The 57671-nt window shown below is 52.9% G+C and carries 54 protein-coding genes and 4 pseudogenes (1 of these 58 running past the window's edge); 20 read left to right on the top strand and 38 right to left on the bottom strand.

The annotated features are described in order from the left end of the window. Nucleotides 1–1656: the 3' portion of a topoisomerase DNA-binding C4 zinc finger domain-containing protein gene (locus GO984_RS23505; protein ID WP_157024491.1), read on the top strand. Its footprint begins 483 nt before the window's first position; 1656 of the gene's 2139 nt are visible here — the last part of the coding sequence; its start codon lies beyond the left edge, outside the window; its stop codon occupies nucleotides 1654–1656. A 42-nt stretch (nucleotides 1657–1698) separates the two neighbouring features. Next, nucleotides 1699–1914 carry a hypothetical protein gene (locus tag GO984_RS20850; RefSeq protein WP_157024490.1) on the top strand — a complete coding sequence of 72 codons (216 nt, stop codon included), beginning with the start codon at nucleotides 1699–1701 and terminating at the stop codon, nucleotides 1912–1914. A gap of 56 nt (nucleotides 1915–1970) precedes the next feature. On the opposite strand, the pseudogene GO984_RS20845 reads toward GO984_RS20850, so the two are convergent. Together GO984_RS20845 and GO984_RS20840 are read right to left on the bottom strand one after the other, a co-directional pair. Then, a pseudogene (locus GO984_RS20845) lies at nucleotides 1971–3131 on the bottom strand (IS30 family transposase). A 222-nt stretch (nucleotides 3132–3353) separates the two neighbouring features. Continuing rightward, complete coding sequence (locus tag GO984_RS20840) at nucleotides 3354–3584, bottom strand: hypothetical protein (RefSeq protein WP_157024489.1); 231 nt, start codon at nucleotides 3582–3584, stop codon at nucleotides 3354–3356. Nucleotides 3585–3926: 342 nt separating this feature from the next. On the opposite strand from GO984_RS20840, the gene GO984_RS20835 reads away from it, so the two are divergent. From GO984_RS20835 to GO984_RS20810, 6 genes are all read left to right on the top strand, one after another. Then, on the top strand, nucleotides 3927–4418 hold the full coding sequence (locus GO984_RS20835) for an acyloxyacyl hydrolase (protein ID WP_157024488.1): 492 nt from the start codon (nucleotides 3927–3929) through the stop codon (nucleotides 4416–4418). Between the two features lie 163 nt (nucleotides 4419–4581). Further along, on the top strand, nucleotides 4582–5592 hold the full coding sequence (locus GO984_RS20830) for an AraC family transcriptional regulator (RefSeq protein ID WP_157024487.1): 1011 nt from the start codon (nucleotides 4582–4584) through the stop codon (nucleotides 5590–5592). 172 nt (nucleotides 5593–5764) lie between these two features. Next, complete coding sequence (locus GO984_RS20825) at nucleotides 5765–5992, top strand: hypothetical protein (RefSeq protein WP_157024486.1); 228 nt, start codon at nucleotides 5765–5767, stop codon at nucleotides 5990–5992. A 209-nt stretch (nucleotides 5993–6201) separates the two neighbouring features. Next, a complete protein-coding gene (locus GO984_RS20820) occupies nucleotides 6202–7068 on the top strand; it encodes a cysteine hydrolase family protein (protein ID WP_157024485.1) in 867 nt (288 codons plus the stop codon). Nucleotides 7069–7200: 132 nt separating this feature from the next. Continuing rightward, nucleotides 7201–7686: a YHS domain-containing (seleno)protein gene (locus tag GO984_RS20815; RefSeq protein WP_157024484.1), complete on the top strand. Its 486-nt coding sequence runs from the start codon at nucleotides 7201–7203 to the stop codon at nucleotides 7684–7686. 138 nt (nucleotides 7687–7824) lie between these two features. Beyond that, entirely contained in the window at nucleotides 7825–8394 is a 570-nt protein-coding gene (locus GO984_RS20810; RefSeq protein WP_157024483.1) for a carboxymuconolactone decarboxylase family protein, read from the top strand. Nucleotides 8395–9009: 615 nt separating this feature from the next. Here the strand turns inward: GO984_RS20810 and GO984_RS20805 are convergent. The 13 genes and pseudogenes from GO984_RS20805 to GO984_RS20745 all read right to left on the bottom strand — a co-directional run bounded on the left by GO984_RS20805 (nucleotide 9010) and on the right by GO984_RS20745 (nucleotide 18263). After that, nucleotides 9010–9384 carry a helix-turn-helix domain-containing protein gene (locus GO984_RS20805; protein WP_157024482.1) on the bottom strand — a complete coding sequence of 125 codons (375 nt, stop codon included), beginning with the start codon at nucleotides 9382–9384 and terminating at the stop codon, nucleotides 9010–9012. A 439-nt stretch (nucleotides 9385–9823) separates the two neighbouring features. Then, nucleotides 9824–10219 (bottom strand): hypothetical protein, encoded by a 396-nt coding sequence (locus GO984_RS20800; RefSeq protein ID WP_157024481.1) that lies wholly within the window; start codon nucleotides 10217–10219, stop codon nucleotides 9824–9826. Beyond that, nucleotides 10216–10671 carry a gp16 family protein gene (locus GO984_RS20795; protein WP_157024480.1) on the bottom strand — a complete coding sequence of 152 codons (456 nt, stop codon included), beginning with the start codon at nucleotides 10669–10671 and terminating at the stop codon, nucleotides 10216–10218. The genes GO984_RS20800 and GO984_RS20795 overlap by 4 nt, the downstream gene beginning before the upstream one ends. Further along, nucleotides 10668–10928: a hypothetical protein gene (locus tag GO984_RS20790; protein WP_157024479.1), complete on the bottom strand. Its 261-nt coding sequence runs from the start codon at nucleotides 10926–10928 to the stop codon at nucleotides 10668–10670. Before GO984_RS20790 ends, GO984_RS20795 begins: the two co-directional genes overlap by 4 nt. Nucleotides 10929–10941: 13 nt before the next feature. Then, nucleotides 10942–11528: pseudogene (locus GO984_RS20785) on the bottom strand (DUF3164 family protein). A gap of 74 nt (nucleotides 11529–11602) precedes the next feature. Beyond that, nucleotides 11603–12106, bottom strand: a complete 504-nt coding sequence (locus tag GO984_RS20780) for a helix-turn-helix domain-containing protein (RefSeq protein WP_167740454.1) — start codon at nucleotides 12104–12106, stop codon at nucleotides 11603–11605. Then, entirely contained in the window at nucleotides 12099–12548 is a 450-nt protein-coding gene (locus tag GO984_RS20775) for a hypothetical protein (RefSeq protein ID WP_157024477.1), read from the bottom strand. Before GO984_RS20775 ends, GO984_RS20780 begins: the two co-directional genes overlap by 8 nt. Beyond that, nucleotides 12533–13417: a hypothetical protein gene (locus tag GO984_RS20770; protein WP_157024476.1), complete on the bottom strand. Its 885-nt coding sequence runs from the start codon at nucleotides 13415–13417 to the stop codon at nucleotides 12533–12535. Before GO984_RS20770 ends, GO984_RS20775 begins: the two co-directional genes overlap by 16 nt. Next, entirely contained in the window at nucleotides 13414–14157 is a 744-nt protein-coding gene (locus GO984_RS20765) for an AAA family ATPase (protein WP_167740453.1), read from the bottom strand. Before GO984_RS20765 ends, GO984_RS20770 begins: the two co-directional genes overlap by 4 nt. Nucleotides 14158–14207: 50 nt before the next feature. After that, nucleotides 14208–16340 carry a transposase domain-containing protein gene (locus GO984_RS20760; protein ID WP_167740452.1) on the bottom strand — a complete coding sequence of 711 codons (2133 nt, stop codon included), beginning with the start codon at nucleotides 16338–16340 and terminating at the stop codon, nucleotides 14208–14210. A gap of 4 nt (nucleotides 16341–16344) precedes the next feature. Continuing rightward, a complete protein-coding gene (locus GO984_RS20755) occupies nucleotides 16345–17244 on the bottom strand; it encodes a ParB/RepB/Spo0J family partition protein (protein WP_157024473.1) in 900 nt (299 codons plus the stop codon). A gap of 22 nt (nucleotides 17245–17266) precedes the next feature. Further along, a complete protein-coding gene (locus GO984_RS20750) occupies nucleotides 17267–17698 on the bottom strand; it encodes a hypothetical protein (protein ID WP_157024472.1) in 432 nt (143 codons plus the stop codon). Nucleotides 17699–17969: 271 nt separating this feature from the next. Continuing rightward, entirely contained in the window at nucleotides 17970–18263 is a 294-nt protein-coding gene (locus tag GO984_RS20745; protein ID WP_157024471.1) for a hypothetical protein, read from the bottom strand. An 80-nt stretch (nucleotides 18264–18343) separates the two neighbouring features. Here GO984_RS20745 and GO984_RS20740 point away from each other — a divergent pair, with 80 nt between their 5' ends. The 4 genes from GO984_RS20740 to GO984_RS20725 all read left to right on the top strand — a co-directional run bounded on the left by GO984_RS20740 (nucleotide 18344) and on the right by GO984_RS20725 (nucleotide 25629). Beyond that, the gene (locus GO984_RS20740; protein ID WP_157024470.1) at nucleotides 18344–19219 is read left to right on the top strand and encodes an XRE family transcriptional regulator; all 876 of its coding nucleotides are present in this window, start codon (nucleotides 18344–18346) and stop codon (nucleotides 19217–19219) included. Nucleotides 19220–19399: 180 nt separating this feature from the next. After that, on the top strand, nucleotides 19400–19831 hold the full coding sequence (locus GO984_RS20735) for a hypothetical protein (protein WP_157024469.1): 432 nt from the start codon (nucleotides 19400–19402) through the stop codon (nucleotides 19829–19831). Nucleotides 19832–20482: 651 nt separating this feature from the next. Continuing rightward, nucleotides 20483–24556 carry a two-component regulator propeller domain-containing protein gene (locus GO984_RS20730; protein WP_157024468.1) on the top strand — a complete coding sequence of 1358 codons (4074 nt, stop codon included), beginning with the start codon at nucleotides 20483–20485 and terminating at the stop codon, nucleotides 24554–24556. A 791-nt stretch (nucleotides 24557–25347) separates the two neighbouring features. After that, nucleotides 25348–25629, top strand: coding sequence for a hypothetical protein (locus tag GO984_RS20725; protein WP_138165368.1), 282 nt, complete (start codon nucleotides 25348–25350; stop codon nucleotides 25627–25629). A 31-nt stretch (nucleotides 25630–25660) separates the two neighbouring features. Here the strand turns inward: GO984_RS20725 and GO984_RS20720 are convergent, their stop codons facing one another. Together GO984_RS20720 and GO984_RS20715 are read right to left on the bottom strand one after the other, a co-directional pair. Beyond that, nucleotides 25661–26212 (bottom strand): 2OG-Fe(II) oxygenase, encoded by a 552-nt coding sequence (locus GO984_RS20720; RefSeq protein WP_138165367.1) that lies wholly within the window; start codon nucleotides 26210–26212, stop codon nucleotides 25661–25663. Between the two features lie 67 nt (nucleotides 26213–26279). Continuing rightward, entirely contained in the window at nucleotides 26280–26711 is a 432-nt protein-coding gene (locus tag GO984_RS20715; RefSeq protein ID WP_138165366.1) for an FAD synthase family protein, read from the bottom strand. Nucleotides 26712–26951: 240 nt separating this feature from the next. On the opposite strand from GO984_RS20715, the gene GO984_RS20710 reads away from it, so the two are divergent. From GO984_RS20710 to GO984_RS24040, 4 genes and pseudogenes are all read left to right on the top strand, one after another. Then, on the top strand, nucleotides 26952–27605 hold the full coding sequence (locus tag GO984_RS20710) for a CDP-alcohol phosphatidyltransferase family protein (protein WP_138165365.1): 654 nt from the start codon (nucleotides 26952–26954) through the stop codon (nucleotides 27603–27605). Between the two features lie 641 nt (nucleotides 27606–28246). Next, on the top strand, nucleotides 28247–28900 hold the full coding sequence (locus tag GO984_RS20705) for a ZinT/AdcA family metal-binding protein (RefSeq protein ID WP_157024467.1): 654 nt from the start codon (nucleotides 28247–28249) through the stop codon (nucleotides 28898–28900). Nucleotides 28901–29054: 154 nt separating this feature from the next. After that, a complete protein-coding gene (locus GO984_RS24045; protein ID WP_425339666.1) occupies nucleotides 29055–29399 on the top strand; it encodes a GTP-binding protein in 345 nt (114 codons plus the stop codon). Nucleotides 29400–29413: 14 nt separating this feature from the next. Next, nucleotides 29414–30063, top strand: a pseudogene (locus tag GO984_RS24040) (CobW family GTP-binding protein); the annotation flags it as partial. 238 nt (nucleotides 30064–30301) lie between these two features. Here the strand turns inward: GO984_RS24040 and GO984_RS20695 are convergent. The 3 genes from GO984_RS20695 to GO984_RS20685 all read right to left on the bottom strand — a co-directional run bounded on the left by GO984_RS20695 (nucleotide 30302) and on the right by GO984_RS20685 (nucleotide 32171). After that, nucleotides 30302–31387 carry a serine hydrolase domain-containing protein gene (locus GO984_RS20695; RefSeq protein WP_157024466.1) on the bottom strand — a complete coding sequence of 362 codons (1086 nt, stop codon included), beginning with the start codon at nucleotides 31385–31387 and terminating at the stop codon, nucleotides 30302–30304. 110 nt (nucleotides 31388–31497) lie between these two features. Beyond that, complete coding sequence (locus GO984_RS20690; protein WP_157024465.1) at nucleotides 31498–31704, bottom strand: helix-turn-helix domain-containing protein; 207 nt, start codon at nucleotides 31702–31704, stop codon at nucleotides 31498–31500. Beyond that, nucleotides 31704–32171: a DUF2975 domain-containing protein gene (locus GO984_RS20685; RefSeq protein ID WP_157024464.1), complete on the bottom strand. Its 468-nt coding sequence runs from the start codon at nucleotides 32169–32171 to the stop codon at nucleotides 31704–31706. The genes GO984_RS20690 and GO984_RS20685 overlap by 1 nt, the downstream gene beginning before the upstream one ends. A gap of 310 nt (nucleotides 32172–32481) precedes the next feature. Between GO984_RS20685 and GO984_RS20680 the strand changes: the two genes are divergently transcribed. Then, nucleotides 32482–33420, top strand: a complete 939-nt coding sequence (locus tag GO984_RS20680; RefSeq protein WP_167740451.1) for a serine hydrolase domain-containing protein — start codon at nucleotides 32482–32484, stop codon at nucleotides 33418–33420. Between the two features lie 974 nt (nucleotides 33421–34394). On the opposite strand, the gene GO984_RS20675 is transcribed toward GO984_RS20680, so the two are convergent. The 11 genes and pseudogenes from GO984_RS20675 to GO984_RS20630 form a co-directional block, all read right to left on the bottom strand. Continuing rightward, a complete protein-coding gene (locus GO984_RS20675) occupies nucleotides 34395–34757 on the bottom strand; it encodes a helix-turn-helix domain-containing protein (RefSeq protein ID WP_157024462.1) in 363 nt (120 codons plus the stop codon). A 602-nt stretch (nucleotides 34758–35359) separates the two neighbouring features. Next, nucleotides 35360–35830, bottom strand: coding sequence for a DUF1203 domain-containing protein (locus GO984_RS20670; RefSeq protein ID WP_157024461.1), 471 nt, complete (start codon nucleotides 35828–35830; stop codon nucleotides 35360–35362). Nucleotides 35831–36545: 715 nt separating this feature from the next. Further along, entirely contained in the window at nucleotides 36546–36989 is a 444-nt protein-coding gene (locus GO984_RS20665) for an SRPBCC family protein (protein WP_157024460.1), read from the bottom strand. Continuing rightward, the gene (locus GO984_RS20660; protein WP_157024459.1) at nucleotides 36986–37846 is read right to left on the bottom strand and encodes a phosphoenolpyruvate hydrolase family protein; all 861 of its coding nucleotides are present in this window, start codon (nucleotides 37844–37846) and stop codon (nucleotides 36986–36988) included. Before GO984_RS20660 ends, GO984_RS20665 begins: the two co-directional genes overlap by 4 nt. Before the next feature lie 9 nt (nucleotides 37847–37855). Further along, entirely contained in the window at nucleotides 37856–39052 is a 1197-nt protein-coding gene (locus tag GO984_RS20655; RefSeq protein WP_157024458.1) for a Tm-1-like ATP-binding domain-containing protein, read from the bottom strand. Then, the gene (locus GO984_RS20650; RefSeq protein ID WP_157024457.1) at nucleotides 39049–39786 is read right to left on the bottom strand and encodes an ABC transporter ATP-binding protein; all 738 of its coding nucleotides are present in this window, start codon (nucleotides 39784–39786) and stop codon (nucleotides 39049–39051) included. Before GO984_RS20650 ends, GO984_RS20655 begins: the two co-directional genes overlap by 4 nt. Then, nucleotides 39776–39829, bottom strand: a complete 54-nt coding sequence (locus tag GO984_RS24035) for a hypothetical protein (RefSeq protein WP_425339665.1) — start codon at nucleotides 39827–39829, stop codon at nucleotides 39776–39778. Before GO984_RS24035 ends, GO984_RS20650 begins: the two co-directional genes overlap by 11 nt. Before the next feature lie 186 nt (nucleotides 39830–40015). Beyond that, a pseudogene (locus GO984_RS24030) lies at nucleotides 40016–40456 on the bottom strand (ATP-binding cassette domain-containing protein); the annotation flags it as partial. Between the two features lie 83 nt (nucleotides 40457–40539). Further along, the gene (locus tag GO984_RS20640; RefSeq protein ID WP_167740449.1) at nucleotides 40540–41787 is read right to left on the bottom strand and encodes an ABC transporter substrate-binding protein; all 1248 of its coding nucleotides are present in this window, start codon (nucleotides 41785–41787) and stop codon (nucleotides 40540–40542) included. A 14-nt stretch (nucleotides 41788–41801) separates the two neighbouring features. Beyond that, on the bottom strand, nucleotides 41802–42764 hold the full coding sequence (locus GO984_RS20635) for a branched-chain amino acid ABC transporter permease (RefSeq protein WP_157024456.1): 963 nt from the start codon (nucleotides 42762–42764) through the stop codon (nucleotides 41802–41804). Then, nucleotides 42761–43627 (bottom strand): branched-chain amino acid ABC transporter permease, encoded by an 867-nt coding sequence (locus GO984_RS20630; protein WP_157024455.1) that lies wholly within the window; start codon nucleotides 43625–43627, stop codon nucleotides 42761–42763. Before GO984_RS20630 ends, GO984_RS20635 begins: the two co-directional genes overlap by 4 nt. A 12-nt stretch (nucleotides 43628–43639) precedes the next feature. Here GO984_RS20630 and GO984_RS20625 point away from each other — a divergent pair, with 12 nt between their 5' ends. The 3 genes from GO984_RS20625 to GO984_RS20615 all read left to right on the top strand — a co-directional run bounded on the left by GO984_RS20625 (nucleotide 43640) and on the right by GO984_RS20615 (nucleotide 46181). Beyond that, nucleotides 43640–43813: a hypothetical protein gene (locus tag GO984_RS20625; protein ID WP_157024454.1), complete on the top strand. Its 174-nt coding sequence runs from the start codon at nucleotides 43640–43642 to the stop codon at nucleotides 43811–43813. Nucleotides 43814–43923: 110 nt separating this feature from the next. Further along, nucleotides 43924–44457: a phosphoenolpyruvate hydrolase family protein gene (locus GO984_RS20620; protein ID WP_167740448.1), complete on the top strand. Its 534-nt coding sequence runs from the start codon at nucleotides 43924–43926 to the stop codon at nucleotides 44455–44457. After that, a complete protein-coding gene (locus tag GO984_RS20615; protein ID WP_157024452.1) occupies nucleotides 44454–46181 on the top strand; it encodes a phosphoenolpyruvate hydrolase family protein in 1728 nt (575 codons plus the stop codon). The genes GO984_RS20620 and GO984_RS20615 overlap by 4 nt, the downstream gene beginning before the upstream one ends. A 531-nt stretch (nucleotides 46182–46712) precedes the next feature. On the opposite strand, the gene GO984_RS20610 is transcribed toward GO984_RS20615, so the two are convergent. The 7 genes from GO984_RS20610 to GO984_RS20580 all read right to left on the bottom strand — a co-directional run bounded on the left by GO984_RS20610 (nucleotide 46713) and on the right by GO984_RS20580 (nucleotide 56808). Continuing rightward, nucleotides 46713–47396: an HAD-IA family hydrolase gene (locus tag GO984_RS20610; protein ID WP_167740447.1), complete on the bottom strand. Its 684-nt coding sequence runs from the start codon at nucleotides 47394–47396 to the stop codon at nucleotides 46713–46715. 86 nt (nucleotides 47397–47482) lie between these two features. Next, on the bottom strand, nucleotides 47483–48679 hold the full coding sequence (locus tag GO984_RS20605; protein WP_157024450.1) for an ABC transporter substrate-binding protein: 1197 nt from the start codon (nucleotides 48677–48679) through the stop codon (nucleotides 47483–47485). A gap of 36 nt (nucleotides 48680–48715) precedes the next feature. After that, entirely contained in the window at nucleotides 48716–49828 is a 1113-nt protein-coding gene (locus GO984_RS20600; RefSeq protein ID WP_157024449.1) for an ABC transporter ATP-binding protein, read from the bottom strand. A gap of 16 nt (nucleotides 49829–49844) precedes the next feature. Further along, entirely contained in the window at nucleotides 49845–51668 is a 1824-nt protein-coding gene (locus GO984_RS20595) for an ABC transporter permease (protein WP_157024448.1), read from the bottom strand. Between the two features lie 2 nt (nucleotides 51669–51670). Beyond that, nucleotides 51671–52546 (bottom strand): MurR/RpiR family transcriptional regulator, encoded by an 876-nt coding sequence (locus GO984_RS20590; RefSeq protein WP_157024447.1) that lies wholly within the window; start codon nucleotides 52544–52546, stop codon nucleotides 51671–51673. Nucleotides 52547–53309: 763 nt separating this feature from the next. After that, the gene (locus GO984_RS20585) at nucleotides 53310–55547 is read right to left on the bottom strand and encodes an ATP-binding protein (RefSeq protein WP_342448119.1); all 2238 of its coding nucleotides are present in this window, start codon (nucleotides 55545–55547) and stop codon (nucleotides 53310–53312) included. Nucleotides 55548–56559: 1012 nt separating this feature from the next. Further along, nucleotides 56560–56808, bottom strand: a complete 249-nt coding sequence (locus tag GO984_RS20580; protein ID WP_157024445.1) for a DUF2971 domain-containing protein — start codon at nucleotides 56806–56808, stop codon at nucleotides 56560–56562. Nucleotides 56809–57671 lie beyond the last annotated feature (863 nt).

Genomic DNA, 57671 nt, shown 5'->3' with positions numbered 1-57671 from the left:
TTTCGCGTTAACGGTAGGTCCTACCCTTGTGTTGTCGGAGTACCAGATTTCACGCCGCCCGAGCTTCACGGAAAGAACCTCGCGACGGTGGAGCGCACGATTGCCCATGACAATTTCGGATTAGCGGTCGCGATCTTCCATTTACTCTTTATGGGTAAGCACCCATACGCCGGAATTCGCAAAGGCTCTGAAACCTCAATGGGTGAGGATATTGCTCGGAACCGGTTTGCATATTCCTTGCAACGAAGTGCACAAACACAATCCAAGCCACCACCCGGCGCATTGACGCTAGACCTGTTTCCAGACGTTTTATCCAAAACGTTTGAAGCGGCATTCGGACTGACACCGGGCGCGCGTCCTAGCGCGCTCGATTGGATACATGCCTTGTCGAAGCTGGAAAGCTCGCTGAGCCATTGTACGAAGGTCAAGACGCACTATTACCCAAGTGCTGCCAAGGGCTGTGTCTGGTGCAAGCTGACGGCTAAGAGTGGCTTGGACATGTTCCCGGACATGTCTGCGGTAACGCCCAACATTCCGACTGACGCACGAGGCACAGAACAGGCCATTCGCGAGATTTTGGCGTTCCGCTTCCCGGCAGTTGGCGACTTGCTTCCAGCGGTCATGGTTCGCGGTGCCAGTTCTGCGTTGAGCGAAGCCAAAGGCGGCAAGCGCGGGCGCACCCTTCTGGGCTTGCTCATGATGGGCGGTGCAGTAGCAGGGTTCATCTACGCCACGCCAGTGTGGTTCATCTGGATTGGCTTGGCGTTCTGGGGGTGGTCTTTCGTCGGTGACCGCGAGGTATCGTCCAGCCCATTTGTGCAGGCCTTCAAAGATGCAGATGAACGGGTACAGCGCGAGTTAAACGCATTCATGCAGCGCAATGGACTGACTGAGGTTGTCAAAGTTCGCGGCGATTTGGATGCAACTATTGCAACCTACAAAGGCCATGACGATGCGCTTTCCCGCGAAGTGATGAAACTCAAGTCCAACCGGGAGTCGCGTCAGCGACAGGCTTATCTTGATCGCTTCTCAGTACGGCGCGCAAACATATCGGGGATAGGACCGGCAAAGACCGCAACGTTGATTTCTTTCGGGATCGAAACCGCAGGCGATGTGAACCGTTCTACCGTGATGCAGGTACCCGGCTTTGGCGAAGTAATGACCGGCAAGTTGGTGGCATGGCGGCGTCGGCACGAGTCCCGGTTCAAGTATGATAGGACGCCCAACGCTCAAGACGTTGCCGATGAAAGGGCATTGCGTGGACGCTTTGCAGCCGAGAAAGCCAAACTGGAATCCACGATCCGCAACGGGTTGGGCACCTTGCGGAACGCGCGCGCGAAACTCGATTCCTTACCCGCCCGCGTGAAAAACGATAGGGGGCTTTCGGATGCCCTAGCGACACGTGCACAAGCTGAACGAGACTTGAAGGAATTAGATGCATCGGTTCCGGCCTCTACCGTTGCCTTGACAGTAGCGACGCCACCACAACCGCCCAGAGCGCCGCACGTGGCGACACCGACTCCATCGCGTAGAGCGGGAGCGGCAAGCAGCCCAAGCTGCCCGAAATGTGGATCCAGTATGCGGCGGCGTTCAGGGCGTTATGGTCAGTTCTGGGGGTGTTCAAGATATCCAAAATGCCGGGGGTCCCGGAACTAAAAAATCGGATTTCTAGTAACCTCTATAGAATCATCTTGTTTTATGGCAATTGATCAGGTGCCACCTTTGGCCAGCATACCAGACTTTGGCCCTTCCGAAATGCAGCGAGATGAACGAATGTCCGCTTCGGCGGGCCGCATTGCAGCAACGCAAACTTTGATTGAACGGCAGGTCAGGGCCGGTTCTGTCGATCCGACACACTTTGCGCCCCAACTTTGCAAAGGTGACTTACTGCGCATTGCTGCCGTTGATGCATAGTGCAGCATCGGCGCAATAATCAAAGGGGCGGTGAATGGCCGCTTGCTGCTGCGGTTTCAACTGGTGGACGCAACACATGCCTCAAATTTCTCCGCCGGTGTCTGATATTGCAAGGTCTTTCTAGGCCGTTCGTTGAGCTGGCGTGCGACTGCGCTGAGTTTAGCTTGGCTGAAGCCAGATAGATCAGTGCCTTTGGGGAAGTATTGTCTGAGAAGGCGGTTGGTATTTTCGTTGCTGCCTCTCTGCCACGGAGACTGAGGATCACAAAAATAGACATCGATATTCGTGGCGATGGTGAATTTTCGATGCCCTGCCATTTCTGATCCGCGATCCCAAGTCAGAGATTTGTAGAGTTCCTTGGGAAGCTTTCGTGCTTGTTTGATCAGGGCTGTCGTCACGCTCTGGGTGTCCTTGTTCGCGACTTTGGCCAGCATCACGAAACGGGAATGGCGCTCAACCAGCGTCGCGATGTAGCTGTTGTTCGATCCCGCGATCAAATCGCCCTCCCAATGGCCAGGAACGGCACGGTCTTCGACCTCAGCTGGGCGTTTGCTAATCGAAACAGCATTTTTGATTTTGCGCAACTTAAGGCCCTTTTGAGTGGCGTGTCTGGAGCGTCGGATCGCACGTGGGCTGCGCAGGCATTCCTGTAATTCCTTCTCTAAAACCCCTCGGGTTTGAACATAGAGGCTGCGATATATCGTTTCGTGCGACACGCGATTTTTCTCTTCATCAGGATATTTGCGTTTGAGCCACCCTGCAATTTGCTGCGGTGATCATTTCCGACGCAGCTTGCGCGCTATTAACTGGCACAATGGATCGTTGAACGAGAGCTTACAAAACTTGGGCCGAATTGCGCAGTCCCAGGCGCGCTGTTCTGAGTGGGTGGCGCGATAGGCTTGGCGTCCGCCATTCCTGCGAACCTCTCGGCTGATTGTCGTAGGCGACCGGTTCAGGCTTTGCGCGATTGAACGAAACGACTGCTGCGCGACAAGCCCACAGGAAATCTCCTCCCGTTCAATGAGGCTCAAGGTCCATCGCGACCGCGTGCGATCAGGGGGCCGGATCCCACCAGTTCGCGCCAAATGAGGGAAAATCGAAGACGACGCACGATTGAAGTGACGTCCAATCGAACTCATAGACTCACCGCGTTGCCATCGATCCCACATCTCGGACTTCTGTTTGTCCGTATAAAACGTCCGTGTGCGATACTTCATTCAAAACACTCCATCTTTCTCAAAAGACTAAAGTGTTGCGACGACCCATTGAAACCACAGCGCATACCGGACCTTGACCACCTAGGCATCATGCCGCAGTGCGGCCCGTCATTGCGGACATTCGTCGCAACCGGAAAGACAGGTGGCAGTTGAATTCATACCGCGCGGGACGAAGCTGCCGTTGTGATATCCTTGGCACGGCTCAAGCTAACCGCCGCCGGATCATTCATCCTCATCAAGCCGTTTGGTGATTTGATCTGCTGCTGCTCCACTTTTCGTTTCGCCTACGAATAATTTCCAGACTACGCTTCCCGCACCGCAGCCGATCGGGTTGAAGCCCGTAAGCAACGAGCCAAGCCCGCAGCTAGCAAGAATAACTCCTACGGAAACCAAGGCCGTCTCCAATCTTTCAGGTGCAAAATACTCTTGGAGTTTCGGAAGTGCGCCATTCACGTAGCGTTGCGTCCAACTGACTATTTGATCGCCATCCTTGTCGGTCGTAGCAACCGATGCCGATGGGGGGAAATGGATCGCATTTTCGGTCTAGAGCTGATGCGTCACGACTGGCTAAGTAGCGTATTTAGATGCAACCTACGCCAGCAACCATCGCCAATATCCGCAACTAATTTAGAGATGAAGCGTCAGCGATAGGGATGGCAGGTAGGGCCAACCCATTGGCAGGCGAAGCCAATACCGGGCGCGCCCCTCCCGGATATCTAAAGATCATCCATTTCGGCGCTGTCAAATACATGTTCGGTCGATGCGCAAAATCTACTAACTCAGGGCAACAGATCAATGAAGAAACTCCTGTCGTTTGCACTCTTTCTAAGCTTCCTGTCGCCAGCGTATTCGCAGGAATGGGTTGTTGGCAGTGGCTTTGCAGACTTTTCAAACGGCCAGTCAAAAGATACCGCAATCATATCTGCAGAGTACCATTCGGCCTACTTCCATCGCCGCAAGCGCCTAGAGCTTGGGTGGGGCGCTGCTGTTTCCGTCTTTGGCACGGGAGATGTACATCTTGGTGGCGGGCTCGTGGGGACTGTTGATCTGGGACACCGATGGTTTGGAGAGGTCAGTGTCATGCCAGGTGTATATGCTCACAGAAAAGTTGAAAATGATCTGGGGTCGGCATTTGAAATACGCAGCCTCGTATCTGTGGGTCGCCGTCTAAAAAACGGCAGCGCGGTATCTGTGGCGCTTACTCACAAATCCAATGCATCTACTGCAACAAACAACCCCGGAGTGAATGCTCTGTTGGTGCGCTGGCATCTTCCCATTGAAAGATGATCGAAAGCTGTTCTGGAGCTCAAGCTGTCAATCTATGAGTTATCACCTGTAACTCCAAATAGCAGCATAGCAATCAGGCACCTAATCCGCGTTTGAAATATCTGTTCATGTCGTTCTTTCCGGTGTATCCATATCCAATATTTCTAATGTAACGATATTGAATATGCCAAGTGTAACCAATGCATTCGCGCGCGCGATGGCCGAAGCGGCCGGGATGACGCTGACAGACGAAGGTGCGCTGTGTTCAAACGGCACCGTCGTGTTTCGTGTGCCAAAGCCAGTTGATGGCCAGATCGCTGACACCGACTACTTTGACCTTATCGACTGGATTCGTGACTCTCATACTGATGAGGTTAGACTGGTCGAGGCCTACGCATCCGCAATTCAGACAGACGATCTCGGCGTCCTTGGACTGGCAATCAAAACGGCACCGACACTGCGGGCCTCACTTCGGCGTGCCGAGCGGTATTTTCGTCTTGTAACTGATACCGCTGTCTACCAGTTGGTCGAAAAGGGTGAAATTGCCTTTTGGGTTTTCCAGAGTCAGACGCTACACCGTACTGCGCTTGAGCTTCGTAACGAATGCGCTCTTGCTGGTTTTGCGCGGAATATGCACCGGTTCGTGGGACCTGGGCTTGCGCTGCACTCGGTATCGTTTCGGCACGCCTGCCGATGTGATCCAGACCGGTACGCAGCACACTTTGGGTGTCCGGTCAAATTTAATTCAGACCAAGATGCTATCCAGTTAAAGACCGAAATGCTCGATCTATCGAACCGTCTCGGTGACAAAGCAGTGTCGAAATTCCTGACGGGGCACCTTGAAAGCAAAATTAATTTGCTCGAGGGTTCTCCTTCATTAGGCTGTACACTTTTGCACCATCTCACTCCCACTCTAAGCACCGGGTTGCCACAGGCAGCGGACATCGCTCGCGAAATGGGTATGAGCGAGCGCACACTATATCGTCGCCTTGCTAAAGAGGGGCTTACCTTTCGGGATGTGCTGGCGAAGGCCCAGTCTTCGCTCGCACAAAAGCTGCTTCGAGATGATAAAGTTTCCATCGCAGAGATTGCCTTTTTAACCGGTTTTTCCGAGCAAAGCACCTTCACGCGCGCATTTAAGCGATGGGTCGGCAAGGCCCCAGCCCAATTCAGGCAGCAATCCTCGACAGTTTGATCTGTACAATGTCTGTCTATGGCAGGTTTGGTTAAGTTCGTGGCAGGATCGGCCAATACCAGCCCTTCGCACCCGGCGTAGTGTCTTCTCATGGAACAACGGAGAGAACCGGCAGCGAAAGATAATCTATCGCGCCGCTATAACCTCTCCCCCAAAGAGAAAGGCGTTCACCATGAGTAAGGACAGCACAACAACCAGAGTAACGTCTACAAATTGTGACGGTGTTGCTCCTTGGACGACCCCCAAAACGGGACTGTTCGACATAACCGGAATGACTGGCATGCTGATTGCTGCCGTCGTTGCTGCACTGGCCGTCGGCGCACTATCACTGCTGATCTTCATGCCAGGCAGAGCGTTTACCCCCACCGGCGCCAGCACGGCTTTGGCCCTCATGACGTAACCACGCACTGCTCCAACGAACTTCGGCTCTAATCAGGCCTTTGTCTCAAAGGCGCGGCACATGTCCCCAACCACCGCTTACGACACTTCTGATGCGCACGGCGCAGGCGGGCTGGCAGGGGCATGCCTGGTCCAAGGGACCTTACCTCATCATCCCGGCAGTAAGACACCAATAACATACTGCCACCACTCAAGCGAAGGAACTATATTATGAATGACCATGATCATCACCACGAGAGCGGTTGCGGCTGCGATGTTACGCCCGAGCGCGTCGACATGGCGCGCCGTCGGCTGATGACGCGGGCAGCCGGTGCGGCTGCTGCAGGCGCTGCAGCCATCACAGGCGGGACCGCAATCGCTGCCACCGACGAGGCCCGCGCCTATTATGCGGACCCTAAGAACCCCGGTTTGCCACAGATCGACATGGACATCGATCCCGGCCGGACTGCGTTGGTTGTTACAGATCCTCAAATCGACTTTTTGTCCGAGGATGGTGTGACCTGGGGTGTGGTTGGCGAAAGCGTGACCGAACAAGGAACCGTGGACAACATTGAGCGTTTGTTTGTTGCAGCAAAAGCTGCGGGCATGCCAGTTTTCATCTCCCCCCACTACTACTACCCCCACGATCACAAGTGGAACTTCGAGGGCACTCTGGAAGCAACCATGCATTCTATCGGTATGTTTGATCGTCTGGGGCCGCTCAACGTCGATAACTTCGAAGGATCTGGCGCTGACTGGATGCCGCAATACAAGAAGTACATCGAGGATGGCGAAACCATCGTCTGTTCGCCGCACAAGGTCTACAGCCCGGCCCAAAATGACTTGAACCTTCAGATGCGCAAACGTGGGATCGATAAGGTGATCCTTGCCGGTATGTCTGCGAACCTCTGCACGCAGGCTCACCTCTATGACCTGCTTGAACTGGGGTACGAAGTTGCCGTGGTGCGTGATGCTACGGCCGGTGCGAAGGTGCCCGAAGGCGACGGATACCTCGCTGCGCTGATCAACTTCCGCATGGTCGCCAACGGCGTTTGGTGGACGGATGACGCTGTTGATCAGATCGGAAAGTCCGCCTGACGAAGGGCTTTTCTTTTAGCCAAAAGAAACCTTCTCAAAAATCACAAACATACTCTCCGCACGGCGATGTCGTTGTTGCCAGCAGTGGTTTTGCATTGCCGTGCCCTTAACTCCCAATGAAAAGAGAAAACTATGACCAATACTTCGTTTCTTCACGCCACTGCCATCGCGGTAACGCTTGCTCTGGCTTCCCCAGTTTTTGCTGCGGATGAATACAACGTTTCAAACGGGCTCAGTCTCAGCGGAAATCCACTTGGGATGCACGGCGTTGATCCCGTCTCGATGTTCCAAGCTGACGCTCCCGTTTCAGGCGACGCCACAAATACATCCAGCCATGAAGGCGTGGACTACTACTTTAGCTCAGCCGAAGCTCAGCAAGGTTTTAATGTCGATCCAGAGAACTTTCTTCCCCAGTTTGGCGGCTTTTGTGCCTTTGGTATATTCGTTGGCAAAAAACTCGACGGTGATGTTCGCTACGCCGACATTGTTGACGGGAAACTGTATCTCTTCGTCAATGCCGCGATCTTTCAGAAATACCTGGAAGATAAAGACGCAGTGATCCAAGGCGCATACGCAAAGTGGCCCGAAATCGTGCATTCACCGGTGGGTGATCTCTAAATCATCGGTAGAAATTCCTGCGGCGGCTCTCACGTTTAGAAGGTCGCTGCAGCCCAATTCCGTCTCATAGCTAGACGTAAAGCTCTGCATTTCATTGCCACCTAGTGCGCAGTACTCCCCCTAGAAATGGATAAAAACATGACTACGTTTAACACACACACACTGGACTCTGCCCCAGCGGCCGCCAAGCCAATTCTTCAGAACTCACTCAAGGCCTATGGGTTCGTGCCTAACCTCTATGCTACAATGGCTGAGGCTCCGGCTATTCTAGAAGGTTACACAACTCTCTCGGGTGTTTTTGACAAGTCCGATCTTTCAGAAACCGAACGCCAGATCATTTTGATGACCAACAATCGCCTAAACAGTTGCGAATATTGCATGGCGGCTCATACCACACTCTCTCAGATGGGTGGTGTTAAGGACGATGTCATCACTGCCCTCCGCAACAACACTCCCATTACGGACAGCAAGCTAGAAGCTCTGCGTCAACTCACCATTGCGCTTAATGAAAGCCGCGGCTGGCTGTCCAACACGCAAATGGAATCGTTTTTGGCGGTTGGCTATACGCGGCAAACAATCCTGGAAGTAATTCTCGGCACAGCTCTCAAGACTTTGTCGAACTATACTAACCACATCGCTGAAACAGACTTGGACGTTGCTTTTGTGCCTAACACTTGGACTGCTCCAACTCCTCAAGCAGCCGAGTAGTCAGGCGAGAGGGCCTCCTCTCTACCTGCGTACCTAGTGAACTCAGGTGACGCAACTAGACCGTCAACTGAGAACGTCTCTCGGCTGGCGGTTCCTCTTAGCTGGGAGCAGGCCGCTGATATTTATCCCAAAAATATCAAATTTGGGGCATTCACTTGATTTTATAAGGTTCGTTCTTAGGCAAAGCTGCCATTCCGGCGAATGGCAGAGAATGTCCAGCAACCGCCCTTCGTGCTCCATATGCTGCTCATGCTGCTCATGCTGCACCCTGCGCGAATGTCGTAGAAGGGCTGATTGTGTTGAAAAACTCCGATTTCGAGCATAGGCGGCAAATTTCTGACCGATACAGAACAAGTGCAAAATTTGGGAGAGGGGTTCGGCCAAAACTAGCCTCCGGTGCTGTTGGGTAAACTCTGTGCGCCTTGGGAACTATCTCATTTGACTTTAGTAAGAGATACGTTTCTGCCAAAAATTTTCTAATTGCTGATTATAGAGTTTTTCAACACAATCAGCTGGAACCGGCCGTTAGACGGGTTTGTCTCCAACGGCCGGTAAGGTCCGTTCGTTACATGTTGCGCCAGCGAGGGGTTGTGTCTGGGGCAAACCTCAAGCGTTCTAAAGAAACCCAGCGGTGACCAGTTCGCGTTTGGCGCGCTCAACGGTGCGCACGTGGCAGCCCAGGGAACGAGCAATTTTGCGATGCGGTTGGCGGCTGAGAAGCGCGGCTCGAAACGCGGCCATTTTCCGGGCTCTGCTTGAATGTGGCCCCAGCGGGATTTGGATCCGCCCTGGGCCATAGGTCTCGTACAGCCAATGGGTGATCTGATCACCAAGTTGCTCAGTTAGGATTGAGCGCGCCAAGCTGTGTTGATGAGGGATGTGGGTTTCGGTGCCGCCAAAGAGACCTGTCAGTTTCCAGACGGCGTCTGGGCCAAGGCTGTCTTCCAACTCTTCCAGGATCTCAGGAACTGTCATTCCGAGATCGATCATTTCGTCACAGGTCAAAAGGTTCGGGGGGGCGTGTGTGTCTAGCATAGGATGTTGATGCCGACACTCGTCGGTACGTACCGCCCCGTCATGTGTCGGGATCAGGCCCAAAAGCGCTGGGCAAAATTTGCGGGAGGTTTGGCGAGATCATTGGGGCCCGATATGGGGGCTGCTGAGTCCACTTTTCGCCTGAACGCTACTCCGGGGCGGAATTTATCTCAAGCGCGACGCTGACCCGTTTAAGTGGTATTTAACAGCGATCCTCAGAGCAGGTCTGGCCTACCGTTCTTTGCTTGCTGGGGTGAGACGCGCTGAATAGGCAGAATGTTGCCTTTTATCTTGCTTAGGACGGAAAAGAAGTGTGCGGGCGGAAGGAAATTCTCTGCAGGCCTGCAGACGGTGGAGATCTTCCGGCGCTATCATCTGCTAGGTCGACCAGGATTTACAGGAATAGATCGGATTGCCGCTGATCTTTCGGGCGCCGCAGTTCTGCGGACACGCGTTCCACAGTGCGGATGTGAACGTCGACGTCTGCGGCAATGATCGAATGGCTTAAGCCCTGATCCAAGAGCATGGCGATCCGCTGGCGGCGCCCGGTTTGACCGCTGATGTTTCCGGCGGGCACCAGCATCTTGCCACTGCCGAGCAGCTTGTAGAGCTTTTGGGCATTGGCTTGCCCGACGATTTCCGAGAGTGAGCAACTGGGGGCAGGGTCCTTGGCGATATAGATCTCGCGACCGCCGCGCTGTTTGGCAAGGCACACGGCGAGGTCGACACTGATTTCGTCAGCGATCAGCGCCAACACGCCGGGTAGATATGGCTTGAAGCCATCACTCACTTGCGATGCTCCGCCCAGTCAAAGTCGATGTCAGCCCGCGCACCCCAGCTTCTGAGCGCCTGTATGACAGCATCTATCTGGGGCCATTGGCGCAGCATGTCGACGTCAGCAGGGACCGAGCTCCAAGTGTTGCCGAACCGCGCGCGAATGAACTTGTTCAGCCCGGCACGGCTGGGGTCGCGTAACGCGCCAGCCTCGCCAAGCTTGGCCCAAAGCACATGCACCAGGCGCAAATCTGGGCGTGAGGCGGTTTTGTGTTTTTTGGGACCCTTTGAAGAGGGTTTAAAGCCGTCGCTATTAAGCCGTTTGATCAGCATCAAGAGTTCGGCGTGGTCCATGTCCTTCATGGAATGTTTGCCGGTTACAGCGAGCTGCAGAGCGCGGCGGGCGTCGGCGTCCATGCCAAGCTGGCGGCAGCCGACATGGATTTTCTGTTGCAGGGTGCGGGTCATGACTGGATGTCCTCGACCTGCACAACTGGACCAACGGGATGGAGCTCCGTGATCCGGGCTAATCGGCGATCCGCGCGAGCGGTTTCCTCGGCGGTAATGTCTGCAAGATCATCATCGGTCAGACCAGCAACAGTGGCCTGTAGCCTGAGAACTGTCAGCCGACCTCCCAGAGTCATCGAGGCGCGAGTCTGGCTGGTGGCGTAGGCGCTGAGATTTTGACGCAGCTTCTCACGGTAGTCGTGCTTAGACATGGGCATTGGAGACCTTCCTTTATGCTTTGGCCAGATCAATGGTGATGTGCTGCCACTTGGCGTCCGGTGCTGGGCGTTGGTAGCAGCGCACATAGGTTGATTTTCCCACCACACGCATGGCGTCGCGAATGGCCTGCATGGCGCGCTGCCAGCGTTCGTCTTGGATCTCCAATTGCAGGAGCTTGTAAATCTCGGCCCGATTAATCTGGCCCTCTTTGTCGGTGTTGAAGGCGTTGGTGACGATGGCTTGCAGCTCGACCGGGGCTTCGGCGGACCACTCGTTCAAGCATTCATCCAGCAGGCCCTTGGCGATCTGCAACTCGGGCCAAAGTCGAACTGATCAGCCACCGAGACCTGAACTTTGAACAACCCGTCAAAGCTCATCAGGGTTTTATTGCCACGTGCGCCGCCAATGGTGGACCCGTACTCCTGTTCCAGGATGGCCTCAAAATCTCCGATATCGTTATAGACGTGCTCTTTGAAACGGGCGGTCTGGCCGCTGAGGGCCAGCGAGTAGCCTGCAATCTTGCGCACGGTTTCGTCCTGGAGCTGGTCTTGAGCCTTGACCAGATCAATTGGCACCAACCCGCCTTTGGTGTCCGTCATGTAGGTGTTGCCGTTGGCGTTGACGCGACCGTCGGGAATAGGCGCTGGTTCGAATTTGCTGGGTGTCTGCGGGGTCATTGTATTGCCTCGTGTAGGATTGGCTTAAGTGTGGCCTCAAGGATCAGGACAGGGTTTTGTGGGAGGTCCGAGAACCCGGCCTCTTCGACCAGGAGATCAAACTCGCAGCCGTTCACGGCCCCAGCGCATTGGGCCAGAATGAAGCGGGCGGTTTCCGTTGAGCGAAACGCGCGCAGGGTGGTTAGCGTCAACGGAAGATCACCTGCACAATCAAAGCGCCCCTCGTTGATGGCATGGCGCAGCGCCATGCGTTCAGGGGTTTCCGGCGTCTCATCAATCGGGCGGATCAGGATATTGGCATCCACTTTGAAATGCCCGCAAATCCGTGCCAGCAATGCAGGACCGGGGTAACTTTCGCCATGGAGGTAACGATTGAACTGGGTCCGGTGAATATCCAGATCACGGGCAAGCTGGGTAACGTTTAAACCCTTGGTCAGCCGTCTGAGGTTTGCGCCCAGTACGTCCCGCAATTCTTGCTGATCTTGGTTGTTTTTAGACACGGGATGCCCTCCTTGATTTGAAGACAAGTTTGGCTTCGGGCGATGCTTCAGGAGCGGAAATGTCGGCTCCAGGTTGGCTTCGGGGGCACTTTCTGCAGAACCGGGTCATCAGAATGCGCTGGGGGTCAGTGGATGTGCCCCGGCGGATCTCGTCGCGCCAGTGCAGGCAGATCTCCGAGGCGATCGCGCCGATGGCCGGGCAGTCAACATTGCCGCCGATGTAGATCTCACGCACGCGCATGGCGACGTTGTCATAACTGCCCTGATAGCTCTTGCGAATAACCTGGCTGACGGCGGCGGCGCTGATGCCAAGCCGGGTGGCAACCTTGTTTTGTGAACTGCCGTCGCACTCTTTGACCAGGGTCATGATCCAGTCGGGCACGTCATCGCCCCAGGCATCCTGCGCAACGATTTCGCGGTCGCTGATCACGAGGTTGCCCATGTGTTTTCCTCTCCCTGGACATAGACAACGCGGCCCTCGTTGGGATCAGTTACGACCGGAACACGTTTGACGGTTGGGGGCAGGGGGCCGGTGTCGCGCACCAGGTGGTAGCGAACTGATTGCGCCTTGACGCGGCCCCGGCGGGTGTCTTTCAAATACCCGGCCTTTTGCAACGTCGCGCAGTAGCTGCGGATGCTCTTTTCCGAGAACTCCTCTTCCAGCCCGGCAAAGGTGATCAGCAGGTCTTCAATAGTGAACTTGCTGGCGGCGCGCATGGCGGTCCAGATCCGGCCTTCTTTGGTCAGGCGTTTGTCCTTGGCACTGTGCATGATTTCCACCGAGGTGAGCGCGGTAAAATACGGCCTGCCGTTTTCAAAGCCAGCTGAGTGCAACAGGCCAGCGCTTTCCAAAGCGCGCAGGAACAATGTGACCTTGTTGTCGGGGGCCAATTTCTGCGCCAGCACATAATCTCGGGTGAACCGGATTTGGGCCCGCACAAAATCCCAGAGCGTTTGATCCTCGGCGGTTTCCGGCGTCCAGGGCTGCCCCGATTGCGCGATGTCAGCGCCTGCTGATATCTTGCAGTTCAGGGTATCTGCGCGCCACTGTGCATCCTGAGCACTGCTATCAATCTGGGATGCCTCACCTGACAAAGTGGCCGGATCTTGCGCCGTATAATAGCAAAGCCTGCACCTGCGCTGATAGAGTGTCACCAGATTTAGGCGGGCCAATTTGCGCAGGTAGTTGGTGCGTTTCCAATCAGCGGCAGAGCAGAACGCCGCGACCTCGGCATGGGTGAACACCTGCCGGGACCGGACAAATCGCCAGATTTCCTCTTCCTGTGGCCCCGGTGGGGTGTGACCCGTCATAGGGCACCGCCAACGGCCAGAAACTCGTTTCCAGCCGGAAAGGGTTCTTTGCCCCAGTCCTTTAGGGTGATGGTTTGCATGTTCCAGGTGCGGGCCATGGTTCTAACATGGGCAATGCAGGTGCAAATCTCGCGCACCTTGCCGCGTCTCACAGAGACAATGTGCTCCAGCAAATCCGGCGCGATTTTAATGCCGCGTCCATAATAGCCGGTAAGCGATTGGGCGTCTTCCAGGCTGGCTGGATGGGCTGTGACCCGCTGCATGACCCGGCTGGCGATGGCGGTGTATTTGGCCAGTTTCGCTGGAAAGTCATTGGGCCCGATCAGGATCAGCGGCACGTCCGAGCGATCATGCAGGAACCGAATACTGTCGATCATCCGAGGCTTCAGGGCGTGGTCGGCCTCGTCAATGACCAGGGTGCGGCCTGTCTGGGCCAGGCTTTCCTGGGCGCGCATTTCCAGATAGGCGGTGGAGCCTTTCTCCCGTGCGCCCAGCTCGTTCAGGATCTTCTCAAACAGGAATTTACTGGTGTAATTGTTGGTGAGCTGAATATGCAGGATGTCCTGGTGCGCCGATGCAAACATTGCCGCGTGGGTTTTACCAACGCCGGGTTCGCCGTGGAAAACACCAATGCCAGGCAGGCCAATGTCACGGTTTTCCAGTGTCTCGATCAGCGAGCTCAATAGGTAGACGTTGGTGAGCGGCTTTACATATTCGCCGAGTTTTGTTTTTTGTAACATTGTGGTGCCTCTTAGTCTTATGTGTGCCATTGGGACGGCGTTTTTGGCGTTCAACCGGCGTCGTCCCGCTTTGCAAATTGCTCTACTTTCTGGAAACCGCGATACTCGGGCAGCTCGATGTAGCTGCGCAGCCAGTCGGCCTCGCCGCTGCCAACCCGTTTCCCGGCGTCTGATTTCGCGATAATGTCTTTGGCGTCCTGGAACCGCGCTCTGGGGGTGGATGCGGGTTGAAACCGGCCAACCGCCTTGGGTTTCGGATCTGATTTCTTTCTCTGTTCCACACGGTTCTCAAAGGCCTTGCGGGCCTCAACCACTGCCGGATCTGACGTGACCTGATGGCGTGGAACCGATACAGGTTTTTTGCTGAAGACCGGCTTCACAACCTTGGCTTCCAACTGGGTCAGCAGGTCTGGTGCACGGGCGTCCATGTCGGCGGCAATATCTTCAATCGACAGTGGACGATTGGCGTTCAGCAGTTCTTTCTGAGCCTTTTTGATCCGACGTTTGCGGCGGGCCTCTTCTTTGGCTCCGGTGACGTCGAAAAACCCAACTTTCTGCTGACATTCTGCAAATCCCAAATGGGAGCCGTCAACGGCATAGATGTGGACGCCGGAATGCAAATCCTCCGGATCAAACCGGGCCACAACGCGGTCACCTGCATGTTCAGACATCCAGTTTGAATGGTAGAAGTTGCCATAGAGCTGAAACTGGCCGCTGTTTTTGTTCAGCTTGCCGACCTCCTGACCCATCAGCCAAAGGCGGCGTTGATCCTCAGTGGCCTTGCGGATGGGGGCAGCGGCGTAGCTCTCGGCGAAGGTCTCATCAAAGGAGCGCCCCCGCGCCGTGGCAGACAACCGGCCCTGGCGGGCGTTGTGCTCGGCGATGCCCTCGGAGACTACTTTCAGGAAAGTGTCTAAAGGCACTGCCCGCGAACCATAGTTTTCCGGTTTAGCGTCTGGCCGGTTGCCGGTGTAAGCGCCTTTGAAACGTGGGTCCTTGGCTAAACTGGATGCAAAATCCCGAAACCCGCGTTCAATTGGCTTGGCCTGACCATGGGCTGGGGTGGCCCAATGGATCTTAATCCCCATCATGGGCAACACGCCTAGAGGATCGTCATCGCGCATCTTGAACCGGAAGCGGGTAGGGGCCCCGCCAGTCATCCATTTGTTTGCGAACTCGCGGCCGTTATCAAACAGGCAATGGCGTGGAATGCCCCAGGTTTCAACCAGTTCTCCAAAGGCTGCCATAACCATGACCTTGTTGGGGTCATTATCGACGCGCCAGCTCAGCATTTTGCCGGAATACAGGTCTTGGAAGGCGACGATCTGAGGCCGATTTATGGTGCCGTCAGGCCAGCGGACAAAGACATCGATCTTGTGGCAATCAGCGTTGACGCCTTCCAGGGCCGTCAGGGTGGAGCGGTCGCGGATCTGGGCCGGGAAACAGCGCATCAGCCCACCTTCGCCTTCGCGGGCAAACACCTGAGTGATGCGCGGCACCTCGGTGTCCAGCCGCCGTTTCGCTGTTTTGTTGGTTGGGACGTCCCAGCCCTCATGCCTGGCCTTGGCGCAAGCGTCCCGATAACACTGGGCGTATGTCGGCTGTTCAAGGCGCAGATAAAGGCTCTTTAAATAGTCCATAAAGGCCCGGTTACAGGTCGCTTTAATGGGCTTTCGAACGGCTAAACGGTTGCGCGGCACCAGATAGGCAAGGCGGTCCTCGGGCGCGACGCCTTCAACCATGCCGATCCAGTTGTAAATGCTACGGGCTGAAGAGCCACATTGGCGCGCGGCCTCTGCAACGGCATGAACATGGGTGACTCCCGACTGGTGCAATCCGTCAGCCATTTGAAGCGCAGCCAGGCGGGTTCTGGCCTTGGTTTTTGCCGTTTCCGGCAGGCTATCAAATGCGGCCCAGGCGTTGCCCCGATCCGGGCGTTCATTTAGGGCTTCAGACGCATCAACCAGCAGCTTACGCCGTGCTGCCAGCGGCAACACTGACCAATGGTAAATCCAGCCGCCGCCGCGTCCGACTTTACGCTTGGCGCAGCCTTCAATGACGCGCCAACCAAACCGCTGAGCCAGTGCGTTTATACCCGGCTTGCTGCCTGGCAGTTCGGGCAGGCCTGAGTTGGCCAATTCCTCAACTGTCCACCAGATTTGCGTGGGTTCAACAATGCTCATGGGATCAGCCCACCCTCTTGGAGGTGAAGGGCACGATCTCGGCGTCTGTTTCGAGGGACTCTGCCTGTTCGGTTGGGGCGTCTTCGCCCAACAGCTCCAGCAGCTCGTCGCGGTGATCATCGACAAACCGACGGCGGGCTTCTTTTGGAGCGCGCGAATAAGCGTCGTTTAATTTGCTACGCGCCGCCTCAACCGGGTCTTTAACAGCAGTTCCGGGGGCTTTCTTACGGGCCAGGACTTCCTTGGCGGATTTGGCAGAGCCGTCGCCCAGGGCGCGGCAAATGTCATAGCGATCCGTAACGGAGCCGCATTTGGCGATTTCCTGCAGGTCAGAAAGGGAGACTTTCTTGGGGGCGTCACGCAGCTCGTTGATCTCGCGCGGTCCGAGGGCTTGGCCAGCGGCGACTAGACGACGCACCTGGCGTTCAGAAATATCCCGTTTCTCGGCTACACTTTGGCAAAAGGACAAGATGTCCGTTTGGCAACCACCAGTGTGCTGATTGCCATGATCGCCACCTTGTTTGGCCTGAGGATAAGCCCTCTCATAGACTTCTTTCCGGCGAGCGAGAAAGGTGCAGAGTTCCAAGGGATCAAGTTCGGCGTGGGCAAGGTTATCGTCAATCTCAGCAAGGTCGGCCCAGTCGTCGGTGCAATCCCAGACTTTAGCGGGGATAGAAGCGTGGCCTAGGGCACGAAACGCCGCCACTCTATGTCCGCCGGCTATCAGCCGCAGCTTGCCGGTCTTCTTGATCTTGCGGAGTTGGATCTCCGATTGGAGACCAAGGGTCTCAATCGAGTGGGTCAGGCTTTTAACAGCCGTTTCAGATACTGGACGCAACCGGTTCGACGTGTCGATGTCGTCCAGCGGGATGTCTGTAACTTCAATCAGGCGTGGGGGACGCATGGGGATGCTCCTAAATGAAAAACTAGCGGGTAGGGGAGATGGCCTGAGAAACTTTGCGTTGGCCAAAAAACCGTGCCCATAGTGTCGTCAGCTTTGGGCGGCTTTTTGGCCGGTCTAGGTCCAGCTTCCTCTGCGCAACTGCTTGCTGAAACTGATCACGGTTGATGAGGAAGCTCAGGCAATCACCAAGCGTTCCGTCTTCAAGTAATGCCGATGCCCAAGCAGCCGCTTCTTCGTGTGCCAGGTACTCATCCTCACGTGTGTCATCGAGTTTATCTGCAATCAATTTGCCGGAGTGGGACATGGTGTCTACGGCTGCGAACTGGACCTTCAAATCGGCTTTGACGGTTGCAAAATGTGCTTGCTCAGTAGCTGCAGCCATAAATCTCTCGAGACGCGCAGGTGCGGGCATTAGCGCGGTGGCACGGGCCTTAAGTTGTTCCTCTAAGGTCATCCAAAAATGTCTCCCAAAAATAGACCAATAGTAAGCGTTATTAAAAATGAGGCTGCGCCGAGGATCTCGCCGAGCCAGAAAAGGGCAGTGCCAAACCAGGCGCGTTGGCCCCAGCGTCTCCGCATTAATGTGCAATCGCTGGGGCTCGTCTCCGCGAGTGGTGGGCAAGAATAAAAAGCCCTCAGCGGCGCATCCCCATGGCCTCCGAGGGAGTTGTCCAACCGGGCCCGAGCAGGAGCGTGGTTGGATTGGGAATGTTGCGGGGAGGAGGTCATGAAGCTCTCCGGGACTGCATAGCCTTAGCGACATTACAGGCATGTTGATTTACGCGCTCGAAATAGGCTCGTTCGACAAGATCGCGGCCGGCGCGCTCAATGACATTGTCCCGTAACTCTTGCCCCCGACTACCACTAGATTGGCCATACAGAGCGTTGCGGGCAGAGCTTTCTCCAATTTGCAACTCCTTGCACCAGGCGGCAAAAGTGGTGCCACGCGCCCGCAAAAGTCCGATAATTATGTCATACAGAATTACGCCCGGCTGGTATGGGAATGGCTTATCGGTCATAGTGCCTCGCAATCTGCGTTCTATTGTTGATACGCACACTATGTATTCAAATGAATACCGTCAATAGAAAAGGCACCCAAATGGATACCTTGGGATTTCGACTACGGCAGGAACGCGAAGCACTTGGTTTAAACCAAGGTGATTTTGGTATTCTTGTAGGCGTAAAAAAGAATGCACAGCTCAACTATGAAGCAGGACGAAGATCTCCGGATGGAGAGTATTTCATGGCCGCAGCAAAAGCAGGTGTAGATGTTCTCTACGTGCTAACGGGAGTTAGCGAGAAGCGTGAGATATCCAAGGCTATGAACGATATATACACTAAGGCCAAGGAAGAGGCTTTTCGCCCTGGAATGGAAGCTCTCAAGCGGGCGAATGAGGCCGAAGGTGAGGCCGTAGCCAAAATCATAGAAGACGCGCGCCGCTCCGAAATGGAAGCTTTCCAAAACTCGGTCAAAGCCACCAGGGATAGTTGGACAGGGCAGGGGGAGCGCGCAACCCAAGAAGTTGACCGGTCTAATTTGAATGATTTTACACTTGTCCGCCGGTTTGACATTGGCTTGTCAGATGGGGCGAGATTGATCCCGGTTGAGAATGCCGAGGCTGATCACATTGCGGTCTCGCGGTCCTGGCTGTGCAAGCATAACCTGGCCGCTGATCTGTGCGTATTGGTCAAGGTAAGCGGCGACAGTATGTCCCCAACTATCCCCGACGAATCGCTTGTCCTGGTGGACATATCTGACACGCGAAACACCCGCGAAGGAATTTATGCTTTCAGACGGAGGGGGGAGGCCTTTATCAAACGTCTTGTGCCTGTTGGTGTGACCGAAGATGACAAACCGGGGGCGTTGGTCATTGTTAGTGACAATCCGTCCATCGCCCCCGAGACTATTTCGGGAGAGGGTCTAGCGGATATTCGTATCGTGGGGCGTGTAAAGTGTGTCATCGCAAACCTTTAACTGCCGTTGGAGTGTGCTGAAGTGACCAAGCTGAAGCCTGTACGGTCTTCATGCGGATCAGTCGACAGGTGCTTTCCTTCAATTGGGGGCCTTCCCAGAGAAACTCGACCCGCGTCTGCTTTTCGGGAACTGATTGATGGGAGACGATGTCGCAAGTAAGTGAAAATTGGGAGTAATTAAATGCGATTTGTTGGTTTTTCCGAAGGCGCCGACAAGGGAACGGCCAGCGTATTGGCGCTACGCGTTCGGGCATATCTTTGCAGAATTGCCGGGCATGCAACTCCCATCACGTATCAAGCTCTTGCCAAGGCTTTGGGTCTCGCTCCGCCAAACACGATCCATCAGCTCACTGTCGCATTGGAATGCCTGATAGAGGAGGATGCGGCCGCCGCGCGCCCGTTGATAGCAGCGCTCGTGGTCAGCAAGGCACGAGATGGATTACCCGCGCCGGGCTTTTTCCAATGTGCGCAACGTGTTGGGCGTTTCGATGGCGACCCTTGGGGACCCGAGATCCCAATGTTTTACGCGGCAGAGTTCGATTCCGCCGTCGAATATTGGCAGGCGACACCAAAATTTGTGGAGACAGATGTCTCAGTGAGAAAGCCATCCTGAACATCGGTATGGAAAACACTCTGCGGCACGACTTCCCGGAAGTGATCGGGCCTTTGCGGCCGTTGGTAGCTAACGCAGCAAATGACAGGTTAATCGTGTCATCGCTCGTAGTTTGCTAAAATGACGACGTTGTAACAAGCGGATGGGCTTTCGAAGGTTGAAACGACCTTTGTGGCCCTCCCCACGCCCGGCAGGTGAATGTCTCAAAGCTGTCGTTCGAGGCCATATGGGTGAAAAGCGGCAATGGGCCGAACATGCACATTCGCGACGCATGCGGCTTCGACTTTGCAATGCCAGCAAACTGCGCTTAGCTGCCGTTGGTGCTGGACGCGTCTAATGGCCGGTTCCAGCCCTTCTAAGACATTGGTGCAAAACGCAGCACCGGGGTCGTCTGAAGCAGGAAGGGCGGATGCCAGCCATTCGCTGCAATCTGCGCTGAAGGCAGCAATGTTCCGAAAGCTGACTTTGAAAATTCGAGTGAGTACAAGGTCCGTGTTTTTTGCATCTCTTACGAACCTCAATGTGGGATAGTATTTGTGCCCAATGCGCAGCCATCGAAAATGGCTACTCTCCAATCGGTTTGGCTGTCCGAACGCATTTGACCAATAGTTGGAAGGAACTATTTTGAATACTTGAGCCGGAGGCCCGCAAATGTTTGACAGCACCCTATTGAATCGTTTTGGGCTATTGGCATTACGACGAAAATCCGTTCAAATCTCTCCGGTTTTAGTTGTGTTGTTTGCTGCGATCACAGGTTTTTCAACATCAAGAGCCGCGGCGCAGGTGGTGGAAACGCCAGAATTTGTTCTGGATTCTGGTTCAGTTACAGCCGGAGGGTTCGAAGACAGTGACGGCATTCTATGGTTTGCGACGGCGAATGGCGCATTGCGATATGACTATAGAAACGCGAAGTACTTCAACACCAAAGGATCGGCATTCATCTCTCGGGTTGGAACGATAGCAGAAGATCAACAGGGACGGATTTGGTTTGGACGTAGCGCCGGTGGCGTGGTTGCTTATGATAAATCTGACAACTCGTTTGTTACATACCAGCATGACCCAGCAGACCCTTACAGCCTGAGTTCCAACACTATGAACTGGGTGCCGCGACTGATAGCTACACGTTCTGACGGGTCCGTTTGGGTGGGAACAAACAACGGCCTCAATGTAATGAAGGGAGCCGGTGATGGCTTCAGTCATTACTTTCACGATCCATCGGACCCTCACTCGCTTGCTGGGAATGACATCTGGGGTCTACATATCGACGAAAAAGACCGCATCTGGGTGGCTACACGCTCGGGGCTTAGTCGCCTTGATCCGGGAAAGGACAGTTTTGTAAACTATACCCATGATCCACTGGACCCCGCGAGTCTGCCATCAGACCAAGTCAATAGTGTCGCCGAAGGTCGCCACGGCGAGATCTGGCTAGGAACGGAAAAGGGTCTAAGCCGACTAGATGTCAGCAGTGGAGAATTCAAGAATTACCGCCATGATCCTGACGATCCATCGGGGATTTCGCGCGACCATGTGCTGACGGTCACGGTCGATAGTCAGGGGCGCCTTTGGCTAGGCCGATTGTTTTCCGTTGCCGCTGGCGTCGAAATGTTTGACCCCGCAACAGAGAAATTTCATGTAATACTGCGCAACCCAAATGCCACATCACCGGACACTACCGAGATGATCTTATCGGTGTTTGAAACCGGCGATGGTACGATTTGGTTGCCCTACAACACCGGCCCAATCTATAGGATTTTCCCGGACCGGTCGATCTGGACCGCCCGCTTTGAAAATGAGGGCCTACCTGAAAAGCACCTAGAACCAGTTTTGGCGGTTAGTGAAGATAGCTCAGGCGGCGTTTGGGTTGGCGGCGTTGGCGGGCTCAAGCGCTACAACAAGGAAACCAAAAGCTATTCGCGCTGGCAGCCTGTCTCGGACCTTTCTGAAAATCCCAGTCATACTCTAGCGTTAAACGAAGTGAACACAATTCTACAGGCCGCTGACGAAAGGCTTTGGATCGGCGAAGTTGATTCCAGTTTTCTGCTGGTTGATGTCCCTTCTCGGACAGTTCTGAGACGGCTGAAATCACCGCAATCGGCATTTGGGACCTGGGGCGGGGTCTATGACCCGAGCAACCCGGAAGTCATTTGGTTTGGATCGCAAACAAGTGGCCTAGGCCGGGTCGATACAGCAAACGGGGACTACCAGTTTTTCAACAGTTCTTCGAACATGGAAGCCGGGATCACGGCAGCATTTGTCTCTCGGGTTGCAGTCTCCCAGGGCGGAACCTTTTGGCTCTCCACTTGGGGGCAAGGTTTGCTAAAATTCGATGGCGAAAAGGTCATTGCATCCTACCTTCACGACCCCGATGACCCGACGTCGATCGGCAGTTCCAATGTGTCAGAAGTTGAGCTGGGCCCACAGGGGCAGCTTTGGGTAGCCACCGTTGAAGGCGGCCTGAATGTTTTTGATGAATCCACAGGAACATTCGAACGAATGGGGCGCAAGACCGGCCTCACAACCAATACGATCTTTGCAATCGAGACCGACGAAAAGGGCTTTCTCTGGTTAGTAACCAACGCCGGGGTGTTTCAGTTCGATCCAAGCAGCAGGCGTGTTGTCGCCACTTATGGCCGCAAGGATGCGCTGCCAAGTGATGTTTTTCTAAGTTGGCCCGGAGGAACATTCATGACCAGCAGCCAGGATCTTATGCTTGGCACGTTGTCAGGAATGGGCGTAATTTCAATTCCCTTGTTAACGGATGAGGGCGCGCTGCCGCGTGTGATCTTCACCTCTCTAACGCAAAGCGGTGTGGATATGCCTCTTCAAACCGCAGTTGAGCGTACCAAAGAGGTCGAAATCCATTGGCCCATTACCGACTTCGAGTTTGAGGCATCGGTCATTGGACGTGCTGGGCACGCAAACCGGGATATTCGCTACAAGCTAGAGAACTTCGCAAGGGACTGGTTTGTCGCCGACAGTGCGTCACTTGGCAGGTACAGCAGGGTTCCTGGTGGGCAGTATACTCTGATTGTTCAGGGTCGGGTCGGGGATGGCCCCTGGGGTGAAAGTACTAGTCTTGTAGTTACCGTTCACCCACCATTCTGGCAAGAAATCTGGTTTCAAGCCGCTGTGATACTTGTTCTCCTTGGCTCCTTGATTGGCTTCATGATGTGGCGATTGAGTATCGCAAAACGTTTTGTCCTTGCAGCCGAAGCCCTGCGCGACAGCGAGGAGCGGTTACGATTGCTGACGGATTCAGTGCCTCTTCTGATTGCATATGTGGATGCTAACAGGCGCTACCAATTCAACAATAAAGTTTACGAGGATTGGTTCGGTGACGCGCAAGGCGAGTTCAAAGGCCAACATGTCAAAGCCGTGATAGGTGACGTTGCCTATGGGGTGATAGAAAAACATTTGGAGCGAGCCCTGAAAGGGGAAACAGTTGTCTACGAGACTACGGTGCCGTTCAAGGATGGTGGCACGCGCGATGTACACAGCACCTATGTGCCCGATTTTACTAAGGACGGTAGCGTGATGGGGCTATATGTCCTGGTTGAGGATGTCACCGACGCAAAGGTAGCTGAAGAACGTCTGCGGCAGGCCCAAAAAATGGAAGCTGTCGGTCAGTTGACGGGTGGCATAGCCCATGACTTCAATAATCTGCTGGCCATCGTTCTTGGGTTAGCAGAGGAGATGCAGTCCCAAGGTGCTTTCAACAAGGATCTGTTGCTGGATATCATCCGCACATCAGATCGGGGTGCTGAACTGACGCACCGGTTACTTGCGTTCTCGCGGCAACAGTCCCTGACAACGCAGCCTATCGACCTTTCTGTTTTGGTAGAAGGGATGTCAGATTTACTTACCCGATCTCTTGGCGAAACGATCTTGTTAAAATTCCCGGAGCCTTCGAACCTCTGGTCGGCGGCTGCCGATCCCAGCCGGGTCGAAGACGCTCTTCTTAACCTTGCGATAAACGCCCAGCACGCAATGCCCGATGGTGGCACTCTCACCATCGAATGCTATAATACCAGCCTTGATGAAGGCTATGTGGCTAAAAATCCTGAGGCAGCAAAGGGTGATTTTGTGGTGCTGGCTGTTTCTGACAGCGGCACCGGAATGACAAAAGAAGTGCAGGAGCGAGCATTCGAGCCTTTCTACACGACTAAAGAGGTCGGTCAGGGATCCGGTTTAGGGCTATCAATGATCTATGGTTTTGCTAAGCAATCCGGAGGGCATGTCAGCATTTACAGTGAGCTGGGTCAAGGAACTACAATCAAGCTTTACTTGCCTCGAGATCACTCGCTCGCGGTAAAACCAATTAAAGAAAACGTTGTCGAAACGCCACTTGGCAGCAATGAGCCTGTTTTACTAATTGAAGATGACCCCATGGTACGAGAACTTACAAACAGGATGCTTGGTAGGTTGGGATATCAGGTAACCAGCGTAGATGGGACAGTCGCAGCTCGAGAAGCTTTAGGATCTGGGAAGCAGTTTGATCTGCTGTTGTCGGATGTGGTGCTTCCAGGTGGCATGAGCGGACCGGAATTTGCAGCGGAAGCTAAAGCTCGCTTCCCAAACCTGAAGATTATTTTCATGTCCGGCTACTCGGCAGAAGCGGCAAAAGATTCTGGATTTCTTGGTGCAGGTGATGTGTTGTTGACCAAACCTTTCAAAAGGCATCAAATCGCAGTGGCTCTGCAAAAAGCAATTACATGCGCCAAGTGACTACAAGTTTCCTGTTCTACGCAGTTTCAGAAGTGCACCAATTGAGTTGGTGTCTTGTGTGGAATGATCCAAAGCCTTTTGAAAAACGAGCATTGATTGTTCTTTATGAAAACTGAAACTGGACCCTAACCAGCCATTCGCCGCCGTTGTCCCGATTGGCAGCAGTGGACCGTTCGCGACATGTCGGCGCGTCCTTGGGGCCGACTTTGCAAAGATCAATAACTGCGCATAGCTGCCGTTGATGCATTCTGCGGCGAACGCCGACTCCCCGCCCTTTGTGACGGATACTGCGCTGCGCACCAAGGTCGCGAAATGACTATTAGCCGACATTGCGGGGACGAGTCCAACTAACCCCCGTCAACGGCGGCTAGGAGATCGTTGCAGTCATTCACTGTTGTAGGCTGAACTGGAACTACCGGCCCATAACAGCCGTTCATGGCCAATGCGGCGAACGGTCGGTTCGAGCCCATTGTGTGAATTTGGTTTTCCTGCTACGTGCGCTCGCGGCGCAAAAATTGCTGCGTCAGCGTGAGTCTGGCAGCTGCTGCGGGGCGGGAAAACCGGTCATTCTTGCGGACCACCTCGGAGAAGAACCCCCCAAAGGCCATCGCACCAGATCGAACTTTCGGAATTCGGCAGCTTCTTTTATGAAGTTTGCGACGGACTTTCTAGTTCATGTAGGATAGTGGTCGTTGATCTCGAACGTTCAGGTTTCTGAGCGATCGCGCGTTGAGAGCCGCAGATTGGCTCTGACTACGTTCTCCTCCAAAGTTCTTTCAAGGATTGCCCAAATGTCAGACGATAACGGCGACACGTCAAAAACCCATTACATTTGTCAAACCTATGTCGATGCCAAGGGGACAAAGGGCGCACCAGCGGGTGTGAAAATTGACAAACAGTTCCAGTATTCAACGGCACAAGAAGCCGAAAGCCGAGCGGAACGTGCGAGCCAATCGCCAGATTGCGCCGGTGCAGATGCCTATATGATTGTTGAGGATTCAAGTTCGGGCGAGATAAGTGCGCCGACGTTCCTTGTTCGGATTGGAAATGTGCCCGAATTCGACGATTTTTAACGGGCCACTGCGACGCAACCGGTGAGGCGTTTCATCTGAACGCAGGCCCATGTGCCCATAGTGTCAAGGAATGGCGCACGCCGTGTTGCACGGGAACCACCTGATGAAGCACAAAGCTGGGGAAGATGCTGACACACCCTTGAGCGCGGTTTGCAGATAAGACCTGAGCACTTGGCATAACCTCTAGATCGCCACCCTCGTACGAACTTGGCAAACTAAGCTGTAGTACCAATGTGAGCTTGCGTTTACGTGCCATGGGGCCATCGCCAATGTCGGAGTGCCAAGAAAAATGTCCGCTGTCTGAGGCCTTGTAACTTGCGACCTGAGGGCTCTCGGCAAACTCGCGCAGGTCAAAATCAAATTGGACGGCATTGGATTTTCGGACAATTTCGATTAAGCGGTCCATGACCCAGCCCAGCCCGTCGACGTCATCCACCCAGACCAGTTTTGCTCTGCGCACTGACTGGTCTTTCGTCTGACCTACAAGCATCGCATCGTTGGACGGCACAGCGGTGATGGCCGCAATGATACGCTCACACTCACCCGCGCTGAACGCCGCAGGCTTGGAGTAGAGTGCCATCATATGGGTCACCTTTTGTGAGACAAATGGGGGTCGACGCCGAAAAGAGGCCGCAAACCGGCGGGTGGTATCAGTGCGGTCGATTGCTGGCTTGGGACTGTGCCAGAACCATCTGTTTTATTTTTGTGGACGATGTGCGCGGGTTGTAACGCACCTGCGCGATTTCTTTGCCCATCTCTTTCAGATAGGAATCAACATCGAGGTTGTGGGAATTAGTGCCCCAATCTTCGCCAATTACAAAGATATCGGCACCGACAGCTTTGCAGCCCGAAACGTATTCTAGCGCGTGATAGGGGCGCACAATGTCGACGCAACTAAGGGCTTCAAGCATCTCAACCCGTTGTTCCAATGGGACAACTGGAACGTTGGGTTTGTACAGGTTCACGACCTCATCAGAGGCTACTCCAACGGCCAAGGTATCGCCCAAAGATTTACAGTGTTTCAACAATGCCAGGTGGCCAACATGAAGCAGGTCGAACGTGCCAACGGTATAGACGATCATTTTCGCTTTATCCTTTTGCCCACCCGTCATCGGTGGTAGCACAGGGCATCTGAATGCGCGTGTGCGTGAATTTTGTTCAGTTGTTTCAAACAATTAAACTGAGATATCTCTAGGCTTTCAGAAGCCCAGAGTTAATTGATGTTTTGAAACGACACGTTTCAAATGCACTCAGAATGGAAAGCAGAGATTGCCTGTCAAATGTTGACAAGGTGTCAGTTCTGTTAACTCAAAGGATGTCTCATGACAATCGAAAACGCTGCCGCGCCGAACCCACCGATCCTATCCTACATCAAAGATCTGCCCAATATCTGCTCGCTTGCGGGCTTGGGGTGTTCGCTGCTGGCGATCTATTTTTTGATCATTGGGATGTACCCGGCAGCGATGATCGGCATGATTTGGGCCGTGGGATTTGATTGGGCCGATGGATTGATTGCACGCAAAATGAAAGGCCGCACTGGGGATGATCGGGCCTTCGGCGGTACGCTTGATCTGCTGATCGATATTGTCAGCTACGGCGTCACGCCTGCCATTCTCATCCTGAGTTATGCCGATTTTAGTACCGTGTTTCTGCCCGTCGTGTTCGTGACGTTGGTCTTTGGTGCGATCCGCCTGAGCTATTTCAGCACCTTCGGGTTGTCGGGGGATGCTAAATATACCGGGCTAGCCATTGATAACAACAGCATCATTCTTGTGTTTGTCGTCATGTTTGCGGGATACTTTGAGCGCTCAACGTTTGCGATCATTCTGGCGGTGTGTGGTCTGTGCCTTGCGGGATTGAATGTATCCCAGATCAAGACACCGAAACTGTCTGGAAATCCGGTCAATGTGGTCATTCTTGCGGTTTATACACTTGGTGTGACCCTGTTTTATGGCTGGTCAATGCTGCAAACGTAGTTTGAAAGTACTTAGGCCGAAGCAGTCATAGGCACAGCCGCAGAGAAAAGGTGGTTCGAATTTCGCATCTGCTAATCTCGAATTCTAATGACTGCTTTGGTGACCTATGCTGCGTAGCTGCATGAAAGCTGCTGCAAGTTCGAGAAAATGCCGCGCCAGCGAAGTCGGGAAATCCAAGGTCAGTTTTGTCCGCTCAGCGGTCTTTGACGCTTCTCACGGCGAGTGGCGGCTGAGCGGACAAAGTGACGGATGCTGCTCTGCCCACCAAGGACCCGAAATGGCGGTTAGCCGACATTGCAGAGATGAGTCCAACAAACGCCCTTCAATGGCAGCAATGCGGGGCCTTGCAGTCATTTACTGATGTTGACCAGACGGCAGAGAACGACCCGGAACCGCTATTTACGCGAAACCCGCCTAAAGACCGGCCCCAGTCCAAAACAGACATGATCAATCTGCATACCTGTGTGAAAAGCATATCTGCGTTGCGCTAGTCACTCAGGACTGCATTTGACAATTGGTCTAGCCAAGAAAAGTTACGCGGGAAACATTCGACGCGTCTTGAATATCATATTTATTCAATGCTACAGCGAGCCATGCTATGTAATAACATAACGAATCATATGGCGAGAATTGGAAACTTCATGCAACGCACAACACTCAAACAAGCTGGCATCATTGCGCTTGGCGCAATGATTGTGTTTTCAACACAAGCGACAGCTCAGCAAGCGGCAACTCAGACACCATCACATACCCACGCCCATAAGGCTGATGGGCCCTCCCTTATCAATGCAGCAGAGATTCAAGCGCGTCCCTTGTCTGATTGGGCTGCTGATTGGCAATCCATCCACCCATATCTAAATGATGGCACCTTAGATGCTGTCATGACGCATAAGGCCGAAAATGGCGAAAAGACCGTTGAGGAATATCATGCGTACTATCAAGCGGGTTACAAAACTGACGTGGAACGTATTTTGATCAACGGCTCAACCGTGACATTCTTTCGAGATGGCACACCAATTCAAGGTGAGTACGAAGACGATGGGTACGAAATTCTGACATATGAATCGGGCAATCAAGGTGTGCGATTTCTCTTTAAAAAATCAGGTGGTGACGCTGAAGCACCGGCGTCCATTCAGTTCAGTGACCATAAAATAGTTCCTACAAAAGCCGATCACTACCACCTTTACTGGGGGAATGATCGCGCTCAAATTCTGACTGAATGGACAAATTGGCCGACTTATTTCCCAATTGAAATGAGCGGTGAGGACATCGCGAACGAGATGTTGGCGCATTAAAACGTGCATAAAAGTTAGGGGAGCCTGCTCTCCGAATGAGCGACGCGCTAGCCATAGCCCATGGCGCGTTGCTCAACTTGAAATAGGTATTCTCACAGCTAGGTCAGATCATGACACACCATGACACACGTCTTCCAGTTACTGTCCTTTCAGGATTCTTGGCGCAGGTAAGACCACACTTCTCAACGAAGTATTACGTAATAGAGATGGACGCCGTGTTGCGGTCATTGTGAACGATATGTCCGAAGTTAACATTGACGCCGATCTCATTCGAGATGGTGGGGCAGATTTGAGTCACACTGAAGAAAAACTTGTGGAGATGACCAACGGATGTATTTGCTGCACCTTACGTAATGATCTGCTACAAGAAGTGACACGGCTGGCAGCGGAAGGCCGGTTCGATTATCTATTGATTGAATCTACGGGAATCTCCGAACCGTTGCCTGTTGCGGCAACGTTCGACTTTCGCGATGGGATGATGCGAGCCTATCCGATGTAGCGCGACTTGATACAATGGTCACGGTTGTGGACAGTGTAAATCTGCTCAAAGACTATGCCAGCCACGATTTTTTGAAGGATCGTGGCGAAGTGATGGGCGAGGGCGATGACCGCTCCTTGGTGAACTTACTTATTGAACAGATCGAATTTGCGGATGTCGTCGTGCTAAACAAAGCGGCAGACGCAAGCCATGAACAACTTGATGCGGCGCGTAAGATTGTTGTGGCCCTGAATCCTGACGCACAGGTTGTCGAGGCGGATTACGGTAAAGTACCCCATGATCGAATTTTCGATACTGGTCTGTTTGATTTTGACAAGGCTCAAGAAAATCCACTTTGGGCGAAAGAACTATATGGGTTTGCCGATCATATTCCCGAAACAGAAGAATATGGAATTTCCTCCTTCGTTTACCGTGCGCGCAAACCTTTCGATCCTCAAAAATCGTATGCGGCCCTCAACGGCCCGCTGCCCGGAGTCCTTCGTGCAAAGGGACATTTTTGGGTTGCCACGCAGAGTTTTCACTGGCTGGATCTATGTCAAGCGTCAAACCTCTGGGCATTTGGTGGGCCACTGTGCTGCCAGAGCGACGTCCTGATACTCCACAAGGATCAGCCTATCTCGAGCAGCATTGGCGGGAACCATTTGGGGATCGCCGTCAAGAGTTGGTCCTTATTGGCGCGGGATTGGAAAAGGAAATGATCACTGCGGCGCTGGATGCCGCCCTTGTCGAAGACGCCCAAGTCTTCACCCCCGAAGCATGGTCCCATTTAAAAGACCCATTCCCAAATTGGCGTCGTGCGCCAGAGGGTGAATAGGTAGGTGGCTCAAAAATGATGCTTTGGCGCAGGCTAAGAGCAAAACACGTACGAGTTTGCCTCTCGACCAACACCTTGAAGAACAGGATCAACTGTCAGAAATTTTAACTAGCATCGCATGCGTGTCGATTAACTCCCACAACGACCCTGAAAACTTATTGCCGCTCGACAACCAGCGAGCAGTACTGAGTAACGAGTTTCCTGAGAAATTTCGTTCGACCAAAACAAGATCGTGCGTTGGGTCAACCATCAGAAAATGTTCTCCATATCCGTTGGCCCAAACGGTCCCTGTTTCTTCTTGAAACCACCACTGAAAGCCAAAGTGTGAATATAAGTGATTTGGCACATGGCTTTCTTCGAGGTCGCTGTGGGGGGCGGTTATGAGTTCGATCCAGTCTTTCGGGATGACTTTACGACCACCCCATTGGCCGTCCTGAGCAACCATAGCGCCGATGCGAGCCAAATCCCGGGCGCTCATGTAAACATAGTACTGAAGGTGCCTAGTATCCTGACTTGGCCAGAACCATGGGTCCCCCATGATCACGTTGTTGGCGTCGAAATCTTGTAGACCCAGAGGTGTTGCTAAGAACTCCTCCATGAACGGTCCAAGCTCGTACCCTGTTTCCTGAATGAAGATCGTGCCAAGCGCATTGGCGTCAAAATTATTGGCAAAAAAGTATTCGCCAGGCTCATGCTCTTCACGGGCTGGTCTGTCCGTGATTTGGCTGTCATGTTCTCCAGCCGCAGGCAGATATATACCAGACCGATACATAAGTAAGTTTCGGACGGTGGCCGATTTTTCTTGATTTGTTAGTGGTATATTTTCATCGATTCCAAGCTCCTGCAGTGTCGCCTCGAGGTCAATCAAACCTTGGTCAATCGCGATTCCATAGATCAAACTAAGCAGAGATTTTCTTATTGAATGAGTATTCATGACTTGGCTGGTCGGTCCATCCTCGAAAATGATATCTTCACCGCTCATTACCACTCGTGCACGAACGCGGTCTTCGGGATTGGGGCCGGGCCAAACCGCGCGTATCTTTTCGACATGTGAGCCATCGTTGGTCGGTTGGGTTTGATAGTCTGGCGAAGGGTTTGAAACCCGAGGCAATGCAGCCCAAATTGTCGTTGCCAAGAGAAACACGCCAATCATCAGAAGTGATTTCTTAGGCATGCGCCCCCCAGAGAATAATGTGCCGATGATTAAGATCTAGCAGTGCGCACTTGTAAATTACGACAGGACAAACGCCGGAGGACAACAGCAACCGAGTTTGACAATCCAGTTTAGTCATCCACAAAATCCAGAACATCGCCTGGTTTGCAGTCAAGATAGACACAAATCTTCGATAGCGTCTCAAAGCGAATTCCCTTCACATGCCCTCTCTTGAGGAGCGACAGGTTGGCTTCTGTTACGCCAATGGCTTGCGCCAGCTCTTTGCCAGAGACTTTCTGTCTTGCCATCATGACGTCCAGCCGCACAATTATCGGCATTATACAAATTCCGCATTTTCTTTGGCGACAAGGTAGGCGTCTTGCCAAACTGACCCCAAAACCCAAATGATCGCGCCAAACAGAAGACTTTGGAACTGGTAGCTGCTAATTGACAGCGTGATCGAGTTTTGCGCTGCTAGTGCCTCAATCAGAACGGGAATCACAATACCCGCAAAACTTGCCCAAACGAGGTAGATCCCAGATTTTCGCAAATGGCTTGCGGGATGCTGAGAGAACCATTGCCCTTGTGCAAACGATGCGAAGCATCGGTAGGCCGCGACCATACTTACGCTGAACAGGATCACCGGCAGCAATCCGAGTGCGCTCATCCACAATGGCAACGCTCGCTCGCTCAGGTAAAGCCCGAGCAATACAAGCGCGGGAAGAGCTAAAGCACTGATGAGGCAGGTGTTTGCAACAACTTTGCTCCACCGTCGTATCTGAATTTCTTTTACACCCGGGGTCACATGCCAGCTCCTCTGAAAGGCTCTTGTATTATCTTTTATAGAAAAATAATTATCGTTTAGCAATAATTATTCGGTGATTGAAAGACTTATGCGCCCCTATTTCCATATACCTTTTGTCCTCCTCGTTGGTGCTTGCTCGTCATATGGAAGCTCAACGCCGCGCGATTGTTCGCAAGGACTATCATACGATGGTCCTTCCATACTTGAAAATGCAGAGCTTCGCTTCCCAACCGGGCGGTTTGGGTCAACTGGAACCATCCCTGCGGCGACGGTCCAAAGACTAGATCTTGCATTTGAAAACGCTCTTGAGATGCTGCCGACCGAAACAGTGGATGCCGCAGTTCTTCGGCTCGATGGAAGTAGATATCTTCGCACGGCAGGGGATCCGTCCACAGCTCGTGACCTGCATTATTGGGCGAGCGCCGGAAAACTGTTTACGGCTTTGGGGATTTTGGTTCTTGAAGAAGAAGGGCGTCTCTCCTTGAACGACCCGATTTCAAATTATTTGTCGGGCATCCCTGACGGCGAACTGATCACTCTCGAGATGTTGCTGAACCACACGTCTGGCCTCTTTAGCGCAAACGAAGACGCACAGGTTCGCGCATCAAATAAATTGATGACGTTAGAAGATGAAATCGCCGTGCTCCAGCGACATGGAAACCTGTTTTGCCCAGGTACGAACTGGCGATACAGCAACTCAGGCTATGCGCTTTTGGCAGAAGTCATTGAGCAGGTCTCTGGGCAAAGTTACCACAGTTTTGTCGATGGCCAAGTCATAGCGAAAACACAAGCAGAACGCCTTCGAGTCATGGCGGCAGGTGAGCGACCAGAAAATGTCGTCGCACTCTCCCAAGCGAACGGCGACGTGCGAGAAGTCATCAACCATTTCGGTGGTGCGGGAAGCGTCATCGGCGACGCAGAAAGCATGGCGGCGTTCGTCGCCGGCGTTTTTGAAGGATCCGTCGTATCTGAAACGACGCTGAACCGCATGACGCAACAGCTCTATCCAATGTTCCACTCCGCCTCTGATCCCTCTCAGCCAACACGCTACAATGGACTTGGGACAATGGTTTACGTGGCTATAAGTCAATCTCCGCCGAGCTATCTGATGGGCCATTCAGGTGGATTGGATGGCGCATCATCGTTCGTAGGATGGAGTGCGCGCCATCAAGCCGTCGTAGTCGTTGCGTTGACAGGGGCAGGTTCGGCAGACCTTATTGCAAGCAGGCTGGCCCCGGCTCTGGAATAGCTTGTAGAACAAAGGGACATTTTGCGTTTTACCTGCTTCTTCACTGATCTTAGAAGCCGACATTCGCTGCAACGCAGAACGATAGTTCGAATGGGCTCGGACCAGCCATTCTTCACGACGGGCATGAACGGCAACTAGAGGCCATTCGTGACATGCCGGCGCGTCCTGGTGTCCACTTTGCAAAAGTCAATAACTGCGCACTGCCGCCAGTGGAGCTGATCGAAGAGAAAGTCCGCTCTCTGCCCTTTGTGCAAAATTATTGCAGAGCAGCACCTGTGATTAAGAACACAAAATATGAATTCCTGTTCGGACATGGGTGAGCGCATGATGTCATAGTTCCGCGTAAAAATGCTTTCTAGTTCCAGCGCAATAAATGGCGCACAGAGTTTTCGTACTGCCATGACTTCAAACAGCTATTCTCTATCTAGAAAGTCGAGCGAACTAAAAAGGTGACTTTCTAGTTCCAAGGGTCAAAATTCCCTTGAATTACGAGTGGCTGAGACGTCGGCGATAGGCACCAGCCTTATTATAGCGCTATTGAGGGATGGTGGAATTTGCAGATTTTGATGTCCCAACACCGGCCTATTGGCGTTTAAATCCCGTTTTATGCTTGATTGAAAGACACGCGACCAATCTGTCCAAATCATGGTTCGTTATCTTAAACGCCCTTTTTTAATGCTCTGTCCGGCTTCTTCCGCCATCCTCCGGGCTCTTCCGGTTACTGCAAGTATAGGTGTCCAACAACAGCGGTGATCTGAGGTGTCGTCGGGGTTCAGATCTGAACGGCACGGCATCGGCATTTTGGGACAGAGAAAATTGCAGTAACCATTCGGGAAGCGGGAAAACCATTCAAATTGTCGGTTTGGGCGCGTCTTTAAATTGACTTTGAACGGTCTTTGAACGCCGTTGGCGCGAAACACAGAAGACGGGTTGAAGTCCTGAATGTGAGGCCAAGGGGGCAGACGATTGAAGGCTCAGCGGGCTGCGGCCTTGTTCGCGTCAGCTCTCAGCCAATTGCGCACTGCCACATCGGTCACGCAGAGATTGCGGGCGATCTGAACCGTTGACAAACCTTGGGATTTATACGCCAGGGTCCGCCACTTTTTGGCCAAAGGGACGCGAAGCTGCAGCAGGTGAGATATTTCCGTCAATGCCTTGGCCTTGTCATACCCCACCACAGCAACCACGCTGGAGCGGATTCCGGGGTTGGCTGCAATATAGATTTCGGTGCCACCGAAGGCCTCAAAAAACCGAAGAGTGTCGTCCAGGCCCAGGATCTCGTAGTAAGGTTCGACCTGGGCTGTTGGTTTTGGATGGGGCAGGTGAGGAGTGGTCATCACGTGGCCTTATCAACAAGTGTTCAAGGTCACGGTAATCGCGAGAGAAAGTGTGCAGCAGCCCAACCACTGTCGCCTTGTCAACGGACAAGACCTAGGCCTTCAGCTAGATAAAGTTGGTCAGTGGAACAGCGACCATGCTGCCATACATTCGACGGGGCTAAGCCGCAGGCACCCACAGCTATTTGCGAGAGCGGCGCGGAAAACCGGGGCACAGAGCTTACCGTCCGGGATGTTCAGGCTTCGCTCCAGAAGCCAGCTCTAGTTTGGCATTCCGGGTCAGGATGGTTGCTTGCGAGGTCCAAATGGCGTGCCGTCGGTCTGCTCCCATCTCGCTTGCGGACCTTGCCATCATTACGGTTGTTGATCCAACTGGAGTAGCGGTCCAAAGCCGCCATCTATGCCAAGCTCGTCTAACGGCAGGTTCCAGCCCACACCCGACATTGCCCAGCTTAGCTGACGCCGCGACACAGCATACGCATTGCAGCCGTTCGAGGATAGCGCAGCATTATTGGCGGCTGGGTGACGGCAGTGCGGACTTTGCCGACTTTGGCCGCAAGCACATCAATGGCTGCTTCATCGAACTACCTCATTGTTTCGACCTATTTTGCACGGGTAACGGATGCAGCAAAACATCCGGGTTTTGCATTGTGTAGATGGGCATAAGACACCTGATCGTTTTCGAACGCTGTTGTGATGGCATCAGCAAGACAGTCACCCTGTAGAACATCAGCATCAATCATCATGTGGTTGTTATCAAACAATCGTAGCGAGATGACGCGAGATCGCAAAACCTCTGGCACCACGCCAACAGCCAAATTGGCTTGCGGTGCGCCTTCTCGCACGAAGATTGCATGGGTCGCCTTGTAGGGCGAATGTTCAGGTTGATGTTCATAATTCAACAGAATGACAGTTTCACCCACTTCGGCATCAGCCATACTTACGCGGCAAGGAGTACCGGGCTTTGACTGCACTATCTGACGACACGCGTTCCTATCGGCTAGTTCAGCATCGGAGAGTGTAAAAAAGTCTGCAAAGTCCTTGGCTGGCAGGGAATGAATTTGAAAGCTCATGTTTCTAGTTCCTTTCTTGTTTGGAACGTAGATAGCAACACGACTACGGATCGAGCGACCCGATACATGCTCAATATTTAAAACAGCCATTCAGACAAAGCACAGCATCGGTCAAATTGGGCTCAAAGCTGCCTTGCGGCGATGCGGCAACACGTGTGCGGCGAAATCACGTGTTTTTCCAATAACCCAGGTGACCGCTGTCAGCCCCTTTAAGACATTCGTTTACGTATTTGGCGATCTAGGTAGTTCATACACGAAGAGCGGGCTGCGGTTCTACGGGGCTCTCTTAAAGAAGGCCCGCTTCGTCAAAGGTTGCATTGAAGGCATAGGTCCAAAACTAGGGGAATCCTGTGTCCATAACAAACTGCCAGTTAAAAATTTGGTTGTCTTAGGAAGAGAAACTCTGAAAATGCCTTTTTTCAGCCTGAATGACGTGCCCTGGTTTTTTTGAAAGCTGGGCTAAAAGGGTTTGCTGCCGCAGGAAAACCGAAATGGCTCCAAAAATTTGGCAGAGGGCGCGCAGATAACGGGGTGTTGCACGACGAACTGACAGTGTTATTCTCGGATATCTATTTAGAGGTACACAGCACTGGTCCCTTCGGAGTTCCGACGAGTGGCTGATCAAGCGAGGCTCATACTAGTTGGCCGCGCTTTGTAGATAGTTAAACCTGTGCGACCCTACTCTTCAATTTCTCCACCGCTCTAATTCCACCATTCAATCGAAGAAACTTTGTTCCAACGCCCTAAATCCACCGATGAACACGTCGTCGGCGACAAATTTGCGCCAATGATCTATCTGGCCGTCGCCCGCAGTGAACTCCGCAGACCAAGTGGCGAATGTTTGGTTGCGATCTGTGATCGGAGCAAATTGCATAACGGCGACGTAGTCCACAAACGGCAATGGCCCGCCCGCCAGCATGTTATAGGTCAATGACCGTTCAACATCCGATATAGCCAACAACGTTTCACGGATACGACCCGATCCATCGCTCAGGGCAAAATTACGGATACAACCCACAGCGCCAGGTGCATGCGTGTCCTCGATCCGGCTGTCAGTCGCGGCTGGGTGCCAATTTGGTAATCCATTGAAATCTTTTACCCGCTCCCAGACCTGATCGACTGGTACATCAATAATGGTGGATGAGAAAACCTTGATCATTCTGCAGCTCCTACAACTTGGTGAGTGGCGCGTTTTAAATTTCCAAACGCAGCGGTTTGTTCGCGAATTGCGCGTTCTGTGGGCAATCGCTCCATAGAAGACGCCCCATAGAATCCGTGACAATCAGGGCAAAGCGACAAAAAAACCTGTGCGTCTGCGGGTTCGGCCAATGGTCCACCATGGCAGATAAAAATCAGATCATCGCGCACAGCCTTGGCGGCTTTGGCCCAGTCATTGAACTGCGCGGCGCAGTCGTCGATGTCAGGTGTATCGGTGGCCCCGATTGCCCCCCCTGAGGTCAATCCAAAGTGCGCTACGATAATGTCAGCGCCTGCTTTGGCCATCGCAACAGCCTCGTCACGGTTGAAAACATACGGGGAGGTCAGCATATCTTTGGCATGCGCACGGGCAATCATATCGACCTCCATCGCATATGACATGCCGGTTTGTTCCAACTCGCGGCGAAACTTTCCGTCGATAAGGCCAACGGTCGGGAAGTTCTGAACACCGGTGAAACCAGTTACCTTTAGATCATCCAGAAACTTATCCATCAGGCAAAAAGGATCGGTGGCATTTACACCTGCCAGAACCGGCGTGTCCTGAACAACCGGCAAGACTTCACTGGCCATATCCATGACGATTTCATTGGCGTTGCCATAGGACATGTACCCGGCCAGAGAGCCACGGCCCGCCATGCGGTAGCGGCCAGAGTTGTAAATCACAATCAAGTCGACGCCACCGGCCTCTTCGCATTTTGCCGACAGGCCGGTTCCGGCCCCACCGCCCACAAGCGTTTCACCCCGTGCAATTTTAGCACGCAGTCTTCTGAGGATTTCGGTTCTGTTGAGTTTTGACATAATATCCTCTTAGGCTTTGGCAATTGCACGGAAATGGGCCGCAGCACTCGCTGCAAATTCCGGATCGTTTATGTGGTGATTTAATTTGATCAGCTGACGGTTTTCGGTCTGTTCTATTGTATCTTCAAGCGCCTGGAACAAGGCGGCATCAACCTTGGGGTTCCAAAACGGTGACCCCTCCGCGTCCAGCGCAGACACTCCGCCCTGCGGAAGAAGAAAGCGAACTGGGCCGTCACAGGCGTTCAGTTTTTGACCAATCCAGTCGCCGATTTGCGTAGCTTCCGCAGCCGTCGTGCGCATCAGCGTAACCTGAGCATTGTGGTGATAGAACAACCGGTCAGAAAACCTGTCGGGAACAGAGTCCGGCCCCCAAAAATTCACCATATCCAAAGCGCCACACGACCCAACATAGGGCACCCCGGTCTGGGCGATGCTGTCCAAACGGTCTTCACCTGCGCTCAACACGCCGCCAACCAGAAGGTCACAGATTTCCGTGGTGGTGATGTCCAGCACGCCTGAAATGTCGCCCTGCTTGATCAGTTGCTCCATAGAGCGCCCACCACTTCCGGTGGCGTGAAAGACCAGACAATCGAATTCCTGCTGCAGGCTGTCGGTCATGGCCTGAACCGCCGGTGTGGTCACGCCAAACATCGACAGAGCAATGGCTGGACGGGTGTCAACAACCACCGGCGGTCGCCACGTCATCATCCCGGAAATCGCGTGGGCCGCATTGCCCAAGACTTTGCGCGACACGCGATTTAGCCCAGAGACATCCGTGACCGGATGGAACATGTTCACGTCAGATGGTCCGACATAGGCCGAGACATCGCCCGATGCCAAGGTCGAGACCAACACTTTTGGCACGCCGACTGGCAAGGCTTGCATGGCTGGGGCGATAATGCCCGATCCACCTGATCCACCCAATCCAATGATGCCACCTAGGCCCTCTTGTTCTAGCACAAAGGCCCGCAAGGCACGGGACATTTCCACAACCGCCTGTCCGCGATCATTTACAAAAACTGAGGCTGGACCATCCGGATGGCACATGGCCACTTCAGAGGCAGGCACATCTGCCACCTCTTCACCACCTTTGGTACCTACATTGACAAGAACGGTTTCAACGCCAGTGGCTCGGATAAGATCTCGCACAAAACACAACTCGGGGGCTTTGGTGTCACAGGTTCCAATTACATAGACTTTGCTCATGTGATATCTCCTTCGGCCATGACCTGTCCCGGCTCAATTCCGAGGTGGCGTTTCTGAAGCTCTGTGTCGCCCTCAAGATCAGCGGCGGGCAGGGTTTCTACGATCTCACCATTGACCATAATTGCCACGTTTTGCGCGACGGCAAAGGCGGCGTGAATGTTTTGTTCCACCAGCAATATGCCCATGCCATCGGCTGACAAACGGGCAACAAGGTCGATGACATCCGACACGATGGCAGGCGCCAAACCTTCGGTCGGCTCATCCAGCACCAGTAGCTTAGGGTCGAGCATAAGGGCGCGCGAGATAGCCAACATTTGCTGCTCCCCACCAGACAATTGATCACCCAGATTGCGGCGGCGTTCTCTGAGACGTGTAAATGTGTCGAACACACGATCAACCGTCCAGGCGCTGCCTTTGCGTTGCATCATGCGCAGGTGTTCTTCGACCGTTAGGGATCGGAATATTCGGCGTCCCTGTGGGACATAGCCTATACCCAGCTGTGCGCGTTTTTCTGGAGTCGCATCGGTGATGTTTTGGCCATCAAAATGGATCGACCCACCGGTTGCTGGCACCAACCCCATGATCGCGGCACACAGCGTGGTTTTGCCCATGCCGTTACGCCCCAGCATGCCCAAAGAAATGCGATCCACATCAAGGTTTACGCCATGCAATACGTGGCTGGTTCCATAGTGAACCTGCAAATCGCGTATGCTTAGCAAGGATTCAGTGGCCATGCGCCCCTCCCATATAAACCTTATGCACCGCTTCATTCGACATGATGTTTTCGGGGGTGCCTTCGGCCAACAGCTGACCATTGTGCAAAACTGAAACGCTGTCCGACGTCTTAAGGGCGATATCCATATCGTGTTCGATCAGGATGATCGTGATATGCTTGGGAAGCGATAATAGAAGTTCAGCCAACCGCGGCCGTTCACTGGGCGACAGGCCTGCGGCTGGTTCATCCAGCAATAACATCTTAGGGTTTTCCGCCAGTGCCATGCCGATTTCCAACTGGCGCCGCTGGCCATGGGACAGGTTGGCAACCTCTCGGTCCAGTTCTGCGCTGAGGCCTGACAACTGAGCAAGGGTCTCGGCTTTGGCAACAGCACCATCATTGAGCCGCAGTGGCATAAATCTTTGCCAGCCTCCCGCTACGCCACATACGGATAAAAATAGGGAGTCACGAACGGTCAGCCCGTTAAACAGATGTGCGTGTTGATAGGTACGGCGCAGTCCGCCCTTGATGCGTTTGTGCATTGGCATTTGGGTCACATCGGCTCCGTCCATGCGGATTGTGCCCGCAGAGGTCACCAGATCGCCCGTCAAAACATTAAATAAAGTGGTCTTACCAGCGCCGTTCGGTCCTAAAACCGCGCGACGTTCACCGGGCCGGACAGTCAAGGATACATCCTTGACGGCCCAAAAACCACCGAAGCGGCGACCAACACCCTGAATTTCCAGGGCGTTGGCTGCTTTATGGTCGTAGCTTACGGGCACGAAGGATTGTCCCGGCTTACTGGCCCTTGCGCCAAAAAGGCGGAAGGATCCTGGCCAAGTGACTGATCAACATCACTGATGATTTTGACCACTCGATTGCCAAGGGTGCCATCTTCGCGCTCAAACACTTCGGTCACGAAATTATCAACGATGCCGTTGCGGTTTTCATCCAAGCGCATTGTTCCACCTGTTGGCGTTACAAACTGCAAGTCGGACAGTGCGGCGCGAAATGCTGCCTGGTCGCCGGACAAGTCACCTTTGACTTCTTCCAAGGCTAGAACTGCCGCATGTGCGCTCATGTAGTAGTGGTGCGCAAAGATCGACGGCGCTGTAAAGCCATCGGGGAAGTGTTCGGTATAGCTGGCAGTGAACGCTTTCCATTCTGTGCCGTCCAGATCACTGACCGTTGGGGTGCCCGCAGGCGCGCCGATCAGCTGCTTCTTAAAGGGGCCTTCACTATCTAGGATAGATTGGTCGATTGTGATCGAGCCGCCGATGATGGGTTTGTCACCCCCAGCCTGATTATACTGGGTTAGAAAGTTCACGGCGTCTGCACCGCCAAGTGCAACAAAAATCGCATCAACATCTGATGGGATAGAATAGACGACAGATGAATAGTCCTTGGTTCCAATCGGCGTCCAGAATTTATCCGGAACTGAACCGCCAGCTGCACAGAATTCGGTCATAAACCCAAGAACCTGCGTGTAGGGGAAGGAATAATCCTCAGCCACAACCGCAACTTTCTGGTATCCTAGATCGTCGTGGGCGTAGTTGCCGACACCGGCCATCCACTGGGCACCATCGCCACCAAAGCGGAAGAAGTTATCGGATGAGTCGCGCAACGTTGTGTCCTGTGCTGCGGATGATCCATTCAGGAAGGTCACCGCAGGGTAGGATTTTGAGAGATCGCGCAAGGCCAGCCCCTCAGAGCCAGACAAAGGTCCAACAATGATGTCGACGCCATCTTGTTCGATCAATTTGCGCGCCGCGTTTACCGCACTGTCCGGGCTGGCGTCGGATGACATTGTGATCACTTCGATCTTGTTGCCAGCCACTTCGCCTCCTGCCTCAGCAACGGCAAGCTCTGCTCCGCGAATACCGTCTTGACCAAGCGCTGCAAATGCACCCTCTAGGATCGAGATGACGCCGATCTTGATGTCTTCAGCTGACGCAGGTGCGGTGAACACCCCGAGCGCCAATATCGAGGTCATCGTAATAGCTCTTAGATTGGTAAACATTGTTTCCTCCCTGTTTACGTTTTGATTTTGGCTGGTCGTTTTGCGGAACGGGACAACCATGATTTCGCCAACCCATGCAGGCCATCAGGAGCCCCCATAATGATGGCAAGTAATACGAGACCGATGAGTGTGTTGAACCTCTCGCGGTCAATGAAATCGACGGCGAAGGTGTCGAGTAAAACAAAGGCAATCGCGCCGATGAATGCTCCGATCGGATGCTTCAATCCGCCAATAACCGCGATGACTAGAATATCCACAATGGGACCAAGCCCGACCGAAAAGGATGAAATCCGTTCCTGAAGCCAAATGTTCAGAATGCCACCTGATCCAGCGATGAATCCGGCAAACGCATAGGCTGCCACAATGACCGGTGTGGTCGGGATACCAATCGCCAGCACCCGCTTTGGCTCATCTCGGACGGCTTGAATGGTCAGACCCAGCGGAGATTTGATGAAGCCGTTGACAAGGACCAGAGACAAGGCCGCCACGCCAAGACACAGCAGATAAAACGGTACGGGTGCCCGTAGATTTATGCCTGCAATATCTGGTGCCCGTAGCCCCGAGAAGCCGGTCCAGCCATTGAAGACCGAATAGTTTTGGCGGGTGAAGTAGAAGAACGCCACAGCAATCGCCAGCGTGATCATGATCGCATAGATGCCCTGACTGCGCCGCGCGATCAGCCCGATCAATGCCCCGGAGAGGGTGGCCATGATCATCGCAAGCGGTAGGATCACGTAGAACGGCAACTCATAGCCGACATCTACAGTATTTGGTCCGAAATAGGCGACGGTATAGCCCGCCACCCCTGCCATAGTTGTTTGGGCAAAAGAGACCACACCAAGATAGGCCGCCAAAAACGTCAGACTCAGCGCAATGACACCCAGGCTCAAAGCTCGACCCAATATCTGGACCAACCAGAAATCATTGGCAAAAAGCGGTGCCATCGCAAGCGGAAGAAGATAAAACGCGGTCCTCATGCTTCTGACCTTCCAAGCAGACCCTGTGGTCTGACCGCGAGAACCAGCACCATGATAGCAAAGGTAAAGACCACACCATAGGTTGGAGCATATGCGAGCCCATATTGCTCTGCCAGCCCGATCAGAAGCGCGCCAAGTGCCGCGCCGCCAACGCTGCCCATGCCACCAACGATGACAACGACCAGCGAGGACAGAAGGAACTGAAGATCGGTGCCCGGCGATATGGATAGCGCGCTTGCGGCCACAACACCCGCCATACCGGCAAGCAAACCACCCAGTGCAAAAACAACAACAAATATTTTTGCCACATCGAAACCAAGCGCGCGCAGCATTTCACGGTCATCGACCCCTGCGCGGATGATTGCGCCCAGTCGAGTTTTGGCAATGACAAGCCACAGGGCAATACCAACAACGATAGCAAAGGCGATGAGAACCAAGCGGATAGTGGCATATCCTACCCCAAGAAGTGGCAACCGGAACCCACCAGCCAAGGCGTCGGGCATGGCCACTTGATAGGTGATGCCACCCCAGAACCACAACATCAGGTCAGCCATGATAATTGACAGTGCAATCGATGCCAGCGTCTGACGCAGCTCATCTCCCTGAAATCTGCCAAGGATACCAAACTGGATAATTGCGCCCACAAGCGCCGCAGCCAGACCGCCGCCCAGTATAGCTAACGGCCAGATACCGGTGGTCTTTGCCACCTCAAAGCCCACGTATCCACCCAGCAACAGAAGGGCTCCGTGCGCCATGTTTACGGTGCGCATCAGGCCAAAAATTAGAGTGAACCCGCTGGCTGCCAGGAAATACAGTGCCGCGAGTGTCAGTCCATTTAGCGTAACGATCAGAAAGAACGTCATGAAATCTCCCTAGTGTTTGATACATTTTCAGCAATACATGCCGGTGCCTCAACGCAAATTGACTTAAGTTCCAAAATTTTAATCGAGCAAAAACAGATGGTTGAAAATCGCACCGCCGCGAAAAATCGGCAAAACGGAAATACCCGCCTGTTTTTGCCGATTTTTGCTGATATAGAGACATCATGAAACGGTTACTTTTGACGGGCATCCCCCATTCACCTCCCTCACAAGGGACGCCTATCTATTGTCCCGCCCTGCAAGGGTTGACGGGGGGGCAGGCCGATTTGGCAATGGTGATGCCTCGTATAGACAATAACCGGGCCCTCTTTGCGACGGATCGCACCGCAGATGGTACCTATGCTGGCGTGCTGACGTGTGATCCATTTGGCACCGCTGACAGCTTTTTGCGCCGACTTGACGACCACGGGTATTCAGGCGTAGCCAATTGGCCCTCTGCGATACTGTTTCAGGGTCAGGTCAAACAACTGATGGCATCAATGCCCGCCACATCAGATTTGGAGTACGCCTGGCTTGCTGGTGCGAAGCGATATGGCTTTCAAACCTTGGCGTTCTTCCGATCTTTAGAACAGGGACGCGCAGCGTTGAATGCAGGTCTACGACACCTGGTGCTACATCCTGGGCTGATTACGCAGACTGACGACGGGCCACCAGATCTGTTGATCGCCTCCCTGCGCGGTTTAATCGAAAAGCTGCATCGCCAGGCCGAGGGTGTGGAGATTTTATTCTATGAGCATGCTGCGCTGAACAACAACATTCGAGCGGTGGATGTGGGGGCAGATGGTTCGGTAGCCTATCTGGCTCAGACATGAGCGAGCAAAAAAAACCCTTTATCTTTGGTGCAGCTGTCGGGTCGGGTCTAACCGCACTTGCAGTGGATCGGGCCGGTGCAGATTTCTTGCTAGTCCTCAATGCGGGCAGACTGCGAATGCGAGGGGCCTCATCTTTGGCAGCCTATTTGCCATTGCGTCCGGCAAATGAATGGGTCTTTGAGATCGCCGAGGAAGAGATTTTGCATCGCTGTTCTTCCCCAGTTCTGGCGGGTTTGAACGTCCGGGATCCGGCTATCGATCCGGCTGAAATCGTGGAAAAGGCAAAGGACATAGGTTTCGCTGGCGTGTGCAATTTTCCCTCTTCCGCAATGCTCGAGGGGCAACTGCGCCAGTTGATGGAAGCCGAAGGGATCGGGTTTGGCAAGGAATGTGACCTAATCCGTGCCGCGGCTGCACAGGATTTGAAAACGCTGGCCTATGTTTGCACGAACCGTGAGGCGCGGATGATGCATGATGCCGGCGCCGAACGTATTTGTGTGGTTGTTGGCTTCACTGGCGGTGGCACTGGAGTATCAACAAACCTGACACTGGAAGCCGCAGCAGATTTGGCAAACCGGGTTCTCGAAGGTATCCCTGATACCGTCGAAACCTTGATTGAGGGCGGCCCAATAACATCCCCCGAAGACGCGCTGACGGTTACAAGACTCAGCAGAGTTAACGGTTACATCGCAGGCTCCACTATCGACCGCTTACCGATAGAACACGCAATCAAGGAAGTTGCTCGCTCCTACACGATAATTTCCAAAATGGGGCGGGGGGCCAAAAGCAATTCGACCCGGTCTGCAGTTTTTGTTGGCGGTTCCCACATCATGCAAGACCTGCGCAAAGTCGTTGCCGATGTGGCCCCAAGCGATTTGCCCATCTTGATCACTGGCGAAACGGGCACAGGCAAAAGCATACTGGCCGCGGACATTCACGTTCAAAACAGTACATCAAAACGGGATCCGGTGGTTGTAGATTGTACGGGCTTGTCGACCGACATCGGGTCTATTCAGTTGCTAGGGCAGGTCGCCGGGTTGAACCGTCGCGATGTCCCGTTGGCCCGTGGCGCGTTGGAGTCCGCACATGGCAATAGTCTCATCCTCGAGGAGGTCTCTGCGCTGAACTCTGACTTGCAAGGATTGATGTTACGGTTTGCCGAAACAGGCTATGTCCAGCGAATTGGAGCACTGGACGGGCGGACGGTGAATGCCCGCTTGATTACCACTAGCAATCAGGATCTGGAAACGCTGGTCCAGGCCAAGATATTTCGCCGTGATCTGTACCATCGCATCAATACAATTGAGATTGTTGTACCACCACTGCGTGATAGACGGGACGACATAGCCGAGTTGGCCAGTTACTTTGCCCGCACCTTCACCCAAGGCACGGATGTATTGTTCACCAATGCGGCGCTCAGGATCCTCATTGAACATGAGTGGCCAGGAAACGTCCGAGAGCTGTTGAATGTGATCCGAAGAGTCGTGACCCTGAATGCAACCGGACGAGTTACAGCGCAAGATGTAAGTTTCCTAAAATCAGCTCAAGTGTCCGAGCCCCCAAAACAGATTTATTCTGGGGGGGCCGCCGAGCCCATTAGTGAGCGAGACTGGATAGCTGACGCGTTGAGGCAGCACAATTACCGCAAGGGAGAAACTGCCCGACATCTGGGGATGGCGCCCCGAACACTGTATAATAAAATAAAGAAATTTCAGCTGGAATAGCCTTAGCAAAGTCGGTTGGAGGAGCGGCAATGCGTTCCCGCCCTTGGTGTTAAGTGCAGCATTCGACACTAAGGGCGGAGAACGGCCGTTCGCCGTGATTTGCTCGAACGACCGCTGTGCGGAAAGGAAGACATTGCCGCAGCGCGGTGGGCCACTTAGCCATGACAGCAGCCCCAGTTACCAGGGGGAAATCGGTTAAGAGGTGTTGCAAATGGGCTTGAAGAAACGATTGTCCAATAGGGGCACAAACTGCCAAAATCAGCCAGTCCCCGCGACTTGTATCAAGATCCCTCAAGCGCGTTAGGCGACTATCGCAGAACAAGCGTCTAGCAGACCCTAGATCAGTAAGAGATGCACATAAGCGGAGACCAACGGCACTAGGAAATCAGTTTTCCCAGACCGTTGGTTGAATAGGCAGATTTCATCCGTCGGCATCCTACTTTGGAAACGGCAGTGTTTGGGAAGCTGTCAGTCGTGGAAACTTAAACAATTTCTCGTTGGTGCTTTGTCTGAATGATCTAGGAGCGACTATTATGCCAAAGACATTTTTTTAGTTCCATCTATCTTGCTCGGGATATCGAGAAGCTCACTGAACTTGTCGATCGCGTAGTCAGAGGAGACGCAATCTGAATCGGCGTTGAAGCGCACTGTTGTTAGTCCAAGCCTTTTCGCCCCGTCGATTTCCACCTGAGCATGACCGACAAAAATGGCGTTTTCTGGTTTTACGCCGATTGGTTTAAGAGCCGCCAAATAAATACCGGGTTCCGGTTTGATCACACCCAACTCGCAGGAATCTGCATAGGAATCCCAGATCCCATCAATTCCAATGGTTTTGAACCATTCGTTCTTTTCTGCAGGTGGGTTGAAGGTATTTGTCACGATCCCCAGTTTTATGCCACGCTGCTTCAAAGTGTGTAGGGTTTCGGCAACCTCCGGGAAGAACGTCACATCGCGTTGCTGCGAAAGGAGCAGCTCGATGCCGTCCTGAACATCCTGCGGATCGGTGACGCCATAGTGCCCCATCAGCCAAGTCATGAAATCACGAACACCGATCGCACCAGCATGGGCCTTTAACCGCATTTGTCGCTCAACCGGATCCTTGGCCATGGGCTCACTATAGCCTCGATCCGTTAGAAACTTTGCGACAGCCGCCTTTCGGCGTGGCTTACTATACAGGATATCGCCTGCGTCAAATAGAATTGTGGAGATACTCACAAAAAGTCCTTTCCGGTCACCCAGAGATTTAGAAGAAGAATTGGAAACGCTCCGGCAAAGCTTCTCTTAGCCGGAGCGTAACAGGTTTAACCAAGCGCCAGGTACAGCGCGAGGAAGCCGTATTTGGTGAAGTAAATTTCTTCAGGGTTGATTGGCCACAAATTGAGATCGTCGAATTTGGGCAGGTTAAAGTCTTCGACCTGAGTTGCTTCGATACTGCTGCGCGCGGCATAGTCTCCGGGTTCGTTCCAAGGTTTGAACCCGTCTTCTTCCATCATGTATCTAATGAGCAGTTTGGCCGCGTTGGGATGAGGGGCCTCGTTGGCCATAACCAACGCGGTTGGGTAGCTGACACCAAACACTGGATCAAGGTCGTAAATCGGCGCGGCAGCATAAATCCCCTCTTTATTTTTGCGCATCTTTGAGAAAGTTGTAATGCCCAACGGTGGGTTATCCTGCTGCACGTCACCTACGTTTTTAAAGATTTTTGTTGTTGACCCCTGAAACACAGGCTCGTTGCCCAAGAAGCGGAATAGCCACTCCATCCCGGCATCCGGCTCAGTGATTGTGGCGTTGTCTTCAACCGCTTCCAGAACGCCTTCTGAATAGGTGATAGGTTCACCAAATTCTCGTTCATAGGCCGCCGCCATTTCTTCTGCATTGTGAAGCACGGTTTGAATGAAGTTGGCGGATAGGCTGTCTTCCAGAGGGCTGGGCAACAAGGTGCGGCCCTTCCATTCGTCACGGGTCAAGTCCCAAAGAGAGTCAATTGGGGCGCCATCGGGGTTGAGAGCCGTGTTATAATAGACCACCCTGCTGCTGTGGCGTTGGATCAAGAACGGCTCTGTTTCACCGGTGTCCAGATCATCGGTCATTCCGTCGGGAATGAAGTTCCACACCAGCTCATCTGGTAGGGCTTCGTTAAGCAAAAGTGCTGCTTCGGCGTTGAATAAGACGTCCACCGCGTGAACCCCAGCATTGTTTTCACGGCGGAGCTTTTCGATTTGAAGGTCGGACGGCATGTCATGGCCGATAATATCGATACCATATTTTTCTTTGAAACCATCAACCAGCTTGGCGATCCGTGAGGACACGGAGTAAATGACAACCTGGCCCTCTTCACGGGCTGCAGCTTCGATGGCAGCCCAGTCTTGTGTTTCATTTGCGTAGGCGCCGACACCCGCAGATTTTTGCCAGGCATCATCAGCGGCGGCGACGTTGCCCAACATCAGGCCGAGGGCTGCCGTCGTGGCCAACAACCGTAGATTTCTCTTGGTCTTCATTTCACTTTCCTCCCTTTAATTTTACAGAATTCCGTTTCAACCTGCCTTGGCCACCCCCATGTCTGGCGGTGTGACAAGAGCACCAGTTTTCGCGTTGTAAATGTTGAGAGACTGCCGCTTGAACGAAAGCTTGACCGTCTGCCCAGTGGCAAATTCAGTGTCGTGTCCAACCCGGGCGATCATTACCGTTTGACCTTTGGTCAATTGGATGATGGTTTCCGGCCCATTGGGGAGGACCGCTGAAATCTGGTAGTCTTCCCCCGGCGCACCGCTGTCAGTAGACAGCGTGATGTCTTCGGGGCGGGCACCAATGATCACCTTTTGCACCCCGGGTGCCCATCCAGTTTCCACCCGGATGTCACCGTTTGAGAAGCTGGTAGCGCGTCCATCTTCGGCGTTCAGCTCGACCAAGTTGATCCGAGGCATGCCGATAAAGTCAGCAACAAATGTGTTCTCCGGCTGGCGATACAGCTGATCGGGGGGCGAAATTTGCTGGATTTCACCATCCTTCATCACCACCACGCGGGTCGACATGGTCATGGCTTCGGTTTGATCATGGGTGACATAAACTGTGGTTGCTCCGGTGTCAGATTGGAACCGCTTCAGTTCAACTCGCATGTCCATGCGCAGCCGTGCGTCAAGGTTGGATAAGGGTTCATCCATCAAAAACACAGGCGGTTGTGTAGCCAGTAATCGGGCAAGGGCCACGCGTTGCTGTTGCCCTCCGGACAATTCCGAAGGGTAGCGCCCATCCAAGTGTGCCAGCCCAACATCGTCCAGTACCTGGTCAAGCCGTTCGTCGGCCACACCTTTTGGGGTCTTAAGCACATCAAGGCCAAACTTCACATTGTCCCGCACGCTCATGTGTGGCCATAGCGCATAGCTTTGAAACACCATGCCAAGGTTGCGTTTTCCGGGTGGCACCATAGTGTTGTTTTTGGAGGAAAACACTACGTGATCCCCTATAATGATCTCGCCTTCGTCCGGGGTTTCCAAACCGGCAAGACAGCGCAAGAGGGTGGTTTTTCCGCAACCCGAAGGCCCAAGAAGTACCAAAAACTCTCCAGATTCGATTTCAAGTGACACATTGTTCAGAGCAGTTGCTGACCCATAACGTTTGGTCAGATTGCGAACGGTTATCTTAGCCATAGTCTTCTGCTCCTCCTTAGGATTGCTTGTCGCGCAGGCGCGCCATCTTGCCCTTGCCGATCCACATCAAGATCAGCTCGCCGATGATTGTCAGCACGGCCACGATCAAGACCAGCGCGTTTGAAAGTTGGGACAGACCTTCTTCGGCATAGCCAAAGCCAACGGTCATCAGCACCCGTGTTGATGGTGTGATCAGTAGGATGATCAGCGACAATTCCCGCATCACTCCGACAAAGCTGACCATCATGCCTGACAAGACCCCCGAACTGGCCAGCGGCATGATGATGCGGCGAAACCGCATACCCCAACCCGCACCTGCCAGTTCGGCTGCCTCTTCCAGCTCTTTGCCGATCTGGGTGACCGCAGTTACGCCGGTCTTCACCGAATAGGGCAGACGAGACACAACCGAGATCAGTACCAGCAGGGTAAATGTGCCATAGAGCGCTGGGATCGGGCCAACCGGCTCGGCAAACAGAGTCAGATACATGGCGCCAAAGGCGATTGTCGGGAACAGGAACGGAATGAACGAAATCTGGTCCAGAGCCCGGGCCAGCGGATTGTCAGCGCGGCGTACTGAAATATAGGCAATCACCAAGCCAACTACCGAGGCAATCACAGCAGAGATGAAAGCCAGTTTCAGCGTGTTCCATGTGGCCCCCAAAATGATGTCGTTGTGCAATACGCCAGGTTCACCAAACGCAATTTCGGGATTTGAGGTGCCGAACCAGAAATGGCTGGTCAGGTTTTCAAGCCCATAGAACCCGTCGATCAGCATCACTGACTGCACGCCAAGCAGGATCAAAGGCAGAATACCGACGGTGAAGCTGAACATTGCTACTGCGGTGAAAACCGGCCATCTCCAAGCTCCCAGTGCGATTGTGCGGCTACGAAATCCTTTGCCACTGATGGTTTCAAATCGGCGCGACTTTTTGCCGACAAAGCGATTGGAAAACCAGATTGCCACCAATGACATGGCAATCAGCACGATGGCCAACACAAACGCCATGGAATCCAGCCCTAACGCCAAGTTGGCATACACCATCGTGGCGACGGTATGATATTGGGTTGGCGCACCCAACAGGAACGGAAGCGCAAATTGGCCAATGGTCTTGCCAAAGGTCAGGATAAAGGCAGCTGCAAAGGCGGGCGCTACCACTGGGAAAGTGATCCGACGCAGGATCATCAACCGACCTGCCCCAGAAATCAGCGCGCCTTCTTCCATTTGAGAGTCAATTGTGGCCAACGCGCCGGCCACCAAGAGGTAGGCAAACGGGAAATAGTGGATCGCGAGTGTAATAGAAATCGGCACCGCGCCATAAGATAACCACTCAGGTGGTGCAGTCCCCAAAAGCGCTTCGAACAATCCAGGCTGTCCTCCCACCTTTGGGCTGCGGAATACAGTTTCCCAAGCTAGAGCAATGGCGAAGCTCGGCAGGATATAAGGCAATGTCAGGATTGGTTGCAGCCAACGTTTGCCCGGCATGTCTGATCGCACGACGCACCAAGCCAACACACCGCCAGCAAGGAGAGCGAGAATAGTTGACACGATGCCGGTAATCATCGTGTTGATCAGCGGCCCATACAGAACCTTGGTCGAAAGTGGCCCGGTGGTGGCCTGCAGCCAGTGAAACCAGGTAAACTCGCCTGGCACTGCATCGCGCGATAGGCGGCGATCTCCTTGGCTCCAAGTCAGTGTTTCAATTGTAAGTTGGATAAATGGCCACAACACAAGGTAGGCCAATACCGCCAGCAGCAGCAGCATCAGGATATTGACGGGATCCGTTGCACTCCTGTGCAGGCGGGATCGCAATCCGTGGGCTGGAACGGAAATGTCGCTCATTCTCAGTCCTTATCATTCAGTAAGTTGGTGCGCAGAATTTCGAGGGCTTCAAGCCCATCTACTGCGCGTTCTGGGTTCTTGTGAGCCAATGTCATTGCAAGAGCTTCACACAGAACCATCGGGCCAGTGCGAAGCTGCATAACACCCTCGTCCGGCCGATTGACCATCAATGTGATGTCAGGGCGCGGTCGTGCTGTCAGCCCGGTTGAATCGCAAATGAGAATGGAATGCGCACCAATTCGTGCGGTGTGTGCGATCAGCCCTGCATATCCAGCAGGTAGCGATTCCGGCGCCTGGAAGGCAAAAAAGATAACGGCGTCGCCCTTGCGCAGCCCCATGAATTTTTCTGCCAAATCACGTCGCTGCATATTTAAGGCAACGTTGGTAGTATACCCGTTGCGGCGTAGGCGACGATCAAGGTGTACTGTCAAAGGCGCAGCCCCACCGCGGCCGACAATATGGATCGTGTTGGCGTTGGCAAGGCGTTCAGCGGCGGCGTTGATTTGCGTTTGCGAGATCGATTTTTGCAATGCGTGCAGTGCTTCAATTTCGCTTTCGATCAAGGCAGATAGGTTTGAACCTTGCTCAATGGACACCATTCGTTGCTGGCTGCGTTGGCTCAATGCCACACCCGGCTTGACCTCGGTTCGCAGCCGGTCGCGCAATTCGGGGTAACCTTGAAAACCTAACTTGTGTGCAAGCCGGACTACAGTGGACGCATGCACCTGCGCCTCTTCTGCCAGCTGTGTGGCTGAAAGGAATACGGATTGCTCTGGATCATTCAGAATAACCGACAAGATTGATCGATCTGATCCAGTCAACTTCCCGTCAAAGGCCTTAACGACCTCACTCAACGGAGAGGTATCTACGTCTTTCATTATGCCCTCCAGCAGCTCCTTTGCAATTTATGTGGCATAAAAATGATTCGTGCAATGAATATTGCAGAAATTAATGCATGTACTTCCAGAAGTTAACCGGAACGGTAACTGCGAGTACCTTTGCAGCCTTGGCCAGAACCCATCATGGGCTTACACGAGCATCGCAGGAGGAGGGGCCATTCGCCGCGATTGGTCTCTAGGTCGGCTTTGGGGCGGTCGCACCTGTTGCCCTGGCGTACCACACTGACTTTGCAAAGGTCGCTAACTGCGCAGAGCTGCCGTTGGTGGTGATCGCGTCTAATGGCCGCTCCCAGCCCTTCTACGACATCCGTGCTGGGTACAGCATGACCCGTTAGATTGAGCACAAAGGGCGCATAGCCGACATTAGCAGCGCTTGACGCGAATGTCGGCTCTGCGCGGCCCACGCACCTGACAAATTTCAATTGTTGCACCAAGATTGACTTGATTCTGCACCGCAGAAAAACCGTTCCAAGTTCAAATCTGTGAGCTTTTGCAACCTGAAAAACGACTGGTTTCAGAGCCTGATTTTATCCGTCCTCCCCCCCCAAAAAAAAATCAAAAAGGTTGACTAACTAGGTGCCCCGAACGGGTGTGAGGGGCTCCGTTATTGGCTGCTGGACATCACAACTAAAAGTATAGCGCTATGGAGCTCTTGAACTACGAAGGAGAGCAGGCGTCGGTACGATGGATTGGTTTCTTAAATCTATACTATCTTGAAAACTGTTCTCAAATGCGAGTGCTCTTAGCCAATTAGGACTGAACGAATAGTCTGTGACAACAATACTCGTTCCATCGGTTTTTGGAGGAATGCGTAGCCTTCTTTCACCAATGCAATTTCAGTCAACGGGCCTTCAGGATACCCAGACATAAGAACAATCTTGATTCCTGAGTGTAAGATACTTACCTGTCTCGCAAAATCCAATCCACTTTGCCCCCCTGGCAGGATCACGTCAGTCAGAATAAGGTCAGGATGGGGCTTTTGGGTTACTGCCTGCATTGCGGCTTCTGCATTGCTTGATAGTGAAACGCGATAGTTCATAGCTTCCAAAGTTTCAAAAATCACTTTTTGCACATCTGGATTATCTTCCAGAACATGTATGTGTTCACCTTTACCTTGAATGACATCACTGGGTCGGGAAACTGCTTTTGTCTCTTGTACGCTATTAGAGCGTGGAAGGGTGATGGAAATTGTTGTCCCTTCACCAGGTGCTGTTTGAATCGTTGCGTCACCGCCAGACTGTCGTGAAAACCCGAATACCATTGACAATCCAAGGCCACTGCCTTGGCCGACTTCTTTAGTTGTGAAGAATGGCTCAAACGCTCTCGCTAAAGTATTTTCAGACATACCTAGGCCAGTGTCGCGGATAATTATTTCCACGTATTGCCCTGGTTGAAGGGAAGACTCGATGTTCGAACGTCCACCGCCACCCGGAATTTCTCTGTTCTTGCATTCGATGACCAGTTTTCCGCCCTGTGGCATTGCATCCCGCGCATTAAGTGCCACGTTCAAAATAGCACTTTCAACTTGGGTGGGGTCTGCATGAATGGCCCATAAATTGTCTTCCAATTGAGTGGTCACGGAAACTTCCTCGCCAAGTACACGTAGCAAGGTTTTACTGATCGTAGAGACCAGGTCGAATAGATCTACTGACCTAGGAAGCAATGTCTGCTTTCTGGAAAAAGCAAGTAAATGACGCGTAAGTTCTGCACCTCTTTGGGCTGCTTTAATGATTTGACCGGCCAATTCATGGTCAGGATCGTCAACAATCTCTAGCAATTCTGCGTTGCCCTGCACGACTGTCAGAAGATTATTGAAGTCATGCGCAATGCCTCCTGTAAGCTGCCCTATGGCTTCTAGCCGCTGAGCGGAAAACAATGACGCCTCAAGCCGTTTTCGGTCGGAAATATCTGTTAAAAGTCCAACAGATCTCTTTGGGACTCCAGCATGGTCAACTACACATTTACCCAGGGCGTGAAACCAGCGGAATTCACCAGTTCCCATTAGAAATCTATGTTCATGATGGAACGGAACATCCGGCTCATTTAGATGCCTATCAAGTTCCGCCCGATAGGAAACTACATCCTCTGGGTGTACAAGATCGGCTATACCTGAGGAAGCAAGAGCGACACGAAAATCACTTGGATCATACTTCAGGGCCTCAATAAAACTTGGTGAAACAAAGAGATGATCTTGTTCAATGTCCCAATCCCAAATTGCTGCGTTTTGCGTAGCCAAGGCATATCGTTCTTCACTCTCTGCCAACTTCCTTGTTCGTTCGATAACTTCCGCTTCAAGCCTTTCGTTCAGTTCTTGCATCTGACGTTGAATAATCGCCTGCTTGGTAATGTCCTCCTCACTTAAGACGGCAACAAAGATACCAGTGACCGGGTCACGTCCACGGCGTGCAAGAATTCTGTGAACCCTAAAGCCATTTTGCGTACGCATCTCCTGCTCTGTATCGAAACTCTGTCCGCCAGTAGCAGTCGACAAGAGTTGCTTGGCAACATCGGGATCCTTTAGGCGCCCAACCATGTCATTTCCAAGCAACCCGGATGTAGCTGTGCCATAGCAATTCAAAGCTGCCGGGTTTTGAGCCAGTAAACGACCGTCCGCGGAAAACGTGCTGACCATCAGAGCGGAGGCGCGTGCCGCTTCGAGAATGCGAAGAGATTCTTGGTCAGTGTTGTTGTCAAAATACTGTTTAACTTCGATCAATACAGCGTTCACGTTGGCTTCAATGTGAACCGGCAGAAAAGACAAACTGACGGTTTTCGGATCGCCGTTTGGGTACAACGTCCAAGTGTCTTGTATCCGTTCCGATCCACTGGAACTGTTCACGATTTGCTGCAACCTAATTCGTACTGTATCGCTGTCAGTGGAGAAGTCTCGATCCAGCAACTCTAGAAGGTTATGCGCTTCCCAAAAGTCAATGCCTGCTGGGTTTGCCCACCATATTTTGTGCCTATCCACATCAAACACCCATAGCGGTGTAGCCAGTTGCGCGAATTGGCTAAGGTCATCATGACTTGAAAACTGGATGATCGCTCCAATCTGAATGATGTTCGGTTCTTAGTTCATCAAATCTATATTTGATGCTAATCTTTGCTGAAGGGTAATCCAAGCCATTATTCAAAATTCCAGACTATCATTTTCGCTTGGCGATATTGGTTCTAGAGGCCAAGTCTCCACTATGTGAACAGCAGCTACTGTAGGTGTGCCACTCACACTCGATCAGATGAAATTCACCAGAGCCGAGAGGAGAGTGAGCTGCCTCCCTCGAAGCTGCAATCAGGTCAAATCATTTTCGATTTGGCTATTTAAGGCCAGTTTCAGTTCATCTCCTAGTTGGAGTGTTCAAAGTAAGTACCCAATTCCTTTCTTCTTGGTCAATGTTGCTTGGCGCCCTTGGGCTGGAAACGGTCATCATTTGCACAAATGGCAGCTCAAAGCCGTTCGTTACATGTCGACGTGTCCCGAGAGCAGACTTTGCAAAGCGTGCTAAATACGCGTTGCTGACATTGGAGCTGGTCGCTGCGAATGGCCGCGTAGCGTTGTAGCTTCCCTTAAAAATGCTTTCTAGTTCCAAGGCTCGAAAGTCGCAGGAATTACGAGTGCTTGAGGCATCGCCGATGGGCTCCAGCCTTACTATTATGGCGCTTCGGGGGGGATTGGAATTTGCAGAGTTTGGTGTCCCAATACTGGCAAAATGCAGTTTGAACCCCGTTTGAAGACGATTTGAAAGACACGTACCCAATCTGTTCAGATCACGGTCCATTGCCAGAAATACCCTTGTTTTTACAACGCAGTCCGGCATCCTCCGGGCTCTTCCGGTTACCGCAATAATAAGTGTCAACATCAACGACTGTTCTGTCATAGGGTCCTTGTGAGACGTCCTCTATCTAGTTCGCAAAGGGATGTCTGAAACGAACACTTTACTTTGGACATTCTGAACGCCCTTGCATTTCCAATGCTTGTTCGAAAGCTCGCATACTTACATGAGGATATTCTGTGGATCCAATGATGATACGATCCAAAAGGCTCTCGACATCGGCGTTGTGAAGGCCGTTTTCAGGTTGGTTTTGAGTGGTAGGGTGAAAATCGTTTGAGGAACTCCAGCCAATACCTCAATTCGTGACAGCATAACTGGGCTCTCACGTTCGGTTGGGCGATAATACAGCCGCCATTCCTGCTCTTCTGCAAAATCCGGGTGCTTTGTTCCAATGGCTGTATGGAAAAACATGTGCTGAATATAGGCGACAAGCGTCTTCTGACCAAGTGATTGAAGCTATGCCCAGTTACTCAGAATTGCTTCGGTAACTTGGACTAGGCGCGCTTCATAAGTCTCTTAGGACAAATACATAACTGGAACCGGAAAAACGACCGATAGACCGGGTACTGCAATTGTTGGGTCATTTCGAACGATCAATTCGGTGTCGCCGTATGCCCGCCACTTAGACTGTCATCTACCCTCTCAGGAGCTTGTTCACACTTGAAATAGTGCCAGCAAAAATATCGTCTACTGCGTTTCGAAAGCGTTCGTCAACGGCGCCAGAAAACGCTTTCGTTATGAGGTTCAGACCATATCTAATTTTCAGAAAAGTCGTTCAGCACGTAGCATTGCGGAACTAGAACTCTTCGTTGTTGATAACTTTCAGAGCAGTTTTCGCGCTAGTGTAGTGGGCAAATTACGATTGATGGATGCCACGTCCGAATATCTATCCATTAGGCCCGAAAGAAAAAATCGTTGAATTTTGAAGTTGCTTCGTCAAATTGCATGGGTTGTCTCTACCAGGTTCCGGTCAAATACGTCAGCATTACTCTTAACTGCAACCAAGATTACCGGAAGCGGGCACTTTTCAAATTTGGCAATCTGAATTTTTGTAAAAGGTCCATATCTTGTGCAAAAGCTCCTTTTTTCAACGCTTCAAGTGCGCGCGCTGCAGCAAAGGGGATGCTTGAATCAGGAAGAATGGATGACCAGTGTTCTCCGCTGTCTGCTTCAAAGGCAGAGATGCGCAGTTAGTTCAACTTCAATACTCTAAAATTGCAGTTTTAAAAACAATGACACGCATAGGTGGCGCCCGCTAGTTCTCCCTCATAGGC

Origin of the sequence: Parasedimentitalea huanghaiensis, from assembly GCF_009753675.1 — a bacterium.
Lineage (GTDB): Bacteria > Pseudomonadota > Alphaproteobacteria > Rhodobacterales > Rhodobacteraceae > Parasedimentitalea > Parasedimentitalea huanghaiensis.
This window is presented reverse-complemented; position numbering and strand designations above follow the sequence as displayed.

Coding starts and splice junctions, on each gene's coding strand:
- GO984_RS20850 (WP_157024490.1), top strand. CDS start 1,699: ATGGCAATTGATCAGGTGCCACCTTTGGCCAGCATACCAGACTTTGGC.
- GO984_RS20835 (WP_157024488.1), top strand. CDS start 3,927: ATGAAGAAACTCCTGTCGTTTGCACTCTTTCTAAGCTTCCTGTCGCCA.
- GO984_RS20830 (WP_157024487.1), top strand. CDS start 4,582: ATGCCAAGTGTAACCAATGCATTCGCGCGCGCGATGGCCGAAGCGGCC.
- GO984_RS20825 (WP_157024486.1), top strand. CDS start 5,765: ATGAGTAAGGACAGCACAACAACCAGAGTAACGTCTACAAATTGTGAC.
- GO984_RS20820 (WP_157024485.1), top strand. CDS start 6,202: ATGAATGACCATGATCATCACCACGAGAGCGGTTGCGGCTGCGATGTT.
- GO984_RS20815 (WP_157024484.1), top strand. CDS start 7,201: ATGACCAATACTTCGTTTCTTCACGCCACTGCCATCGCGGTAACGCTT.
- GO984_RS20810 (WP_157024483.1), top strand. CDS start 7,825: ATGACTACGTTTAACACACACACACTGGACTCTGCCCCAGCGGCCGCC.
- GO984_RS20805 (WP_157024482.1), bottom strand. CDS start 9,384: ATGATCGATCTCGGAATGACAGTTCCTGAGATCCTGGAAGAGTTGGAA.
- GO984_RS20795 (WP_157024480.1), bottom strand. CDS start 10,671: ATGACCCGCACCCTGCAACAGAAAATCCATGTCGGCTGCCGCCAGCTT.
- GO984_RS20790 (WP_157024479.1), bottom strand. CDS start 10,928: ATGCCCATGTCTAAGCACGACTACCGTGAGAAGCTGCGTCAAAATCTC.
- GO984_RS20775 (WP_157024477.1), bottom strand. CDS start 12,548: ATGGGCAACCTCGTGATCAGCGACCGCGAAATCGTTGCGCAGGATGCC.
- GO984_RS20770 (WP_157024476.1), bottom strand. CDS start 13,417: ATGACGGGTCACACCCCACCGGGGCCACAGGAAGAGGAAATCTGGCGA.
- GO984_RS20765 (WP_167740453.1), bottom strand. CDS start 14,157: ATGTTACAAAAAACAAAACTCGGCGAATATGTAAAGCCGCTCACCAAC.
- GO984_RS20760 (WP_167740452.1), bottom strand. CDS start 16,340: ATGAGCATTGTTGAACCCACGCAAATCTGGTGGACAGTTGAGGAATTG.
- GO984_RS20755 (WP_157024473.1), bottom strand. CDS start 17,244: ATGCGTCCCCCACGCCTGATTGAAGTTACAGACATCCCGCTGGACGAC.
- GO984_RS20750 (WP_157024472.1), bottom strand. CDS start 17,698: ATGACCTTAGAGGAACAACTTAAGGCCCGTGCCACCGCGCTAATGCCC.
- GO984_RS20745 (WP_157024471.1), bottom strand. CDS start 18,263: ATGACCGATAAGCCATTCCCATACCAGCCGGGCGTAATTCTGTATGAC.
- GO984_RS20740 (WP_157024470.1), top strand. CDS start 18,344: ATGGATACCTTGGGATTTCGACTACGGCAGGAACGCGAAGCACTTGGT.
- GO984_RS20735 (WP_157024469.1), top strand. CDS start 19,400: ATGCGATTTGTTGGTTTTTCCGAAGGCGCCGACAAGGGAACGGCCAGC.
- GO984_RS20730 (WP_157024468.1), top strand. CDS start 20,483: ATGTTTGACAGCACCCTATTGAATCGTTTTGGGCTATTGGCATTACGA.
- GO984_RS20725 (WP_138165368.1), top strand. CDS start 25,348: ATGTCAGACGATAACGGCGACACGTCAAAAACCCATTACATTTGTCAA.
- GO984_RS20720 (WP_138165367.1), bottom strand. CDS start 26,212: ATGATGGCACTCTACTCCAAGCCTGCGGCGTTCAGCGCGGGTGAGTGT.
- GO984_RS20715 (WP_138165366.1), bottom strand. CDS start 26,711: ATGATCGTCTATACCGTTGGCACGTTCGACCTGCTTCATGTTGGCCAC.
- GO984_RS20710 (WP_138165365.1), top strand. CDS start 26,952: ATGACAATCGAAAACGCTGCCGCGCCGAACCCACCGATCCTATCCTAC.
- GO984_RS20705 (WP_157024467.1), top strand. CDS start 28,247: ATGCAACGCACAACACTCAAACAAGCTGGCATCATTGCGCTTGGCGCA.
- GO984_RS20695 (WP_157024466.1), bottom strand. CDS start 31,387: ATGCCTAAGAAATCACTTCTGATGATTGGCGTGTTTCTCTTGGCAACG.
- GO984_RS20690 (WP_157024465.1), bottom strand. CDS start 31,704: ATGCCGATAATTGTGCGGCTGGACGTCATGATGGCAAGACAGAAAGTC.
- GO984_RS20680 (WP_167740451.1), top strand. CDS start 32,482: ATGCTGCCGACCGAAACAGTGGATGCCGCAGTTCTTCGGCTCGATGGA.
- GO984_RS20675 (WP_157024462.1), bottom strand. CDS start 34,757: ATGACCACTCCTCACCTGCCCCATCCAAAACCAACAGCCCAGGTCGAA.
- GO984_RS20670 (WP_157024461.1), bottom strand. CDS start 35,830: ATGAGCTTTCAAATTCATTCCCTGCCAGCCAAGGACTTTGCAGACTTT.
- GO984_RS20665 (WP_157024460.1), bottom strand. CDS start 36,989: ATGATCAAGGTTTTCTCATCCACCATTATTGATGTACCAGTCGATCAG.
- GO984_RS20660 (WP_157024459.1), bottom strand. CDS start 37,846: ATGTCAAAACTCAACAGAACCGAAATCCTCAGAAGACTGCGTGCTAAA.
- GO984_RS20655 (WP_157024458.1), bottom strand. CDS start 39,052: ATGAGCAAAGTCTATGTAATTGGAACCTGTGACACCAAAGCCCCCGAG.
- GO984_RS20650 (WP_157024457.1), bottom strand. CDS start 39,786: ATGGCCACTGAATCCTTGCTAAGCATACGCGATTTGCAGGTTCACTAT.
- GO984_RS20640 (WP_167740449.1), bottom strand. CDS start 41,787: ATGTTTACCAATCTAAGAGCTATTACGATGACCTCGATATTGGCGCTC.
- GO984_RS20635 (WP_157024456.1), bottom strand. CDS start 42,764: ATGAGGACCGCGTTTTATCTTCTTCCGCTTGCGATGGCACCGCTTTTT.
- GO984_RS20630 (WP_157024455.1), bottom strand. CDS start 43,627: ATGACGTTCTTTCTGATCGTTACGCTAAATGGACTGACACTCGCGGCA.
- GO984_RS20620 (WP_167740448.1), top strand. CDS start 43,924: ATGCCTCGTATAGACAATAACCGGGCCCTCTTTGCGACGGATCGCACC.
- GO984_RS20615 (WP_157024452.1), top strand. CDS start 44,454: ATGAGCGAGCAAAAAAAACCCTTTATCTTTGGTGCAGCTGTCGGGTCG.
- GO984_RS20605 (WP_157024450.1), bottom strand. CDS start 48,679: ATGAAGACCAAGAGAAATCTACGGTTGTTGGCCACGACGGCAGCCCTC.
- GO984_RS20600 (WP_157024449.1), bottom strand. CDS start 49,828: ATGGCTAAGATAACCGTTCGCAATCTGACCAAACGTTATGGGTCAGCA.
- GO984_RS20595 (WP_157024448.1), bottom strand. CDS start 51,668: ATGAGCGACATTTCCGTTCCAGCCCACGGATTGCGATCCCGCCTGCAC.
- GO984_RS20590 (WP_157024447.1), bottom strand. CDS start 52,546: ATGAAAGACGTAGATACCTCTCCGTTGAGTGAGGTCGTTAAGGCCTTT.
- GO984_RS20580 (WP_157024445.1), bottom strand. CDS start 56,808: ATGTTTTTCCATACAGCCATTGGAACAAAGCACCCGGATTTTGCAGAA.